Source organism: Flavobacterium sp. K77, from assembly GCF_021608205.1.
In the GTDB taxonomy this organism is placed as follows: Bacteria; Bacteroidota; Bacteroidia; order Flavobacteriales; family Flavobacteriaceae; genus Flavobacterium; species Flavobacterium turcicum.
The window spans coordinates 288,358-346,028 of the sequence record NZ_JAKIHO010000002.1; the positions used below are offsets into that span (position 1 = coordinate 288,358).

Annotated in this window: 49 protein-coding genes and 1 tRNA gene (2 of these 50 only partly in view); 17 read left to right on the forward strand and 33 right to left on the reverse strand. The window is 33.6% G+C overall.

The features are described 5' to 3' along the window. Nucleotides 1-108 carry the beginning of a hypothetical protein gene (locus L1S34_RS06955; protein WP_166135365.1) on the reverse strand. Its footprint begins 378 nt before the window's first position, so the window shows 108 of its 486 coding nt (coding positions 1-108); it begins with the start codon at nucleotides 106-108; its stop codon lies beyond the left edge, outside the window. Nucleotides 109-428: 320 nt separating this feature from the next. On the opposite strand from L1S34_RS06955, the gene aroC reads away from it, so the two are divergent. Continuing rightward, nucleotides 429-1,487 carry a chorismate synthase gene (gene aroC / locus L1S34_RS06960; protein WP_236363392.1) on the forward strand — a complete coding sequence of 353 codons (1,059 nt, stop codon included), beginning with the start codon at nucleotides 429-431 and terminating at the stop codon, nucleotides 1,485-1,487. Nucleotides 1,488-1,585: 98 nt separating this feature from the next. After that, nucleotides 1,586-2,866 (forward strand): dicarboxylate/amino acid:cation symporter, encoded by a 1,281-nt coding sequence (locus L1S34_RS06965; protein WP_236363393.1) that lies wholly within the window; start codon nucleotides 1,586-1,588, stop codon nucleotides 2,864-2,866. An 89-nt stretch (nucleotides 2,867-2,955) separates the two neighbouring features. On the opposite strand, the gene L1S34_RS06970 is transcribed toward L1S34_RS06965, so the two are convergent. The 3 genes from L1S34_RS06970 to L1S34_RS06980 form a co-directional block, all read right to left on the reverse strand. Continuing rightward, on the reverse strand, nucleotides 2,956-4,170 hold the full coding sequence (locus tag L1S34_RS06970) for an RsmB/NOP family class I SAM-dependent RNA methyltransferase (protein ID WP_236363394.1): 1,215 nt from the start codon (nucleotides 4,168-4,170) through the stop codon (nucleotides 2,956-2,958). Nucleotides 4,171-4,309: 139 nt separating this feature from the next. Further along, nucleotides 4,310-6,271 (reverse strand): KUP/HAK/KT family potassium transporter, encoded by a 1,962-nt coding sequence (locus L1S34_RS06975; RefSeq protein ID WP_166135377.1) that lies wholly within the window; start codon nucleotides 6,269-6,271, stop codon nucleotides 4,310-4,312. 110 nt (nucleotides 6,272-6,381) lie between these two features. Next, nucleotides 6,382-7,677: a hypothetical protein gene (locus L1S34_RS06980; RefSeq protein WP_236363395.1), complete on the reverse strand. Its 1,296-nt coding sequence runs from the start codon at nucleotides 7,675-7,677 to the stop codon at nucleotides 6,382-6,384. Nucleotides 7,678-7,790: 113 nt separating this feature from the next. On the opposite strand from L1S34_RS06980, the gene L1S34_RS06985 reads away from it, so the two are divergent. Further along, on the forward strand, nucleotides 7,791-8,846 hold the full coding sequence (locus tag L1S34_RS06985; protein ID WP_236363396.1) for a WD40/YVTN/BNR-like repeat-containing protein: 1,056 nt from the start codon (nucleotides 7,791-7,793) through the stop codon (nucleotides 8,844-8,846). A gap of 61 nt (nucleotides 8,847-8,907) precedes the next feature. Here the strand turns inward: L1S34_RS06985 and L1S34_RS06990 are convergent, their stop codons facing one another. The 4 genes from L1S34_RS06990 to L1S34_RS07005 are packed head-to-tail and all read right to left on the reverse strand — an operon-like array spanning nucleotide 8,908 to nucleotide 11,568. Continuing rightward, nucleotides 8,908-9,366, reverse strand: coding sequence for a sensor of ECF-type sigma factor (locus tag L1S34_RS06990; protein WP_166135383.1), 459 nt, complete (start codon nucleotides 9,364-9,366; stop codon nucleotides 8,908-8,910). A gap of 42 nt (nucleotides 9,367-9,408) precedes the next feature. After that, on the reverse strand, nucleotides 9,409-9,822 hold the full coding sequence (locus tag L1S34_RS06995) for a hypothetical protein (RefSeq protein ID WP_236363397.1): 414 nt from the start codon (nucleotides 9,820-9,822) through the stop codon (nucleotides 9,409-9,411). Between the two features lie 32 nt (nucleotides 9,823-9,854). Next, the gene (locus L1S34_RS07000) at nucleotides 9,855-10,397 is read right to left on the reverse strand and encodes an RNA polymerase sigma factor (RefSeq protein WP_236363398.1); all 543 of its coding nucleotides are present in this window, start codon (nucleotides 10,395-10,397) and stop codon (nucleotides 9,855-9,857) included. A gap of 43 nt (nucleotides 10,398-10,440) precedes the next feature. Continuing rightward, complete coding sequence (locus L1S34_RS07005; RefSeq protein ID WP_236363399.1) at nucleotides 10,441-11,568, reverse strand: SRPBCC family protein; 1,128 nt, start codon at nucleotides 11,566-11,568, stop codon at nucleotides 10,441-10,443. Nucleotides 11,569-12,034: 466 nt separating this feature from the next. Here L1S34_RS07005 and L1S34_RS07015 point away from each other — a divergent pair, with 466 nt between their 5' ends. Continuing rightward, nucleotides 12,035-12,424 (forward strand): nucleoside triphosphate pyrophosphohydrolase family protein, encoded by a 390-nt coding sequence (locus tag L1S34_RS07015; RefSeq protein ID WP_236363400.1) that lies wholly within the window; start codon nucleotides 12,035-12,037, stop codon nucleotides 12,422-12,424. Nucleotides 12,425-12,506: 82 nt separating this feature from the next. On the opposite strand, the gene L1S34_RS07020 is transcribed toward L1S34_RS07015, so the two are convergent. Continuing rightward, nucleotides 12,507-13,574, reverse strand: a complete 1,068-nt coding sequence (locus tag L1S34_RS07020; protein WP_236363401.1) for a branched-chain amino acid aminotransferase — start codon at nucleotides 13,572-13,574, stop codon at nucleotides 12,507-12,509. Between the two features lie 291 nt (nucleotides 13,575-13,865). On the opposite strand from L1S34_RS07020, the gene mnmD reads away from it, so the two are divergent. Then, complete coding sequence (gene mnmD, locus L1S34_RS07025) at nucleotides 13,866-14,528, forward strand: tRNA (5-methylaminomethyl-2-thiouridine)(34)-methyltransferase MnmD (RefSeq protein WP_236363402.1); 663 nt, start codon at nucleotides 13,866-13,868, stop codon at nucleotides 14,526-14,528. A 135-nt stretch (nucleotides 14,529-14,663) separates the two neighbouring features. Continuing rightward, nucleotides 14,664-14,861: a hypothetical protein gene (locus L1S34_RS07030; protein WP_166135405.1), complete on the forward strand. Its 198-nt coding sequence runs from the start codon at nucleotides 14,664-14,666 to the stop codon at nucleotides 14,859-14,861. A gap of 61 nt (nucleotides 14,862-14,922) precedes the next feature. Here the strand turns inward: L1S34_RS07030 and L1S34_RS07035 are convergent, their stop codons facing one another. Next, nucleotides 14,923-15,864: a LysR substrate-binding domain-containing protein gene (locus tag L1S34_RS07035; RefSeq protein WP_236363403.1), complete on the reverse strand. Its 942-nt coding sequence runs from the start codon at nucleotides 15,862-15,864 to the stop codon at nucleotides 14,923-14,925. Between the two features lie 147 nt (nucleotides 15,865-16,011). On the opposite strand from L1S34_RS07035, the gene L1S34_RS07040 reads away from it, so the two are divergent. The 4 genes from L1S34_RS07040 (at nucleotide 16,012) to can (ending at nucleotide 19,337) form a co-directional block, all read left to right on the forward strand. Beyond that, the gene (locus L1S34_RS07040; RefSeq protein ID WP_236363404.1) at nucleotides 16,012-16,299 is read left to right on the forward strand and encodes a hypothetical protein; all 288 of its coding nucleotides are present in this window, start codon (nucleotides 16,012-16,014) and stop codon (nucleotides 16,297-16,299) included. A gap of 62 nt (nucleotides 16,300-16,361) precedes the next feature. Continuing rightward, a complete protein-coding gene (locus L1S34_RS07045; RefSeq protein ID WP_236363405.1) occupies nucleotides 16,362-17,966 on the forward strand; it encodes a SulP family inorganic anion transporter in 1,605 nt (534 codons plus the stop codon). A gap of 14 nt (nucleotides 17,967-17,980) precedes the next feature. After that, on the forward strand, nucleotides 17,981-18,625 hold the full coding sequence (locus tag L1S34_RS07050; protein WP_236363406.1) for a carbonic anhydrase family protein: 645 nt from the start codon (nucleotides 17,981-17,983) through the stop codon (nucleotides 18,623-18,625). A 76-nt stretch (nucleotides 18,626-18,701) separates the two neighbouring features. Then, a complete protein-coding gene (gene can / locus L1S34_RS07055; RefSeq protein WP_236363407.1) occupies nucleotides 18,702-19,337 on the forward strand; it encodes a carbonate dehydratase in 636 nt (211 codons plus the stop codon). 26 nt (nucleotides 19,338-19,363) lie between these two features. On the opposite strand, the gene L1S34_RS07060 is transcribed toward can, so the two are convergent. Together L1S34_RS07060 and L1S34_RS07065 are read right to left on the reverse strand one after the other, a co-directional pair. Further along, on the reverse strand, nucleotides 19,364-20,563 hold the full coding sequence (locus L1S34_RS07060; protein WP_236363408.1) for an LETM1-related biofilm-associated protein: 1,200 nt from the start codon (nucleotides 20,561-20,563) through the stop codon (nucleotides 19,364-19,366). Nucleotides 20,564-20,764: 201 nt separating this feature from the next. Next, entirely contained in the window at nucleotides 20,765-21,532 is a 768-nt protein-coding gene (locus tag L1S34_RS07065) for a superoxide dismutase (RefSeq protein WP_255710738.1), read from the reverse strand. A 241-nt stretch (nucleotides 21,533-21,773) separates the two neighbouring features. Between L1S34_RS07065 and L1S34_RS07070 the strand changes: the two genes are divergently transcribed. Further along, entirely contained in the window at nucleotides 21,774-22,694 is a 921-nt protein-coding gene (locus L1S34_RS07070) for a YihY/virulence factor BrkB family protein (RefSeq protein WP_166135426.1), read from the forward strand. A gap of 90 nt (nucleotides 22,695-22,784) precedes the next feature. On the opposite strand, the gene L1S34_RS07075 is transcribed toward L1S34_RS07070, so the two are convergent. The 6 genes from L1S34_RS07075 to L1S34_RS07100 form a co-directional block, all read right to left on the reverse strand. Then, nucleotides 22,785-24,590, reverse strand: a complete 1,806-nt coding sequence (locus tag L1S34_RS07075; RefSeq protein WP_236363409.1) for an acyl-CoA dehydrogenase family protein — start codon at nucleotides 24,588-24,590, stop codon at nucleotides 22,785-22,787. A gap of 36 nt (nucleotides 24,591-24,626) precedes the next feature. Beyond that, entirely contained in the window at nucleotides 24,627-25,808 is a 1,182-nt protein-coding gene (locus L1S34_RS07080; RefSeq protein ID WP_236363410.1) for an acetyl-CoA C-acyltransferase, read from the reverse strand. Nucleotides 25,809-25,913: 105 nt separating this feature from the next. After that, on the reverse strand, nucleotides 25,914-28,304 hold the full coding sequence (locus L1S34_RS07085) for a 3-hydroxyacyl-CoA dehydrogenase/enoyl-CoA hydratase family protein (protein WP_236363411.1): 2,391 nt from the start codon (nucleotides 28,302-28,304) through the stop codon (nucleotides 25,914-25,916). A 76-nt stretch (nucleotides 28,305-28,380) separates the two neighbouring features. Then, entirely contained in the window at nucleotides 28,381-28,866 is a 486-nt protein-coding gene (locus L1S34_RS07090; RefSeq protein WP_210788473.1) for a MarR family winged helix-turn-helix transcriptional regulator, read from the reverse strand. 530 nt (nucleotides 28,867-29,396) lie between these two features. Beyond that, entirely contained in the window at nucleotides 29,397-29,996 is a 600-nt protein-coding gene (locus L1S34_RS07095) for a nitroreductase family protein (RefSeq protein WP_236363412.1), read from the reverse strand. Nucleotides 29,997-30,064: 68 nt separating this feature from the next. Beyond that, entirely contained in the window at nucleotides 30,065-31,144 is a 1,080-nt protein-coding gene (locus tag L1S34_RS07100) for an L-dopachrome tautomerase-related protein (protein ID WP_236363413.1), read from the reverse strand. 80 nt (nucleotides 31,145-31,224) lie between these two features. On the opposite strand from L1S34_RS07100, the gene L1S34_RS07105 reads away from it, so the two are divergent. Then, complete coding sequence (locus L1S34_RS07105) at nucleotides 31,225-31,569, forward strand: winged helix-turn-helix transcriptional regulator (protein WP_166135446.1); 345 nt, start codon at nucleotides 31,225-31,227, stop codon at nucleotides 31,567-31,569. A 161-nt stretch (nucleotides 31,570-31,730) separates the two neighbouring features. Here the strand turns inward: L1S34_RS07105 and L1S34_RS07110 are convergent, their stop codons facing one another. After that, entirely contained in the window at nucleotides 31,731-33,506 is a 1,776-nt protein-coding gene (locus L1S34_RS07110) for an AMP-dependent synthetase/ligase (RefSeq protein WP_236363414.1), read from the reverse strand. Between the two features lie 495 nt (nucleotides 33,507-34,001). Here L1S34_RS07110 and L1S34_RS07115 point away from each other — a divergent pair, with 495 nt between their 5' ends. Continuing rightward, entirely contained in the window at nucleotides 34,002-34,925 is a 924-nt protein-coding gene (locus L1S34_RS07115; protein WP_236363415.1) for a LysR family transcriptional regulator, read from the forward strand. Between the two features lie 82 nt (nucleotides 34,926-35,007). Here the strand turns inward: L1S34_RS07115 and purL are convergent, their stop codons facing one another. The 4 genes from purL to L1S34_RS07135 all read right to left on the reverse strand — a co-directional run bounded on the left by purL (nucleotide 35,008) and on the right by L1S34_RS07135 (nucleotide 44,984). Continuing rightward, complete coding sequence (gene purL / locus L1S34_RS07120; protein WP_236363416.1) at nucleotides 35,008-38,670, reverse strand: phosphoribosylformylglycinamidine synthase; 3,663 nt, start codon at nucleotides 38,668-38,670, stop codon at nucleotides 35,008-35,010. A gap of 758 nt (nucleotides 38,671-39,428) precedes the next feature. Continuing rightward, nucleotides 39,429-41,267: an endonuclease gene (locus tag L1S34_RS07125; protein ID WP_166135458.1), complete on the reverse strand. Its 1,839-nt coding sequence runs from the start codon at nucleotides 41,265-41,267 to the stop codon at nucleotides 39,429-39,431. Nucleotides 41,268-41,520: 253 nt separating this feature from the next. Beyond that, a complete protein-coding gene (locus L1S34_RS07130) occupies nucleotides 41,521-43,359 on the reverse strand; it encodes an endonuclease (RefSeq protein ID WP_236363417.1) in 1,839 nt (612 codons plus the stop codon). 95 nt (nucleotides 43,360-43,454) lie between these two features. Then, nucleotides 43,455-44,984, reverse strand: a complete 1,530-nt coding sequence (locus L1S34_RS07135; RefSeq protein ID WP_236363418.1) for a right-handed parallel beta-helix repeat-containing protein — start codon at nucleotides 44,982-44,984, stop codon at nucleotides 43,455-43,457. Between the two features lie 118 nt (nucleotides 44,985-45,102). On the opposite strand from L1S34_RS07135, the gene L1S34_RS07140 reads away from it, so the two are divergent. The 4 genes from L1S34_RS07140 (at nucleotide 45,103) to L1S34_RS07155 (ending at nucleotide 47,544) form a co-directional block, all read left to right on the forward strand. After that, complete coding sequence (locus L1S34_RS07140) at nucleotides 45,103-45,540, forward strand: PaaI family thioesterase (RefSeq protein ID WP_236363419.1); 438 nt, start codon at nucleotides 45,103-45,105, stop codon at nucleotides 45,538-45,540. Further along, the gene (locus L1S34_RS07145) at nucleotides 45,540-46,631 is read left to right on the forward strand and encodes a chorismate-binding protein (protein WP_236363420.1); all 1,092 of its coding nucleotides are present in this window, start codon (nucleotides 45,540-45,542) and stop codon (nucleotides 46,629-46,631) included. Before L1S34_RS07140 ends, L1S34_RS07145 begins: the two co-directional genes overlap by 1 nt. A 46-nt stretch (nucleotides 46,632-46,677) precedes the next feature. Then, nucleotides 46,678-47,394: a bacillithiol biosynthesis deacetylase BshB1 gene (gene bshB1, locus L1S34_RS07150; protein ID WP_236363421.1), complete on the forward strand. Its 717-nt coding sequence runs from the start codon at nucleotides 46,678-46,680 to the stop codon at nucleotides 47,392-47,394. A 74-nt stretch (nucleotides 47,395-47,468) separates the two neighbouring features. Further along, nucleotides 47,469-47,544, forward strand: a tRNA-His gene (locus L1S34_RS07155). Nucleotides 47,545-47,639: 95 nt separating this feature from the next. Here the strand turns inward: L1S34_RS07155 and L1S34_RS07160 are convergent. From L1S34_RS07160 to L1S34_RS07205, 10 genes are all read right to left on the reverse strand, one after another. Further along, nucleotides 47,640-48,350, reverse strand: a complete 711-nt coding sequence (locus L1S34_RS07160; protein ID WP_236363422.1) for a hypothetical protein — start codon at nucleotides 48,348-48,350, stop codon at nucleotides 47,640-47,642. A 420-nt stretch (nucleotides 48,351-48,770) separates the two neighbouring features. Continuing rightward, a complete protein-coding gene (locus tag L1S34_RS07165) occupies nucleotides 48,771-49,349 on the reverse strand; it encodes a hypothetical protein (RefSeq protein ID WP_236363423.1) in 579 nt (192 codons plus the stop codon). Between the two features lie 371 nt (nucleotides 49,350-49,720). Then, entirely contained in the window at nucleotides 49,721-50,944 is a 1,224-nt protein-coding gene (locus L1S34_RS07170; protein ID WP_236363424.1) for an autotransporter outer membrane beta-barrel domain-containing protein, read from the reverse strand. A gap of 327 nt (nucleotides 50,945-51,271) precedes the next feature. After that, a complete protein-coding gene (locus tag L1S34_RS07175; RefSeq protein ID WP_236363425.1) occupies nucleotides 51,272-52,645 on the reverse strand; it encodes an RCC1 domain-containing protein in 1,374 nt (457 codons plus the stop codon). A gap of 84 nt (nucleotides 52,646-52,729) precedes the next feature. Next, nucleotides 52,730-53,149, reverse strand: coding sequence for a DUF1801 domain-containing protein (locus L1S34_RS07180; RefSeq protein ID WP_236363426.1), 420 nt, complete (start codon nucleotides 53,147-53,149; stop codon nucleotides 52,730-52,732). 237 nt (nucleotides 53,150-53,386) lie between these two features. Further along, nucleotides 53,387-54,463, reverse strand: coding sequence for a ligand-binding sensor domain-containing protein (locus L1S34_RS07185; protein WP_236363427.1), 1,077 nt, complete (start codon nucleotides 54,461-54,463; stop codon nucleotides 53,387-53,389). Nucleotides 54,464-54,876: 413 nt separating this feature from the next. Next, on the reverse strand, nucleotides 54,877-55,521 hold the full coding sequence (locus L1S34_RS07190) for a Pr6Pr family membrane protein (protein WP_236363428.1): 645 nt from the start codon (nucleotides 55,519-55,521) through the stop codon (nucleotides 54,877-54,879). A 313-nt stretch (nucleotides 55,522-55,834) separates the two neighbouring features. Further along, nucleotides 55,835-56,539 (reverse strand): hypothetical protein, encoded by a 705-nt coding sequence (locus L1S34_RS07195; RefSeq protein ID WP_236363429.1) that lies wholly within the window; start codon nucleotides 56,537-56,539, stop codon nucleotides 55,835-55,837. A gap of 170 nt (nucleotides 56,540-56,709) precedes the next feature. Then, the gene (locus tag L1S34_RS07200; RefSeq protein WP_236363430.1) at nucleotides 56,710-57,057 is read right to left on the reverse strand and encodes a hypothetical protein; all 348 of its coding nucleotides are present in this window, start codon (nucleotides 57,055-57,057) and stop codon (nucleotides 56,710-56,712) included. Nucleotides 57,058-57,303: 246 nt separating this feature from the next. After that, nucleotides 57,304-57,671 carry the 3' portion of a hypothetical protein gene (locus tag L1S34_RS07205; protein ID WP_236363431.1) on the reverse strand. Its footprint extends 244 nt past the window's final position, so the window shows 368 of its 612 coding nt (coding positions 245-612); the start codon falls outside the window, past its right edge — the gene reads right to left on this strand; it ends in the stop codon at nucleotides 57,304-57,306.

A 57,671-nucleotide genomic window follows, 5' to 3' on the forward strand; every position in this document is an offset into this window, starting at 1 on the left:
ATCATTATCACCCAAACGTAGACCTAAAGCATTTTTAGATATGTCTTGTGCTTGAGCAGTAAATGCTAACCCCATTAGCATAATCGCTGATAAAATAATCTTTTTCATAAATTGTTTCTTTTTTGTTTTTACAAAGATAGATCATAAGTTGGCGGATGCTTTATATCATTTTTGATATTTCTTATATAATCTAATGTAGTCGTTTTAAAATCTCAAATCTTCACTTTACAACTATTTTTTATTAATTTTCAGTTTTTGTCGGATACAGGTTGTAATAGAATTCGGGACTTCTTATTACTCTTTTTGATTTTGTAAAGTCCCTTTTCATTAATTTTTACAACAATAAATGTCCTCTTTGGTCTAAAACTTTAAACACTAAACTTTTGAACTTTAAAGTAAAATGGTACTTTTGTTAAAAACTAACTACAATGGCAGGGAATAGCTACGGAACCTTATTTAAATTAACAACTTTTGGAGAATCTCATGGTGAAGCGTTAGGAGGTATTATCGATGGATGCCCCCCAGGAATTACCATTGATCTTGAAGCAATTCAAGCTGAAATGGCGCGCAGAAAACCAGGACAATCAGCAATTGTCACTCAGCGAAAAGAGCCAGATGATGTACAGTTTTTATCGGGTCTTTTTGAAGGTAAAACTACGGGCACACCAATTGGTTTTATTATTCCCAATACCAATCAAAAATCAGATGATTATTCACATATAAAGGATAATTACCGCCCGAGTCATGCGGATTATGTTTACGATCAAAAATATGGTTTTCGTGATTATCGCGGTGGCGGCAGAAGTTCAGCTCGTGAAACGGCTAGTAGAGTAGTTGCAGGAGCTATTGCAAAACAAATGCTTCCTGAAATTAAAATCCACGCTTTTGTTTCTGCAGTTGGACCAATAACGTTAGATATTCCGTATCAAGAATTAGATTTTAATTCGATTGAAGATAATCCAGTTCGTTGCCCAGATGCGTCGACTGCTGCCGATATGGAAGCTTACATCAAGGACATACGCAAGCAAGGTGATACCGTAGGAGGTGTGGTTACTTGTGTTATTAAAAACGTTCCAGTAGGTTTAGGAGAACCAGTTTTTGATAAACTACATGCTGAATTAGGTAAAGCAATGTTATCAATCAATGCCGTAAAAGGTTTTGAATATGGGAGTGGTTTTGAAGGTGCTAAAATGAAGGGCAGTGAGCACAACGACTTATATCACGCTGATGGTACTACCAAGACCAATCGTTCAGGCGGAATTCAGGGCGGAATTAGTAACGGAATGGATATTTACTTTAATGTAGCTTTCAAACCTGTAGCAACGATCATGCAAAAACAAGAATCTTTGGATAACAAAGGAGAAATCACAGAGATGACAGGTAAAGGCCGTCATGACCCTTGTGTGGTACCTCGTGCAGTTCCAATTGTTGAAGCAATGGCGGCAATAGTTATTGCTGATTTTTATTTGATAAATAAAATATATTAAACCTATTTTTACAGTTAATTTAAGCTTCGTTACATTTATTAATATTTAAATGGTCGAGCATAAAACATTGTTATTTTTATAAATTTTAAAACTTTTTAATGGACAATACAACCACAAAAAAAGCATCTTTTTTTTCAGGATTGACAGGACAAATTTTGGTAGCCATGATGCTTGGAGCCATTTTAGGAATTGTTATTCATAATAATATTGATGCAGAATCTGCTCAAGCTTTTAGTACTAAAATTAAAATTTTAGCAACTGTTTTTATTCGCTTGGTGCAAATGATTATCTCGCCATTAGTCTTCACAACGCTAGTTGTTGGAATTGCTAAATTAGGCGATATCAAAGCGGTTGGTCGCATTGGTGGTAAAGCTATGGGATGGTTTTTTACGGCTTCATTCATATCTTTATTGCTAGGGATGTTTTTTGTAAACATTCTTGAGCCTGGTGTTGGTTTAAATTTATCAAATGTTGAATTAGGCTCTGTTGCAGAGGTTACAGCAAAAACACAAAACATTTCATTTGAAAATTTTATTGAGCATATTGTTCCCAAAAGTATTTTCGAAGCAATGGCAACGAATGAGATTTTACAAATTGTAATCTTTTCTATTTTCTTTGGTTTAGCTGCAGCGTCTCTTGGTGATTACGTAAAGCCAGTAATTAACGCGCTTGATAAAACCTCGCACATAGTTTTAAAAATGGTTAATTATGTGATGAAATTTGCTCCAATTGGTGTATTTGGTGCTATTGCAGGCGTGTTTGCAGTGCGTGATTTTCAGGAATTAGCAATTACTTATTTTAAGTTTTTTGGATCGTTTCTAATTGGGATTTCTTCTTTATGGGTAGTTTTAATTGCTGTTGGTTTTATCTTTCTAAAAAGCAGAATGTCAGTTTTGCTTAAACGAATTGTAAGTCCTTTAATTATTGCTTTTGGTACAACAAGTAGCGAAGCTGTTTTTCCTAAATTGACCGAAGAATTAGAACGTTTTGGGGTTAAAGACAGAATCGTATCTTTTATGTTGCCATTAGGGTACTCATTCAACCTTGATGGAAGTATGATGTATATGACTTTTGCAAGTATTTTTATTGCACAAGCTTACGGAATAGATTTAGATTTAGGTACACAAATGACTATGTTGTTAGTGCTAATGCTTACCAGTAAAGGTATTGCAGGAGTTCCAAGAGCTAGTTTGGTAGTGGTAGCAGCAACTTGTGGTATGTTTGATATTCCAATTGAAGGAATAGCTTTGATTTTGCCAATTGACCACTTTTGTGATATGTTTCGAAGTGCTACTAATGTTTTAGGGAATGCACTTGCAACTTCTGTGGTAGGTAAATGGGAAGCTGATGGAGAGGTAGAAGAAGTATTAGAAGCTTAAAAAAAATAAAATATTTTTTCAAGTTCAGTTTATAGCAATAAAAAAGCTCCGATTTTAATCGGAGCTTTTTTATATCGAATAAAAATTAATTACGCTTTTCTCTCCATCAATGCCATGTAGAATCCGTCAAATCCAGATTCAGAAGCTAAAATTTTGTGTTCTTTTACAAAGGTAAATTGCTTTCCAATTTCGGTAGTTAAAAAACGTTTTACTTGCTCTTGATTTTCTGATGGTAATATAGAGCAAGTGGCATAAACAAGTTTCCCACCTGGTTTTACAATTTTTGAATAGCTTTCCAAAACTTCCGATTGTACTTTGCGAATGTTATCAATAAATTCGGGTTTAAGTTTCCATTTTGCATCCGGGTTTCTTTTTAAAACGCCTAAACCACTGCAAGGTGCATCAATTAATACACGATCTGCTCTTTCGTGAAGTTTTTTAATCACTTTTGTCGAATCGATAATGCGGTATTCAATATTGAACGCTCCGTCTCTTTTCGCTCTAATTTTCAATTGCTTTAATTTACTTTCGTACAAGTCCATTGCAATTAATTGCCCTTTGTTTTCCATCAAAGAGGCAATGTGTAATGTTTTTCCGCCGGCACCAGCACAAGTATCAACAACACGCATTCCTGGCTTCACATCTAAAAAGGCTGCTACAAGTTGTGAATTGGCATCTTGAACCTCAAAAAAACCTTGCTTGAAAGCATCTGTTAAAAATACATTTGCTCTCTCTTTTAAAACTAAAGCATCAGGTTGTGCCTTTAAGGTTTCAGTTTCAATGTTCAAGTCCATCAAAATAGCACGTAATGCTTCACGAGTAGTTTTTAGTGTGTTTACACGTAAAATAACACGAGCAGGTTGGTTTTGTGCTGCAATTTCAGTAGCCCAAACTTTTTCACCAAGTTCTTTTACGCCCAATTCGTCCATCCAATCTGGAATAGATTCTTTAATTGCACGAACTTTTGATAATTCATCAAAACGACCTTTAATTTTTCTTTCTGGTGTTCCTTCTAATTGGCGCCAATCAGGAATAGGATAACCTCTTAAAACTGCCCATACAGAGAACATTCTCCATAAGTTGTCTCTGTCAAAAGGCTCTTTAACCTCTGCGATTTCAGAGTATAATCGTTTCCAACGAACGATTTCGTATATTGTTTCAGCGACAAATTTTCTGTCTGAACTGCCCCATCTTTTGTCTTTTTTAAGGGATCGGGCTACTACTTTATCAGCATATTCGCCTTCGTTAAAAATAGCATTTAAGGCGTCTATTGTAGTGTAAACTAAATTTCTGTGTAATCTCATTTTAAATAATTGAGGTGCAAAGGTACTATTTATTGACTTTAATGTATTGTTTTTAAATACCGATTATTGTATTTTAATTTTTATCCAAAAAAAAACACCGTATAAATACAATGTTTTTTAATAGATAAGTGAGAAAAAATTATTTCACTCGCGTTAATCCTATGTTTTCAGGTGCATGTAACACCATTGGAAATTTTTCTATTTTAACAGAACTACTATCTAATCCAAAGGCTCTTTCTTCTGATAGACTAAGTTTTTTTATAAAGAAGTAAGAGTTCATTACTATTTTTTCGTGCCATCTTAAATCGCTGTCATTAGACAGGAATTTTTCAGATAATACAAATTTGAAATCCCCTATGATGTTGTTTTTATTCAATGATTCATAACGACTTGTAATATCTACTTCACCTTTTTTAACCATGTCGCGAATCACTTCTCTAAACATCAAATTAATTTTTGTAGGTTCTCTAAAACCTAAATTAAAGTCGACGCGGTACAAATCATCTTTTACAATTTCGGTAACTTTATATTCTGTTTTGTAAGGTTCCGTTAAAATGTTCACATGAACAAACCAATAGATATCGGCTCTCTTAGGTCGTTTTTGTAAGATAGAGTACATTACTTTTTCTTCAATTTCATCAACTCTTCCGGCGTTAGTCATATAAACCAAATGGGTAGCGTATTTTGGAATAGAAAGGTCAGCGCTTAGCTCAACAAGTACTTTTTTGTAATCTTCAATCTTAACGATTTTTGTGTAGCTCTTATTGATTTTTTTAGCCACATACCAAATAGTCATTACAGAAATGAGTGCAATTGCAATGAATAATGTTACGTAACCACCTTCGGCAAATTTTGTGATGTTTGCTGCTAAGAAACTAAATTCAATCATCAAGTAAACAGTAATTAGCGGTACGATAAAGTACAAGGGCACACGTTTCATTATCAAGTAATAATTTAGCAAAATTGTAGTCATGATCATACACAAAATAATTGCCAAACCATAGGCATGTTCCATGTTGCTAGATTCTTCAAAATGCAAAACGATGCCAACGCAACCAATAAATAGCAACCAATTAATCGATGGTATATATAATTGTCCTTTTAATTCTGTTGGATATTTGATTTTTACTTTAGGCCAGAAATTTAGCCTCATAGCTTCATTTATCAATGTAAATGAGCCACTTATTAATGCTTGAGATGCAATTACAGCAGCAAGTGTAGCTACTACAATTCCTATGGGTTGAAACCAATCTGGCATAATGAGGTAAAACGGATTTCCATTTTTTCCACCAATACTTTGAAGAGTTGCACCTTCATGTTGCATTAGATATGCTCCTTGTCCGAAATAGTTTAGGACTAAAGCAATTTTTACGAAAATCCAACTGATACGGATGTTTTTTCGTCCACAATGCCCCATATCAGAGTATAATGCTTCTGCACCAGTTGTACATAAAAATACGAATCCAAGAACAAAAAATCCTTCAGGATGAATGCTCAGTAAATGGTAAGCATAGTATGGATTTATTGCGTTTAAAACACTAGTGTTTAACATTATTTGAGATACTCCTAAGGTTGCAAGCATTGCAAACCATACGAACATCATTGGTGCAAAAAACTTCCCAACAAGTTTTGTTCCGAATTGCTGAATTGCAAATAGTACAAACAAAATACTGATCACGATTGGAATAGTGTTTATTTCCGGATAATACGTTCTGATTCCTTCAACTGCTGAAGACACCGAGATTGGTGGTGTAATGATTCCGTCAGCGAGTAAGGCGCTACCTCCGATAATTGCGGGAACAATTAACCATTTGATTTTAGTTTTTTTGACCAAAGCATAAAGAGCAAATATTCCGCCTTCTCCATGATTGTCTGCACTTAAAGTGATAATTACATATTTGATCGTAGTTTGTAAAGTTAACGTCCAAAATACGCAAGAGATACCTCCTAAAACAATATCTGCGTTGATGAGATGTGTGCCTAATATGGCTTTCATTACATACAAAGGGGATGTGCCAATATCTCCGTAAATGATTCCTAATGAAATTAATAATCCACCTAATGTCCATTTACTATGGAGGTCTTTGTGTGAAGTGCTCATGAAAAATATTTATAAAAGTGCTCAAATTTACACTTTTTAAATAAATTAAGAACTCATTAAGAAAAAAAACACGGCTGGAAGGCCGTGTTTTTAACAATTTGGTAGTTTTACTAAGATCTTCTGTTCTCGCCTCTCCCTGAATTACTTCTTTGGTTTTCTGTTCGTTGCGGTACGTTAGCTCTGCCATTTTCGCGCGGTGCAGGAGTTGCATTTGTGCTTCTGCTAGAAGAACTGTTTTCTACTCTGTTTTGTGAAAATGTTCTATTTTGACCTCTTTCTCCTATTGAATTACGTTCCTCGCGATTAGGACTGGAACTGCGATTTTCGATTCTTCCTGATCTAGGAATGCCTGCGCGGCTATCAACTGATGAACTTCCATTTTCTTGTCCTCTTGATGGGAAACTACGATTACTTGTCATGTTCCTTGTTTCGTAGGAGTTTCGGGTACCTCTATTTGGTACATCAACTCTTGAGGTACGACCAATCTCATCTGTAGTTCTGTTTGATCGATTAGAGTACGAGCTATTTGCTGTTGACCTATCGTTTGAAGATCCTCTAGGTGTAGCAATTCGGTCTATTCCTTGTGTGTTGCGACTTGCATTCGTATTGTATCTATTTTCACTACTAGTTCGTCGGTTTCCATAAGAAACATTTCCTCGTGAAGATCGTTGTCTATCTAATTCATAGCGGTTGGTAACCGTTGCGTTTCTGTGCGAAAATGAATAATGTGGGTGTTGTTTTTCATAACCATTAGATCGTCTCGAATTATATAAAACTATTGCTTGGTTGCTGCGTCTATAATTGACATAGTTGTAGTTATTGTTGAAATTTAAGCTAATATTGATGTTATTTCTATATCTAAAAACTGGAAATGGGTTCCATGCTCTGTAGTAACTTGGGTAATAACCCCAGTTCCAAGTTGAACAGTAAGGTCTATAAGATGGTCTCCAAAAAGAGGCATATAAAACGGGTGTACTGTAATATACTGGCTCATAAATGTAATTGGCGCCATACAAATAAGTATCTCCAACCACTTGTACATGTACCTTATTGTATTGATCTTTTTCAACATCAATTGTGGCAACGTCTTGGTATACATCGCGATCTAAAACTGCTTGTACAATAATTAGGTGTGTTCTGTTTTCTACAGTTTCGATTACGCGCAGGTAATCAACTTCTTGATCATCGTTCAAGTCAAGATTTGAAATTTGTGCATCAGGATCGTTGAGGCGTCGTTCAAAATCTTGTAAATCGCGCGCTTCTCCAAAAATAGAAGCTACCGCTCGTAGATCTAGATTATCACTGATTTCCGAACTTGTTGCTTGCACAGAAGATCGATTTTGCGCTTGCAATTGAATACTGAAAACAGGAATCAGTAAGGCAAGTAAAAGAACTTTCGTTTTCATGTTGTATCATTTTAGGTTTTTCTTTTTTTGAAGAACCAATTACTGTGCCAATATATTTTATTAGGTTTGCTGCTCTCTTTTAAAATTGTATTTTAGCCTTAAAATAAAAATCTATGATGATAAATAAACTATTGATTTTGTTGCTTTTGACAAGTTGTTTGGCATGTAATACAAGTAAAAATACTGTATTGAAAAATACTGTTAGTTCGGTAAAAATTGATACTCTCTTTAAAGATAAAATTAGTATTCGTGCTATTGAAATTGATGGTCATACAGTCTGGTACGCTGCAGATAAAGGTCGTTTTGGATCATTTGATCTCAATAAAAATGAGCGTAAAGAGCAATTAATTGCTAACGGTAAAGCTCCACTAGAATTTAGAAGTATCGCTCAAAATAAAAAGTCTGTATTTATTGTAAATGTGGGTAATCCTGCATTTTTATATCAAATTCCAAAAAAATCTCTTGTACCTAAACTAGTTTATCAAGAAAGTAATGAAAAAGTTTTTTTCGACAGCATGCGTTTTTGGGATGCCAACGAAGGTATTGCAATGGGAGATCCGGTAGCTGATTGCTTAAATATAATTGTAACTAGAGATGGAGGTGCTACTTGGTCTAAAATTCCAGCTTCTGTTTTACCCACCATCAAACAAGGCGAAGCAGCTTTTGCAGCAAGCAATACAAATATAATTGTTAAAGGGAATGATACTTGGATTGTTTCAGGTGGAACACAATCGAGGGTATTTTATTCTGCTGATCGCGGACGAAGTTGGACTGTTAACAAAACACCAATTGTGCAAGGACGTGCGATGACTGGAATTTTTACTGCTGATTTTTACGATAGTGAAATAGGGTTTATCGCGGGTGGAGATTACGAAAATAGAAATCAAAATTTTGGTAACAAAGCAATAACACTAGACGGCGGGAAAACTTGGAATTTGGTTGCCGAGAATCAAGGGTTTGGCTATGCTTCTTGTGTACAATTTGTGCCGGGAGGTGATGGTAAAGAATTGGTTTCAGTAGGTTTTTCTGGTTTGTATTATTCCAATGACTCAGGCCAAAGTTGGAAATTACTTCTTTTAGATCCAACTTTAAATACTATTCGATTCATAAATAGAACGACAGCAATTGCTGCAGGTCAACAAAAAATGATTCGAATTCAGTTCCAGTAAAAAAAAACACACACCCCAGTTTTAAAATTAGGGTGTGTTTTTTGAATTAATAATCAAAATTTTACTTTCGAGATCCGTTGTTACGGTATTGCTGCAGTAGCTTTCGGTTAAAATCTTCTTCTGCCTTTTTTAATTTTACAATTTTTATAGCAGGTAAAATGGTTCGAACATTTTGCATGAATTTTTTACGGACTAAAAAAAGTTCTTCTTCTGTATCATCAATTTGTGCCAAAAAAATGTTAGCTTCTTTCTCAGTAATTTTATCCAAAGATCCGTCATTCATTCTTCGAACATAACTTTTCATCTTTTGATGTCTTAGTTCAAATTGTTTATCGTCGTAAGCATTGTAAACTGGCCAAAAGCGGGCTGCTTCACTACTTGAAAAATTAAGTTCAGTAGTGAAAAATGCAACTTTTAAAGCTTTTATTTGCTCTCTTTTTTCTTTCATGCTTTCGCCTTGTCCGTAAAATTGGAGCGAAATCATTAAAAAGAGTAGTGGGAATAATTGTTTTAATTTCATTGTAATTAATTTTAATTGTAACAAATTTAGAGGTGCATTGCCTTACTCCAAGATTAAATTTTCTAGATTGGCATTTGTAGAAAAGTGTTCTTCAATACTTTCGTCCTCTAAAACTATCGATGTGTTGATTTTTTCTAAATCCTCAGCGTCTAAATTATTTAGTAAATCATATTGGTTTACAGAGGATTGGTAGGTAATGTAGTTTTCTAGAGCAACAGGATCTATTTTTGCAGTCATTGGATCCGAAGTATAAAAAACAGGAATCATTAACGCCATCACTAAAACCGCTGCAATCATCATTAAAACTTTTTTTCTTTTTGAGAATAATGAAATTACTTTAGTTTCTTCGGGTGGTAATTGAGCCAATAATTTACTTGAAAAAGTATCAAAATAAGCATCTGGAACTGTAAATCCAGCATCAATTTTCGGTTCGTTATCTAGTTTAAATGTCTTCATAATGAGTTTAGACCGTTTAATTTATAAAAGGTTTAATTGTTGGCCACAAAAGCCTCTATTTTTTTTACAGCTAAATGGTAGGAAGCTTTTAAACCCCCAACCGATGTTCCGAGTATTTCAGATATTTCTTCGTATTTCAGTTCTTCAAAATATTTCATTTTAAAAACTAATTGTTGTTTTTCGGGCAACTGCGCGATTGCTTTTTGTAGCTTTAATTGCATCTCGTTACCATCAAAAAAAACATCAGCTTCGAGATTTTCAATAGTTTTGTTTTGCAATGCCTCAGATGTTATGTGATTTGCTTTTGCCTTTTGTTTCAAAAAAGTTAATGCCTCGTTTGTAGCTATACGATACATCCATGAAAAAAGTTTGCTTTCGCCTTTAAAGTTTTTTAGATGCTGAAATATTTTTATAAAACAATTTTGCAATACATCATCAGCATCATCATGATTTAAAACTATCAATCTGATGTGATTGTATAAAGGTTTTTGATACTCCGAAAGCAGACGCTGAAACGCAACATTTTGCGTTTTAGGGTTGAGCAATTGGTTTATAAATTCCTGTTCTTCTTGCAAAATGGTTTCTTTTATTTTAAAGTGCTTCCTAGTTAAAAGTTATCTAGAATTCAGATAAGTCTTGTTCTTTTACAGCTTTTGGTTGAACTGATTTTGGAGTTGTTGTTGCTGAAGTTTCCTGTTCAATTGGATTGGTAGTCGGAATTTCAACAACTTTAGGCATCATTGGAATGTAAATTTCAGTTTCCCATTTGGATGGGTTTTTAATTTCAAATCGACTTTTATTCAGTACTTCAAGCTTTAAAAATTGGTTTCCTACAGCGATTTTATTAGTGTTGATGTAATTTTTAGATTTTAAATAAGCCTTATTTAAGTGTACATAATCACCCAGTAAAGTAGTTTTTACTGCATCAAAAGTTTCTAATTTATCAACTAAAATATCACTTCCCATGCTTGTAGCGATCTGATATTTGATAGGAACGCAAAAAGAAATTTTTGCCACATCTTTTGAACTGTCGTAGGCATGAAATATTAAAAATGGCTTTCCGTTTAATTCAATATTGTTTTGCTTACAAAACGTATTTAGTTTATAAATAATGATACGAGCGTTTTTATAAATCTGAGCAGTTTTTGTAGATATAGTCTGTTTTAGATAAAAAGTACCTGCTTTTTTCACTATTCCGTTTGAGGTTGCGGCAAACGTTTTTAACTCATAGTTTAAGGTTTTGTTTAAGTTTGCCAAGCTCTTTTCGTATAAACTTCCTATCAGTTTTTCGGCACCGCCATTAAAAGTGGCATAAATTTTCATCGAGAAGCTCATTTTTCCTTGAGATTTCCACGTAACTTTAGTTCCTCCTAAAGTGTCTTTAAATTTTATCGTTACATCAGTTTCAGTACCATCATAGTCCATTTTTTGTGCAATACTATCATTTTCCTTTGTAGTTACATTGCGTATGCTTCCGGCTTTACTGCTGTTGCTCCAACTGTACGACGCACCAGGTCCGGCACTTGTAGGTGAGTATGAAAATGTTGTTTCGGGTTGATCAATAGTCCAAGAGGTAAAATCTTCCCAGTTTTTTAAATCGTTGATATAATTAAAAACAGTATTTCTTGGAGTTGGAATTACCTGACTTCTTTCGACAACAAAATTTCCCTTTTGTGTAGCTACAAAAACTGTTGCTGCAACAAAACTGAGTAGCAATAAAAGAAACAAGTATTTTAAAATTCTCATAGTAATACGGGTTTAATTGGCTTAAGTTCAAATGATATTTTAATTGCTTTTTGGTTGAGATTTTTATGAATTGGTAAACAATTATTGTCAATGTTTTGTGTTTTCTTTAAACAAAATACTTAACTGCACGTTCTGTAGTATGCAATACTCCACAAAAATGCCCACAATATAGTAGACATTTTTTGAATATGTTTAATTATCTTTTAAAAAATACTTTAATTATAAACAAAATGGCAATAAATGCAAGAAAACCAATGAGTATTTTATAGTTTCCTTTATAAAACTGCTTGTGAATATTGATGTCTTTGCGATAGGAGTAGACCGCTGCAATAATAAATGATATAAAAAATAAGACCGCAAATACGAGTTGACCTTTACTGAACATAGTTAATTTTATTTTTGGTAAATTTAGGTAATAGTTTAGAAATAGTTACTAATTTGCTCTTGCAATTAACAAATTTTAAGGATGAAAAAACAAATTGATGCAGTAAAAGAATTTCATACTGCTTATAGACTTGGTTACAGTGATACGCCTGTTGCGGTTCTGGCAAACAAAAAACAAGAACTTCGGTTTGAGCTTATGAAGGAAGAAAACGAAGAGTATCTTGAGGCGGCAAAAAATGGTGACTTAGTTGAGATTGCTGATGCTTTAGGTGATATGCTTTACATTTTATGTGGAACTATTATTGAGCATGGCTTACAGGATAAAATAGAAGCTGTTTTTGATGAAATCCAGCGAAGTAATATGAGTAAACTTGATGAAAATGGACAGCCAATTTATCGTGAAGATGGTAAAGTTTTAAAGGGGCCAAACTATTTCAAACCAGATCTTTTATCGATTTTTGGTAATAAATAGAGAATATCTTAGATGGGTTTTAAAAAAAAGCGATTTTCACGGAGAAAATCGCTTTTTTTAATGTCCTAATTTGGAAGTATAATTAAATTTTAACGGTCCACCCAAAAGTATCTTCTTCTAATTTGTTTTGAATGTTTGTTAATTTCTCTTTTAACTGAGAAGCTACAGTTGCTTCAGATTTCGGTAATTCAAAATATTCGTCTTTATAAGAAAATCCAGATATAGGGCTCACAACTGCTGCTGTACCTGCTCCAAAAATCTCTTGTAAGCTTCCGTCTTTTGCCGCTGCAACAAGCTCATCTACTAATACAGAGCGTACCTCTACGTTAATACCTTCGCTTTTTGCTAACTCAATTAAGGTTTTTCTAGTTACACCATCCAAAATACGTTCACTAACAGGGGCTGTAAGAAGTGTATTGTTGATTCTGAAAAACACGTTCATAGTGCCAGCTTCTTCTAGCTTTGTATGTGTAGCATCGTCGGTCCAAATTACTTGTTGGAATCCTTGCTTGTTGGCAAGAGTTGTTGGGTAAAATTGTGCTCCATAATTTCCAGCCGCTTTTGCCGCTCCAATTCCGCCATTGGCTGCGCGACTATAGTGTTCTGCGATAAGTACTTTAACGTCACCTGCATAATACGATGTTACTGGCGACAAAATAATCATGAATTTATAATCATCTGATGGATTTGCAATAACACCAGTCCCATTTGCAATCATAAACGGTCTAATATACATAGCGTTTCCTTTGCCTTTTTTTATCCAAGCTTCATCAAGGTGCAGTAATTGTTGTAGACCATTCATGAAAATGTCCTCTGGTACTTCAGGCATTGCCATTCGTACCGCTGATTTATTAAATCGATTATAATTTTCATCAGGTCTAAAAAGCCAAATTTCGTCTGCATCATTTTTATAGGCTTTCATTCCTTCAAATATAGCTTGTCCATAATGAAACACTCTAGTTGATGGATCTATTAAAAATGGTGCATAAGGTTTTATAACGGGTTGTTGCCATTCACCGTTTTTAAAATCACATTCAAATAAGTGATCCGTAAATACTGAACCAAAGCTTAGGTTGTTAAAATCTACTTCATTAATTTTAGTTGTTGTAGCTTTTATAATTTCAATTTGCGTTGTTTGAGTAGCACTCATAGTTGTATACTGTTTTTGTTTTTAGTAAACCTCCTACCTTTCCATTTTATGGTAATACGGCTTTATAGAATGTTTGCAAAATTAAATAAAAATCAGTAAAATTGTTATCAATAAGATATTAATTATGCGATTTTGGTGAGATTTGTTTATTTTGTAATAAATCAACCGTAAGTTGTTTGTTTTATTGGAGATTTGTACAAAAAGCAAATAAAAAATAAGGCTTTCGAAGTAGTTTTATCTAATTTTGAAAGTTCGAGTGAGGGAAATAACCTGCAATAAAAAATCTAAACATTGAAAAGAGAAATAATTCAAACACTTGATGGTTCAACAACCATTCATTTAACTGATTGGGACGAATGTTACCACTCTAAGCACGGTGCCATTCAAGAGGCACAGCATGTATTTATTAAAAATGGGTTGGCTTTATTTCCTGATCAAAAAATAGCGCTTTTGGAAATTGGTTTTGGAACAGGTTTAAATGCTTTTATTACGGTTTTAGAATCTGAAAAAAGAAATCAACTAATAGATTATGTTGGGGTAGAGGCTTATCCAGTTGCTGCTGAAGAAGTTTTACAAATGAATTATGTAGCCGAGCTAAACGCCAATGATCAATTAGAGATTTTTCAAAAAATGCACGAGAGTAATTGGGAGGAAAAAACAGTTTTGACAAGTCATTTTACTTTAACTAAGAGAAAGCAGTTCTTTGAAAATATTGATGATGAAGATTGTTTTGATTTAATTTATTTTGATGCTTTTGGTTACCGCGTTCAACCGGAACTGTGGAGTACTGCCGTTTTTGAAAAAATGTACAAAGCCTTAAAAGTAGGTGGCGTTTTAGTAACTTATGCAGCGCGTGGAGTTGTAAAGCGAAGTATGATAGAGGTTGGTTTTACAGTCGAAAAATTAGCAGGGCCACCTGGCAAAAGAGAAATGTTTAGGGCATTTAAAAAGTAATTAGTGTACCAGTTGTTTACAATGAATTAGCATAATAAAAAAGCTAATACAACGTTAAAATTAATATCAGCTAATTAAATTGTAGTATTTTTACAAAAAAAAACAATCAAAATATCAATTAAATCTTCATTTACTATGTCGAAAATCATGTATGATTATACAAAATCAATTTTGGAAAGAGTAAGTTTTGATCCCACCTTATTTTGTAAAGAGTTAGAAAAAGCTATTAAAACATTACTTCCTTATGAGTTGGAACAATTGCGTGAATGGCTTTTGAATTTTACGGTTGAGAAACCAGAATTAAAACAATGTTTGATTTTGGTCAATTCGTAAACATTACAAAAAAATATTAAAGTATAAAAAAAGTCGGAATCAAATTCCGACTTTTTTTATGCTATTTTTTTGGCATTGAACTGATGATTTCTATATTCTGAAATACAATTGCGCCTTTTATAACCCCTGCAATCGTGCTACGCAATGCATCTATAATTTGAATTTTTAATTCGTTTTTCGGAAAGATAAGACTTACCTCGCGCGCCGGTTTTGGTTCTTTAAAATGACGTAGTTTTAATTTGTCTTTTTCTTTTAAATCTAAAGTATGCAAGTAAGGCAGTAGCGTGGTGCCCAAACCTTCATCAGCTAACTTTATTAGAGTTTCAAAACTGCCACTTTCAATTTGAAAATGACTAATTTCATTGCGGTCACCAGTTTTGCATAAGTTGAGTATGCCATCCCTAAAGCAATGTCCGTCTTGTAAGAGTAAAATTTCATCTAAATTTAAATCAGCTACTTCAATTTCATTTTTTTGAAAATGATGATGGCTTTCCGGGATGTAAGCCACAAATGGCTCATAATAAAGAACTATTTCCTTGATTTTTTCTTCAAGAAGTGGAGTTGCTGCTATTCCAGCGTCAAGATGGCCGTTATTCAATTTAGTAATAATCTCTGAAGTGTTTAATTCCTCAATGATCAATTTTACTTTAGGATACTTTTTGATAAAGTTGTTTAAAAACATCGGAAGGAGAGTAGGCATGATGGTTGGAATTATACCAAGCCTGAACTCACCACCTATAAATCCTTTTTGTTGCTCTACAATATCTTGAATACGATCTGCTTCAACAACTATATTTTTAGCTTGATTAACAATTTTTTGACCAATATCAGTTAACTGAATTGGTTTTTTAGTTCTATCAAAAATTTGAATACTGAGTTCTTCTTCAATTTTTTGAATTTGCATACTCAAAGTAGGTTGTGTAACAAAGCACTTTTCAGCCGCGAGAGTGAAATTCTTATATTCGGCTACAGCCAAAACGTATTTTAATTGCGTAATTGTCATTGAATAATAAAATTTTATACAAAGATAAAAACTATCGATTTAATTTATATGTTTTTTAACTTCTAAAAACTTAATTATTTTTAGTATTTTAGTTAAAAAATATAAAATGATGTGTCATTTTTCTTAACTAAAAGATATTTTTGCGCCATGAAGTCAGTAGCTCCTATTTTGCTTTTCTTTTTTATTGCTTTTTTATTAACGCCAACTGTAGTGAGTTTGATAGAAAATGATGCTGATATTCATATGTTTTACAGTTTTTCTGAAGAAGAAATTATTAAAAATTTTCAGGAAATAAAAGTAGATTTGAAGCAGAATTTTGATTATCCTATTTTAGTTACTGAATCTCAATTAAGTTCTAAAATTATTTCAGAAAATTTATCTCGTCACGACACTGTTTTAGAAAAAATATCTTCTCCACCGCCAGAATTTGTTTAATGCATATTTGTTCGTTTTCAAATTTTTTGAAAACTAGTTTAATGTTTAAATAATTTATTGGTATGACCAAAAAAATCAATCTTTTTGCGAACTTAAAATCTGATTTTTCGTCAGGTTTAGTAGTTTTTCTTGTGGCTTTGCCACTGTGTCTCGGTATTGCTTTGGCAAGTGGGGCACCTTTATTTTCGGGTATTATTTCAGGAGTTATAGGTGGGATAGTTGTTGGCTATTTAAGTCAATCTCATGTATCCGTTTCTGGTCCCGCAGCGGGTTTAACAGCAATTGTTTTAACAGCAATTACTGATTTGGGTTCGTTTAATTCCTTTCTTCTAGCGGTGTTAATTGCTGGAATTATTCAGTTAATTCTAGGATTTGTAAAAGCGGGAACAATTTCAAATTATTTTCCAAACAATGTTATTGAAGGAATGCTAGCTGGTATTGGTGTGATTATCATTCTCAAACAAATTCCTCATGCGTTTGGATATGATCCAGATTTTGAAGGAGATGAAGCCTTTTTTCAGCTAGATGGCGAAAATTCATTTTCTGAAATATTTCAAGTTGTAAATCATGTTCAGTTAGGCTCTATAATTATAGCCTTGATATCATTATCAATTTTGATACTTTGGAATAAAATTGCCTTTTTAAAAAGTATAAAGCTAGTTCCGCCAGCTTTAGTTGCGGTAATAGTGAGTATTTTATTAAATGAATTTTTTATTCAGTCTGGCAGTAATTTAGCTATTTTAAAAGAACATTTGGTAAGTCTTCCTGTTCCAACCTCGTTAGAAGAATTTAAAAACATTATTGTTACACCAGATTTTAGTGCTATTTCAAATTCTAAAGTTTGGATTATTGCTATAACAATTGCCGTTGTGGCATCTATTGAAACTTTATTGTGTATTGAAGCTTCTGATAGAATGGATGCTTTAAAACGATATACCAATACGAATGTGGAGTTGAAAGCACAAGGTATTGGTAATATTTTAAGTGCTCTTTTGGGTGGTTTGCCAATGACATCAGTAGTTGTTAGAACTACTGCTAATAATACTGCAGGAGCAAAATCAAAAATGTCTACAATCATTCATGGTTGTCTATTACTGGTAAGTGTTTTGGCAATTCCAACTGTATTGAATAAAATTCCCCTGGCAACACTGGCAGCCGTGTTATTAATGGTTGGTTATAAACTAGCAAATCCAGCAACGGTGAAGCATTTTTGGGAAAAAGGGAAATATCAATTCATACCATTTATAGCAACATTTGCCGCTGTAGTATTCACAGATTTGCTAAAAGGAGTTGCCTTAGGGATGATAATTAGTGTTATTTTTGTTTTAAAAGGAAACATGAAACGCGCTTATAATTTTAGAAAAGAACAATACCAAGATGGAGATGTTATTCATATTGATTTGGCCCAAGAGGTTTCGTTTTTGAATAAAGCAGCTATTAAAGAAACAATTGCATCAATTCCTTCAAATTCAAAAGTGGTTATCAATGCATCTGATACGGTTTATATAGCGCATGATGTTTTAGATTTAATAAAAGAATTCAAGAAAATTAGATCAAAAGAAGAAAATATTAAAGTAAAATTAGTTGGATTTAAAGAAGCCTATGATCTTGAAAATAGTGGTGAAGATGAAAAACACGTTTTTGTAGAATCAAAAAAAAATAATTAAGAAAATCAAACAATATGAAAGCACATAATAGAGAATCACAAGCTCAAATGACGCCACAAAAAGCTTTAGATTATTTAAAAGAAGGAAATCAAAGATTTATGAGTAATTTAAAAGCTCATAGAGATTTGTTAGAACAAGCTAATGCAACCGTTGACGGTCAATGGCCATTTGCAACCATTTTGAGTTGTATTGACAGTAGAACATCGGCCGAGCTAATTTTTGATCAAGGTTTAGGCGATGTTTTTTCAGTTAGAATAGCGGGTAATGTTGTGAATACTGATATTTTAGGAAGTATGGAATTTGCTTGTAAAGTTGCCGGTTCTAAGCTTATTGTCGTCTTGGGGCATACCAAATGTGGCGCAATAAAAGGAGCTTGTGATCACGTAGAAATGGGGAATTTGACCGAATTATTGTCTAAAATTCAACCATCAGTTTATCAAGAAAGTGAAACAATAACAGAAAGAAGTTCAAAAAATGCAACTTTCGTTGAAAACGTATCTCAAATCAATGTAAAAAGAAATGTAAAAAGTATCATAGAACGTAGCCCAATCTTAAAGCAAATGATTGAAAATGGCGAAATTGGTATTGTTGGGGCAATGCATAATTTAGAAACAGGTGAAGTTACTTTTTATGAAGACGCTTCTTTTATCAATAACTAAATAATTTAACTGTAATAGTAAAGACCATTAATTAATAAGATTAATGGTTTTTTTATTTTGAAGATCAAAAAATATCATGAACGAATACTATCAAAAATTACTTGAAAATAACAAAGAATGGGTAGAGAGTCAATTGGCCATTGATAAAGATTTTTTTAAAGATTTGGCAAAGGGACAAAATCCGCAATTGTTGTGGATAGGCTGCTCTGATAGTCGCGTTCCTGCAAACGAAATTGTAGGCGCAAAAGCCGGTGAAGTTTTTGTACACAGAAATATTGCCAATATGGTGGTTCACTCTGATATGAATATGTTGTCTGTTTTAGATTATGCCGTAAATGTTCTAAAAGTGAAACACGTTATTGTTTGCGGACACTATGGTTGCGGAGGTATAAAAGCTGCAATGGGAAATCAATCTATTGGAATTATTGACAACTGGATCCGTCATATTAAAGATGTGTATCGTTTACATCATGCGCATTTAGACTCCATTGAAGATGAAACTACTCGTTTTAATACTTTCGTAGAATTGAACGTGAAAGAACAAGTTTTTGATTTAGCCAAAACATCAATCGTTCAAGGAGCATGGAGTAATGGTCAAGATTTAACCCTACATGGTTGGGTTTATGGTTTAAATTCGGGTTTTGTAACTGATTTAGAGGTAAACATCAGTTCTGAAAAAGATCTAGATGATGTGTACCAACTTAAATTTTAAAAAAAAAGTCACTTTCAGCGTTTTTTTTACTCAGAATCTAAATTTTCATTAAACGCCGAAGGCAATAATTTAGGTATAAATTTAACTAAGATAGGCAACAACAAACTACCACCAGGAAGCAAAAATATTGTCAGTGAAGGAATTGTTTTACATATTTCTAATAGTTGTTTTTTTACTTTTCTCTTTTCTTTTTCGTCTAAATCGCGGTGTGTAGAATGGGCTAATAACACCATTAATTCTTTGCTTTGCAGCAATTCTTTTAATAATCTATTCTTATTGCGGCTTATGAGTGTTACAACACTTTGCGTTGTTTGATCATAAAAATGTTTTACAGGATTAGAGTAATTAAAATAAGGAATTTCTTTTTTGTATCGTGCAATAAAATCATGTGCATTTTTGACACTTTCTTCTACAAATTCTTCTGATACCTCAAGTGTAGTACCTAAGGAATGTAAAAAATAGGCTTCGTCATTTTCGATTTCTTGATCACTCCACAAAGCCATTCCTACCAAATCAATGAAGTATTTTTTTTCCAACTCGTGTGTAAAGTACTCGAGTTGCAATGCATCAATACTTTGAGCTGTTACTTTCGAAAATTTACTGTATCTGATGGAAGCCTCAAATAATTTGATCAACAAATCATCATATTGTGATTTTGTAGATTTTATTTTTAAAGCTAGAGTAACCAAATTTACAATGGTTTCTTCAATTTTTTTTAGGTATTTCTCAGGAATTTCACCATGAACTAAATATTGTCTAAAAGCCAAAACATCAATAAAAAGTAGGGCATTAGTAACCAAGTGAGAAAAATTCTTGCTTATAATACTGTCATTGGTTTGTACTCGTTGGTCAATAATTTTTTCTAAAGTTAGTGACGTAGAGTTTTTTGGAAGTATTTTTTTTAATAAGCTAAACCCTTCTGGATTCATTTCGTTGTAAAAAGCAACTGCTCGTTGTGCAAAAATGCTGGTATCCATTGCAGTTGTACTGAGGCAAAAAACGCTATATAGCGCATTGAGTAAAGCTACTTTTGAGATTTCCTCTTTAAACCAACCTTTGGTTTCAATTGGATTTGGAATATCAAAATCAATAATATGGCCGTAAATAAATCCAGTTGCTCGCACTTTTTTATAAAAGCTAGCATTATCAACCGAAACAATTGCAGTGCTAAAATGCTGTTCGGAGAAAAATTTATCGATCCAACCTGATGTTGATGGGTTAATCATTGTTTAATTTTGAGACTGCAAAGCTATACTATTTTAGATTAGTTTTTGAACCTACTTTTTTAGTTTAACAAACAAATTGCAATTAGTTGAAAAGGAATGTAGTTCCAAGTATTTTTTTAATAATTTCGACAAATAAATCAAAAAACACAAAAGCTCCTAAACAATCGTCTAGGAGCTATGGTAATGCTTTTTAAATCTAATTTAAGATTTGAATAACTTTTCAGCTTCTTCCCAATTAACTAAATTCCAAAACGAAGCAATGTAATCTGCTCTACGGTTTTGATTTTTTAGGTAATACGCGTGTTCCCAAACGTCAAGAGCCAAAACAGGTTTCCCTTTCAGTCCATTTCCTTTCAAACGCATCAAAGGATTATCCTGATTGGCTGTAGAACCAATAACAAGTTTACCATCTTTAACAACTAACCAAGCCCAACCTGAACCAAATCGCTTGGTTGCTGCATCTGTAAATTGTTTTTTAAACTCTTCAAATGAGCCAAAACTAGAATTTATAGCTGTAGCAAGCGTACCTTGAGGTACTCCGCCCCCTTTTGGACTCAATAAATTCCAAAATAATGAGTGATTGTAATGGCCACCTGCGTTATTGCGTATTCCTTCCGGAAATTTATTGATGTTTTCAAAAATAGATTCTAATGAGTTACTCATTCCAATCAAATTTTTATCAATGGTCTCTAGCCCTTTATTTAAGTTGTTTACATAAGCCTGGTGGTGCTTGCTATGGTGAATTTCCATTGTCGCTTTATCAAAATGAGGCTCTAAGGCATCATAGGCATAGGCCAGTTTTGGTAAAGAATACGTTCCCACAACATCAATCACAGTTTCATTTTGAGGGAAGATGACATTTTTTTCATTCGCAAAAGTTTGACTTAACAAACTAGATCCTAGAATCGTTCCTGTAGATAATAGAGCTGTTTGTTTTAAAAAGCTTCTTCGGCTATTGTTGTTTTCCATGACGGTTTATTTTTTATACTAATTAGGGTTGTATTTTAATCCTTAAAATTAGTTCTTTAAATAGTATTTCAAGTTAAGAATCACTTAAATTTTGATGATTCAACTACTATAATCTTGCGTTGTAAATTATGGTTTTAAGTGTAATTATATAAAAAACTGAAATAAAAGCAATTGTTTTAGTTCGTAAATTTGCTTCCTGAGTTAAAATTATCTTGTTGGTTTATCGAGTAAAAGTAAAACTATGAATAAAAAAGAAATTGCAAAAAATGGCTGGACCATGCTGGTACAAACTTTTGACGAGTTTAATACTGATAACGCTATAAAATTAAGTGCTTCCTTATCCTATTATACTATTTTTTCGCTGCCGCCTTTACTGATTATTATTTTGTCAGTTTTTAGTTTTTTCTTTGGTGAAGAGGCTGTTAACGGTAGGTTTTTTGGACAGATTAATGGTATGGTTGGTAATCAAGCAGCTTTGCAAATTCAAGAAACGATTAGAAATATCGAATTATCTGACAGTAATGCATTTGCAGCTACATTTGGAGGAATAATGCTTTTGGTAGGAGCATCTGGGGTTTTTGCTGAGATTCAAAGTTCCATTAATTCAATTTGGGGTCTTAGAGCAAAACCCAATAAAGGCATTGTGAAATTTGTGAAAAACAGGCTCATGTCTTTTTCTATGATTGCTTCTGTGGGTTTTTTATTGATGGTTAGTTTAATGGTAAATACCGTTATGGATATCATAAATGCTAGATTGTTGGTTTATTTTCCAGATACAACGGTGTACATTTTTTATATTTTTAATATTTTACTTCTCTTTTGTACCACTACAATTTTATTTGCTGTGATTTTTAAAACGTTACCAGATGGCGAAATTGTTTGGAAAGATGCTTTGATAGGTTCCAGTTTTACCTCACTTTTTTTTATGATTGGTAAGTTTGCGATTGGTTTTTATTTGGGCAGTTCTACCGTAGCCACTGTTTATGGTGCTGCTGGATCGGTAGTTATTATTTTAGTTTGGGTATATTACTCTGCTATCATTTTATATTTCGGTGCCGAGTTTACTAAAGTTTATGCTAATTCTCATGGGAATAAAATAATTCCTAATGCCTATGCGGTTGCCATTAAAGTTGAAGTTTTGGAAGTTCCTAAGAGAATGTAAGTTGCTTTAATTCAAAAACTAAGACATAAAAAAACCGCCTTGTTCTTTGAGGATCCAAGGCGGTTAAAAAAAAACTAAAAACTAAATTTATTAGAAACAATATTCGTTTTCGGCTACTAATTTTGCCGTAATTGTTTCTTTCAATGCCACTACGTTTGGCATATTGGTATATTTTGTAAAACGACGTAATCCCATAAGCATCATGCGTTGTTCATCGCCTTCAGCAAAAGATATAATCGCTTCTTTTCCTTTTTGAGTAACAATATCTACTGCTTGGTACAAGTACAATTGTGCCATTGCAATTTGCTCTTTTACTTTGTCCTCGCCTTCTTTTTTGGCTAATTTTTCAGTTCTAAGCAAAGTACTTTCTGCCATGTAAATCTCGATCAACATATCAGATGCAGACATCAAGATTTGTTGGTGCGAATCTAATTCAGTTCCAAATTTTTGAACAGCGCTTCCGGCAACCATCATGAATGCTTTTTTCAACTTCACGATCATCTCTTTTTCTTCAGCAAGTAATTCAGAGTAATCAGGAGTATCAAAAGATGGAATACCCATTAATTCTTCACCAACTTTAGTAGCTGGTCCTAATAAATCAACGTGTCCTTTCATTGCTTTTTTAATCAACATTCCTACTGAAAGCATTCTGTTGATTTCATTTGTTCCTTCGTAGATACGTGCAATACGGGCGTCTCTCCAAGCACTTTCCATTGGTGTATCTTCAGAGAAGCCCATTCCTCCAAAAATTTGAATTCCTTCGTCTGAACAATTTTGAACATCTTCAGAAACCGCTACTTTTAAAATAGAACATTCGATAGCATATTCTTCAACACCTTTTAATTCAGCTTCTTGGTGCGAAACTCCTGCAGCCTCACGCGCAATGATACGATCTTCAATATCTTTTGCAGCACGGTACGATGCGCTTTCTCCAGCATAACAGCTAGTTGCCATATCTGCTAATTTCGCACGAATGGCACCAAATTGAGAAATTGCAGTATTAAATTGGATTCTTTCATTAGCATATTTAACTGCTCCAGTAATTACTCTACGTTGAGCATCCAAACAAGCAGCTGCCAATTTGATACGACCTACGTTAAGTGCATTCATTGCAATCTTGAAACCGTTACCTCTTTCAGATAACATGTTCTCTACAGGAACTTTTGTTTCGTTGAAGAATACTTGACGAGTAGAGGAAGCACGAATACCTAATTTGTGCTCTTCTTCTCCCATTGAAATTCCGTTATCTGGAGTGTTTTCAACGATAAAACCAGTAATGTTTTTGTCATCACCAATTCTTGCGAACACGATAAAAACGCTACAGAAACCTGCATTCGAAATCCACATTTTTTGACCAGTGATAGAGTAGTAGGTACCGTCTTCAGATAAAACTGCTTTCGTTTTTCCAGAATTGGCATCCGATCCAGCGCCTGGTTCTGTCAAACAGTAAGCACCAAACCATTCGCCAGAAGCTAATTTTGGTACATACTTTTGCTTTTGTTCTTCAGACCCATAAAGTGTAATTGGCATAGTTCCAATTCCGGTATGAGCTCCAAATGCAGTTGAGAAAGATCCTGTTGCTCCTGAAATATAATCACATACAAGCATTGTGGATACGAATCCCATTCCTAATCCGCCGTAAGCTTCAGGAACAGCTACTCCTAGCAATCCTAAATCCCCAGCTTTTTTCATCGTTTCTTGTGTGTACGCATAATCTTTTTTCTCAAAACGATCTTTGTGTGCCCACAACTCTTTGTCTACAAACTCCTTTACAGAGTCGCGCATCATTAATTGTTCTTCTGTGAAATCTTCTGGTGTGAAAATATCTTCACATTTTGTTTCTTTTACTAAAAACTGACCACCACGGGTTACGTCTTTTTCTATTGTATCTGCCATTTTTTATTTTTTATATGTTTTATTTTAAATCTAAGCTTACAAAAGTTCGAAAACACCCGCAGAACCTTGACCAGTTCCTACACACATAGAAACAATTCCGTATTTGCTTCCGCGACGTTGCATTTCGTCAAATAATTGAACAGAAAGTTTAGCACCTGTGCATCCTAGAGGATGCCCTAAAGCAATTGCTCCACCATTTACGTTAATGATTTCAGGGTTCAAATCAAGTTCACGAGTTACAGCTAATGCTTGAGATGCAAAAGCTTCATTAAGCTCAATTAAATCAATATCATTAATTGTTAATCCTGCTTGTTTCAAAGCTTTTGGAATTGCTTTAACTGGCCCAATACCCATGATTCTTGGCTCTACTCCAGCTGATGCAAAATTTACTAAACGAGCAATAGGTGCAATATTCAATTCTTTAACCATTTCTTCGCTCATGATTAAAACAAAAGCAGCTCCATCACTCATTTGTGATGAGTTTCCTGCAGTGACACTACCATTTGCTTCAAAAACAGGACGCAATCCAGCCAAAGCTTCTTTTGATGTACCAGCTCTTGGACCTTCGTCTTTGTTTACAACGTATGATTTGGTTTCTTTTTTTCCATTTTCATTTAAAAACGTTTGCTCTACAGTAATTGGTACAATTTGTTTGTCAAATTTTCCGTCTGCTTGCGCTTGCAATGCTTTCATGTGAGAGTTGTAAGCAAACTCATCCTGGTCTTCACGAGATACTTTAAACTGTTGTGCTACAGCTTCGGCAGTTAATCCCATTCCCCAGTAGTAGTCTTCGTTTCCTGCTTTTGCCACAGCATAATCGGGAGTTGGTTTGTAACCTCCCATCGGAATAAAACTCATGCTTTCTGCTCCACCTGCGATAATGCAGTGTGCCATTCCTGATTGGATTTTAGCAGTCGCCATTCCAATTGTTTCAAGACCAGAGGCACAGTATCTATTTACAGTAACTCCAGGAACATCCTCTACTTTTAATCCCATTAAGGAAATCAAACGAGCTACGTTTAAACCTTGTTCTGCTTCCGGCATGGCATTACCTACCATTACGTCATCGATGCGTGTTTTATCAAAATCAGGCAACTCGTTCATCATGAATTCGATGGTCTCTGCTGCCAATTCATCAGGTCTTTTAAATCTGAACAATCCCTTTGGAGCTTTCCCCACAGCTGTTCTGTATGCTTTAACTATATAGGCTGTTTTCATATTAGCCCCCTATCCCCCGGAGGGGGAATTCCTATTAGGGGTAAATAGGATTTTAAATTATTACTAGTTCGCTACCTTGTTCCCCCTTTGGGGGTTAGGGGGCTCTTAATTTCTCAACGGTTTCCCTTTAGTTAGCATAAATTGAATGCGCTCTAAAGTTTTTCTCTCTGTACAAAGTGATAAAAAGGCTTCTCTCTCAATGTCTAACAAGTATTGTTCACTAACTAAGGTTGGCTCAGATAAATCTCCTCCGGCCATTACGTAAGCTAATTTGTTAGCGATTTTTTTATCGTGTTCAGAGATGTACTTACCTGCCTGCATTTGATCTGTTCCTACTAAGAACATTCCTAATGCTTGCTTACCTAATACTTTAATGTCTTTACGTTGAATCGGTTGAGTGTAACCTGCTTCCGCCATTAACAATGCGTGCTTTTTAGCCTCAGCAATTTGACGATCTTTGTTTACTACAATGATGTCTTTGCCATGTTGTAACAATCCTGTATCAAAAGCTTCATATCCTGAAGTAGATACTTTTGCCATAGCAATAGTTAAGAAGTACTCTTGTAATACATTCAACTCCACGTCGTTTTTATGAAACAAATCAGCAGCACGTAAAGTCAATTCTTTTGATCCACCACCGCCAGGGATAACACCGACACCAAACTCCACAAGTCCCATGTAAGTCTCTGCCGCAGCAACAACTTTGTCAGCATGCAAACTCATTTCGCAACCACCACCAAACGTCATTCCGTGCGGAGCAACTACAACTGGAATTCCAGAGTAACGCACGCGCATCATGGTGTCTTGGAACATTTTGATCGCCATGTTCAATTCGTCATACTCTTGCTCTACGGCCATCATGAAAATCATTCCGATGTTGGCTCCAACAGAGAAATTGGCAGCTTGATTTCCAATAACCAAACCTTGATATTCTTTTTCAGCCAAATCAATCCCTTTATTGATAGCTTGTAACACATCGCCACCAATAGTATTCATTTTTGATTGGAATTCTAGGTTTAAAATTCCGTCTCCTAAATCTTGAATAATTGCTCCACTGTTGCTCCAAACTTTTTTGCTTTCGCGAATGTTGTTCAAAATGATAAATGCATCTTGACCAGGAACTTTGATCTGATTTTTAGTAGGAATGTTGTAAAAATAAGTAGCACCTTCTTTTACACTATAAAAACTGTTGCTTCCAGAAGCTAACATTTCTTCAACCCAAGCAGCAGGAGTTACACCTTCGGCTTTCATGATTTCAATTCCTTTTGCAACACCAATTGCATCCCAAATTTCGAATGGACCATTTTCCCATCCAAAACCTGCTTTCATGGCATCATCAATCTTGTATAATTCGTCTGCTATTTCAGGAATACGGTTTGATACGTAAGCAAATAAACCAGCAAAACTTTTTCTGTAAAATTCTCCTGCTTTGTCTTTGCCTTTTACTAAAACTTTAAAACGGTTAATTGGCTTATCAATAGTTTTAGTTAACTCTAAAGTTCCAAATGATGCTTTTTTAGCAGCTCTGTAGGTTAAAGTATCTAAATCAAGTGTAAGGATTTCTTTTCCTTCTTTTTTGTAAAAACCTTGACCAGTTTTACTACCTAGCCATTTGTTTTCCATCATTTTGCTTACAAATGTTGGCAGTTTAAACAAATCATGTTGCTCATCGGTTGGGCAGTTTTCATAAATACCATTGGCTACGTGTACCAATGTGTCTAGACCAACAACGTCTACAGTTCTGAATGTTGCTGATTTTGGGCGACCGATAACTGGTCCAGTCAATTTATCAACTTCTTCAATGGTTAATCCCATTTCTTGAACTAAGTGAAATAAACTTTGGATACCGTAAATACCAATTCTATTTCCAATAAAAGCAGGGGTATCTTTAGCAACAACTGATGTTTTTCCTAAAAATTTCTCTCCATAAACAGTAAGGAAGTCAAGAACTTCAGTTGAAGTGTGAGGTCCTGGAATAATTTCGAATAATTTCAGGTAACGAGCAGGGTTGAAAAAGTGGGTTCCACAAAAATGTTTCTGGAAATCTTCACTACGACCTTCACTCATAAAATGAATCGGAATACCAGAAGTATTTGAAGTAACTAATGTACCTGGTTTTCTGAATTTTTCAATTTGCTCAAAAACAAGTTTTTTAACATCCAATCGCTCCACAACTACTTCAATAATCCAATCAACACCAGCAATTTTTGCCATGTCATCAGTCGTATTTCCAGTTGTAATGCGGCTTGCAAATTTTTGACTGTAAATAGGGGATGGTTTCGATTTTAACGAATTGGCTAGACTATCATTTACCAAACGATTTCTAACAATTTTACTCTCTAATGTCAAGCCTTTTTTTGCTTCGGCCTCCGTTAATTCTCTCGGTACGATATCCAAGAGTAAAACTTCAACTCCGATGTTAGCAAAATGGCAAGCAATTCCAGAACCCATGATTCCAGACCCAATTACTGCAACTTTTTTAATGGTGCGTTTCATACTTATTTTAATTTGTTTCTGAGCTGTAGTCTATTGCAGTTTTTTCTGAATTTTCTACAAACCCTATTAATGTTGTTTATGATTGTGTTTGGTTTACCAATTCACCCTTAGCTTCTGAATGTTCAATTGTTGTGAAAATATTTTTGTCGACAATCAGTTCATTGATAATCTCAGCTACTTCTATAAAATGCTGTAATTTTTCGTCTGAAACATGCGCTTTTACAGCTTCATTAAATTTCAGAACAGTATTTTTTGATAAATCTCTTTTTTCTTTTCCAAAAGGAGTTAAATAAATTAATACACCGCGGCCATCCTCTGGATTTTTTTTTCTTGTGATTAGTCCTTTCTCCTCCATAGATTTTAATGTTCTGGTTAAGCTAGTGGCTTCCATTCCCATTTTTGGTCCCAAAGAAGTAGAGGGCGTACCACCTTCCTTATCTATGCTCAACAATGCAAAACCTGTTGCCATGCTAGCATCGTACTTCGAAGCTTCTTCGTTGTACATTCTTGCAACGGCTTGCCAAGTGGCACGTAAAATATAATCTATTGTTTTTTCTTTCATGTGTAACTATATCGATTTCAAATATAATAAAAATAATACTATGCACGCATAATATATTTGATTTTTTTTTCAAAAATAATTTTGCACTTACAAAATTGTAGTTGTAAATCAAGGAAGTAACTATTTTTCGTCTTAGGGCATGTCCCTTTGGGTCGGGCTATTCGTTTTATCTTTTATATCGTGACTTGAAATAAGTCACGATATAAAAGGATATCACTGCTATCCCTCATGCAGGAATTAATTACTTAGTAGACGTTTAAATTTTTAAAAATAATGTAAAAATAAAAAGCACCTATGAAATAACATAAGTGCCTTTTAGCAGTGTTCATGATGACTTACCACAAATTAATTCAAAGTTTTTTTGATTTCCATCACAAGTAAAAAGTAGTTTCGATTTGCAAGCAAATAATAAGTGAGCAATTCTTTTACAAGAAAAGGATTTACTTGTGGTATATATTGCTAGTTCATTGGATTAAACAGCTTTTGTAAAGTACCATATCACTTGAGCTGAATTTTTTATTTCAATCGAACTAAATAGTCTCGATAACATCTACAATTTCTAATCTACTTTTAGGTTTGCGGTCTGGTTGGTTGGAGTCATTTTCATCTCTGAGTCCTATAGCAACTGCAAATACAGCAGAGTAGTCCTTTAATTTTAAAATAGCGTTGTATTCCTTACTATTTATTCCTTCCATAGGCGTAGAATCAATAGACATACTAGCGCATGCGCTCAAGAAAAAACCTAGAGAGAGATATACTTGATTGTGAAACCATGATTTTATAGCATCCTCAGGTAATGGTTTTATGAACTGATTGTAATAGCCAATTGCTCCTTCTGGAAGGTTAGTGTTGATTTGATTTTCAAATTTTGAAATAGTATCGATGGCACAAAAAACTATCAAGTGACTTGCCTCTTTAATTTTTTGCTCATTAAAGAAGGAGACTTCCGCCAGTTGACTTTTGATTTCTTCGTTGGATATAAAAACAAATTTCCAAGGCTGACTATTGATAGAGGAAGGACTCAATCGCAGAATTTCTTGTAATTGTTCTATTTTACTATCAGATATTTTTTGTGTTGCGTTATACTTTTTTGTTGTATATCTATTTTTTGCTAAAGATGTAAATTCCATTTTTATATTGTTTTATTTTTTTTACTAATGAAGAAGATTCATTTTAGTGTCCTTTTTTTAAAACTGACTTATTCTATTTTGAACTTGTATATGTAATATGGCGCTTTTCCTAAATCGGTTGTGCCAGTAAAAGCTACTGTTTTGTGTAATTGATTAACAGCAATGTAAAGATATTGTCCTTGGATACTAACGTTGTCTGGCCATAGTAACCTATTGTCGCGAATCAACATTTGTAGTTTTTTGGTTTTAGTATTCCATTTATCAATACCCTTATCGTTTAAATTTGTAAAATAATGATCGCCATTTCTGCTGGTTGTTGCTCCATCAGAAATAGGTTTTTTGCCTATTTTTTTTACAGTAGCCAAAATTTCTTTGTCACTTTTATTAGCTCTAATGGCTTTAGCAGAAATGCTGTACCAAGTTTTTCCATTCATGGCGCCGTAATATATTGTTTCTTTATCCTCAGATATTGAAATTGGGTCAACTGCTACTCGAGATGGTTTGCCACCAAAATAAATGAGTTCAGAGTCAATGACGGTGTTTACGTCCTCACTTAAAAAAGAGGGATGTTGTTGCAAACGTTTTGCTTCTTTGGTATTTAAGTTTAAAACTATTAAACCAGGATTTGCAATATCTGCAAGGTATACAAAGCCATTTTTAATATCGACTACCAAATCTTGAACAAATGAATTGGGAGGTGCAATTGAAGTAGGAAAAGTAAATGTCAAAATGTTTTCTTTTGTAACTGGATCAAAAGCAAATAATCTGGTTTTACCAAAATTTACTCCCATGTCAATAACCCAAATATTGCCATTAACATCAGTTGTAATTCCTAAGGGTGTATCAAAGGTTTTTTCAGTAGGAGTTTGTCCTGCTTTGCGTTGCCAACTTTGGTTTGGGAAAGCTTCATACGTTGTTTTGTCTTTTACAACAATTAACTGCATTGAGTGATTCCCAAAAGGGTGAATCGTTGAGAAAATTAAGCCTTTATTATTTACTGCAACGTTACCTGGTCGCATATTCATTTCTAAAACGACTTCTAATTGATCGTCAATATTATTTTTTTGTTGTGCGTATACATAATTTGTTGTGGATGTGAATATTGCTATTGCACCTACAAGAAACGGAATTAAACTGATTTTCTTCATTTTATACTATATTTTTTATAGTTACAAAATTAGGTATAGTTGTTTAACTTTGCAAGAACGGATAAAATGTATAGTAGTAGATGTATTGTATAGATAATAAAGAATTTCCTTGTAGCACAAGCTTGACAATGAAATATATAGGTGGCAAATGGAAGGCTGTAATTCTTATTCACTTAATTGAAAAAAAAAGGTATAATGAACTCCGAAAAGAACTTTCAATGGTTACGGAGCGAACAATCAGTCTTCAATTAAAGGAATTAGAAGCCGATGGTTTAGTAATTCGAACTGTTCATACTGCCAAACCACCTCTAAAAGTAGAGTATGAATTGACAGATTTTGGTAGAACATTAATTCCTTTACTTACCGCTATTGCAAATTGGGGTGAAGATGCCGCGCGGAATAACAATCAAATTCAGATACTTTAATTAAAAGAGTAAGCCGCCAAAGATTTTTCTGAGGCGGCTTGCTTATGGATTTAATTTATTTTTAAGTGCGAAACTATATCTCGATTAAATATTAAACTTTATTGAGGAAAGCAATTTATCATTTGTAAATTATCCATCTGTCTCTTTTCCTTAATTGGTAATTAGCTGTAAATTTTGTCAAACAAATCAGCGTATTTTTGTAGAACAATTTTACGTTTTAATTTTAGAGTTGGCGTAAGCTCTCCACCTTCAATAGACCACACATCTGAGGTCAATTCAAAACGTTTGATTTTTTCCCAATTTCCAAATTTCTCATTCAAAGTGTCTACTTCTTCTTGAATGCGCTCAATTACTTGTGCATTTGTACTAATTTCTTTATTGGTTTTACCAATATCGATTTTGTGTATATTTGCCCATTCGCGTAAAAAGTCAAAACTTGGTTGAATGAAAGCACCAGGCATTTTTTGGCCATCACCAATTACCATAATTTGCTCTATAAAGCGAGACTGCTTCATGGTATTTTCGATAGATTGTGGTGCAATGTATTTTCCTCCTGAAGTTTTAAACATTTCTTTTTTTCTATCGGTAATTTTTAAAAACCCATCGGAGTCAAATTCTCCTATATCACCAGTATGAAAATAACCATCAATAATTACCTCGTTGGTCAATGTTTCATCTTTGTAATAGCCCATCATTACATTTTTACCTTTACATAGTATTTCACCATCCTCAGCTATTTTAACAGAAAGGTTCACAATTGGTTTCCCTACGGTTCCTACACGAAAACCTTTGTTTCTTATATCATTTACTGAGATTACTGGAGACGTTTCGGTTAAACCATAACCTTCCATAACGGGGATTTGTGCTGCCGCAAATATTCTAGCTAGTCGTGGTTGTAATGCAGCACTACCAGAAACCATCAAATCGAGTTTTCCGCCAAGGCCTTCTTTCCATTTACTGAAAATTAGTTTTCTTGCAATTCCAAGTTGTAATTCGTACCAAATTCCGTTTTTACCGTAAGGTTGGTATTCTAATCCTAAATCAATAGCCCAAAAGAAAAGTTTTTTCTTGATTCCAGTTAACTCAGTTCCTTTGGCATATATTTTATCATATACTTTTTCGAGTAATCTAGGTACAGCAGTAATTACAGTAGGTTGTACCTCTTTAATATTATCACTAATTTTTTCTATGGATTCTCCAAAATAAATAGACACTCCATAATATTGATAGAGATACAAAATCATTCGTTCGAAAATGTGACAAATTGGTAAAAAACTCAAAGCCCTACTTTTACCTGCTTCGAAAGGGATACGAGGTGCGCTATCTAAAACATTTGAAACAATATTTTGATGCGATAACATTACACCTTTTGGTTTTCCTGTGGTTCCTGAGGTATATATTATTGTAGCTAATTCTTCGGTAGTCACATTGTTTTTTCTTTCCTCTACTTCGTTTTGATTGCTTGTGTCGGAACCTAAATCAAGTACTGCCGACCAATGCGCACTACCTTCAATAGTATTAAAGGAGTAAACTTCCTTTAGTAAAGGAACTTTGTGTTTGATTAAATTTACTTTTCGTAACACCTCTAGATCTGAAACAAAACAATAAATAGCACCAGAATGGTTTAAAATATACTCGTAATCATCCTCAGAAATAGTAGGATAAATGGGTACGGTTTGCGCTCCTGTTTGTAGGACACCAATATCCATGATATTCCATTCTGTGCGATTGTTGGATGAAATCAGTGCAATTTTATCGTTTTTCTGTACCCCAAGACGCAAAAGTCCTCGGGAAATGGCGTTTGCTTTGGCAATGTATTCTTGTGTTGAAGTTTTAATCCAGGTACCATCTTGCTTGCTTACTAAGGCATCTGGGATAGAATTGTATTTTTCCTGCTGATAATACGGAAAATCAAAGAGGCGTGTGATATTTATCATTATTGGGATATTGGATTTTTATGCAAATTAAAATAAAAATAGTTATAAAATTTTAAAATATGTAATTATATATTGATTTTACCGCCAAATAAACCATAAACAAAGTATAGTTCTACTGAGTAGTTTTATCAAATTGTTTTTTTGAAAGATCTAATTTGAGAATGAGGAAGTAAGTTGAATATGATTTTAAAAATGGAATTACTTCGCTTAGTCAAATTTGGTTTCAACTAAGCGATGTAATAGTGCCTCCGTGGTGGTATTGTTCTAAAATTTGGTTACTAATTCAAAATAGTAGAAAATGATGCGCAAGAGAGCACTAATTTGACCTTAAAAAAGGTAGTAATTCCGATATGTGTAGTATTTTACATAAAAATCTATATTATTGTTTGTATTTTTTAAATTATATGAATATTTAATTTATTACTTTGTTAAAAATAAGAATTATTTTTTATTAATTTGTATTTATATTTTTAATAATAATCATAAGAATATTTTATGAATTACACATTGCATCAATTGCAGATATTTTTGAAAGTGGTCAAAACACAAAGTATCACCAAAGCAGCAGAAGAATTGCATTTAACACAACCGGCGGTATCAATTCAGCTCCGAAATTTTCAGGATCAATTTGACGTGCCTTTGACTGAAATTGTAGGCAGAAAATTATATGTTACTGATTTTGGTCAAGAAATTGCACACGTTGCTCAAACGATTATTCAACAAGTCGAGACTATTAACTATAAAACAAGAGCTTATAAAGGTCAATTAAGTGGTAGATTAAAAGTAACTATTGTGTCAACTGGTAAATATGTAATGCCTTATTTTTTAGCTGATTTTGTCAAAAAAAATGTTGGAATTGATTTGCAAATGGATGTTACAAATAAAAGCAGAGTTCTAAGTAGTTTAGAAAATAATGAGGTAGATTTTGCATTAGTTTCGGTATTGCCAAGTGGTTTGAATGTGGATCAGTTAGATTTAATGCAAAATAGATTGTATTTGGTAGCTAATTCTAATTTAAAATTAAAACGCGGTGCAGATTCCTCTTCTATATTTAACGATATGCCTCTTATTTTTCGTGAAAAAGGTTCTGGTACGCGACAAGTGATGGAGGAATTTATTCAAAGTAACGGTATTTTTATTCCCAAAAAAATGGAGCTTACCTCAAACGAAGCTGTAAAGCAAGCTGTTATTGCTGGTATAGGTTGCTCTATAATGCCATTGATAGGTATCAAAAATGAATTGCTGAACCATGAACTACAGATAATACCTTATGCAGGTTTGCCAGTTACTACAACGTGGAGTTTAATTTGGCCTAAAGGGAAAAAACATTCACCTGTTGCCACTTCATTTTTAAATTATATGAGAAAAGAACGCGATAATATTGTGTCCAAAAAGTTCAGTTGGTCTGAAGATTTTTAAGTTTGTAAACTTTGGACCGAAATACAATATCGATTTTTGTTTTCAAAAAAAAATCAGCTTTTTTAAGAGCTGATTTTTTATCTTATTTTTTATTTCCTACCCATTTTCGGGCATTTACAAAAGCTTCTAACCATGGGGAAACTTCATCTTTTTGATCTCTGTCTGGATAGTTTGCCCAGTTCCATGGAAAAGTAGAACGCTCAATATGAGGCATCATTACTAAATGTCGTCCAGTGGTGTCGCACATCATGGCCGTGTTGTAGTCCGATCCATTTGGATTAGCAGGATAACCTTCATAGCCATATTTAGCTACAATATTATAGTTTTCTTCCGCCATTGGTAAGTTGAATTTTCCTTCACCATGAGAAATCCAAACCCCTAAAGTTGCACCTTCTAAACTAGAAAGCATAACCGAATTATTTTTCTGAATTTTTACAGATGTAAATCCGCTTTCATGTTTGTGTGAATCGTTATGTTTCATTTTTCCATGAACTTCGTGTTCTGGAGTAATTAATTCAAGTTCCATCATCAACTGACAACCATTACAAATTCCGACAGAAAGCGTATCTTCTCTCTTGAAGAAGTTTTTCAAGGCCGTATTTGCTTTTTCATTGTATAAAAAGGCTCCAGCCCAACCTTTTGCGGAACCTAACACATCTGAATTGGAGAATCCACCAACGGCTCCAATAAACTGAATGTCTTCTAACGTTTCTCTTCCCGAAATTAAATCGGTCATGTGAACGTCTTTTACATCAAAACCAGCCAAATACATCGCATTTGCCATTTCACGTTCCGAATTACTTCCTTTTTCGCGAATAATAGCTGCTTTTGGTCTGTTCGTATGGGAAACTACTGGCAATTTTCCATCAAAATGAGATGGAAAAGTAAACGATAAAGGTTGATTTGCGAAATTTTCAAAACGCTCTAATGACTTACCGTTTTTAGTTTGTTTCTGATCTAATAAGAAAGACGTTTCAAACCAAATTTCTCTGTATTTTTTTGATGAAAATTCATAAGTATCTTCATGATTTACAATAGAAATGGTATCCGAATTCGCAACCGTTCCAATATTGAAAATTTCAACGCCATTCGCTTTAAATGTGGTTTCTACTTCCGCATCAGCTTGAAAAACTACGGCAATATTTTCAGAGAATAACAATTTGGTAGAATCCTTTTCGTTAATAGAAGTTAAGTCGAAATTCGCACCTAAATTCACATCTGCAAAACACATTTCTAATAAAGTTGTGATTAATCCACCGCTTCCAATATCGTGTCCGGCTTTGATTTTTCTATCTTTAATTAAATCTTGTAACGTATTGAATGCTGTTTTAAAGAAGGCAGCATTTTTGATAGTTGGTGTTTCATTACCCACTTTATTTTGAGTTTGATTGAATGAAGAACCTCCTAATTTAAAACTATCTTGTGATAGATTTAGGTAGTAAATATTTCCACCATTGCGTTGTAAAACAGGTTCTACAACCTTAGTAATATTGGTACAATTTCCAGCTGCTGAAATAATCACTGTTCCTGGTGTAATTACCTCATCATTAGGATATTTTTGCTTCATTGAAAGCGAATCTTTTCCGGTTGGAATGTTGATGCCTAATTCGATAGCAAAATCAGAACAACCTTGAACAGCTTCGTACAAACGCGCATCTTCTCCTTCATTTTTACAAGCCCACATCCAGTTTGCGGATAATGAAACTGAATCTAAACCATCTTTTAATGGTGCCCAAACTAAGTTAGAAAGCGATTCTGCAATAGCATTTCTTGTTCCAGCAACTGGATCAATTAAAGACGAAATAGGAGCGTGTCCAATGGATGTTGCAATTCCTTCTTTTCCTTTAAAATCTAAAGCCATTACGCCGACATTATTTAAAGGTAATTGTAAAGGTCCAGTGCATTGTTGTTTGGCCACTTTTCCACCTACACAACGGTCAACTTTATTTGTTAACCAATCTTTACAAGCCACAGCTTCAAGTTGTAAAACTTGTTCTAAATAGGTTGGAATTTCGTTTGAGTTATATTCAGAATTACTATAATTTCTAGCAATTGTTTGGTCTGTCATGATAGTTTTTGGGGAACTACCGAAGAAGTCTTCCAAAGCGTAATCCATAGGTTTTAAACCTGTAGTTTTCGATTCGAATGTAAATCTATGATCGTTGGTAACATCACCTACTTGATACATAGGTGAACGTTCTCTATCGGCAATTCGTTGTAAAATATCAATGTCTTTTTCACCAATGACTAAGCCCATTCTTTCCTGAGATTCGTTTCCGATGATTTCTTTTGCAGAAAGTGTTGGATCTCCAACAGGTAATTTATCTAAATCGATTAATCCACCAGTTTCTTCAACTAATTCAGACAAACAATTTAAATGTCCACCTGCACCATGATCATGAATAGATACAATCGGATTGTGATCGCTTTCTACCAAACCACGAATGGCATTAGCAGCACGTTTTTGCATTTCTGGATTGGAACGTTGAATGGCGTTTAATTCAATTCCTGAACCAAAAGCTCCAGTATCAGCTGAGGAAACCGCAGCGCCACCCATTCCAATTCTATAATTTTCTCCACCAAGAATAACAATTTTATCGCCTTCTTGTGGTTTCTTTTTTATGGCTTGATCTAATTTTCCGTACCCAATTCCACCTGCTTGCATGATTACTTTATCGTAACCAATTTTACGATTTTCTTCTTCGTGTTCGAAAGTTAAAACTGAACCTGTAATTAACGGTTGACCGAATTTATTTCCAAAATCCGAAGCTCCATTTGAGGCTTTTATCAGGATATCCATCGGTGTTTGGTACAACCAAGGACGTTCTGCCATTGCTTCTTCGTGCTTACGATTGTTGGTCAATCTAGAATAAGAAGTCATGTAAACCGCAGTTCCAGCTAATGGTAACGAACCTTGTCCACCAGCCAATCGGTCACGAATTTCTCCACCAGAACCTGTTGCTGCTCCGTTGAAAGGCTCAACTGTTGTTGGGAAATTATGTGTTTCTGCTTTTAAAGACAATACAGAGTCAAATTCTTTTTCTTCATAAAAATCAGGTTTGTCTGCGCTTTTTGGTGCGAATTGTGTTACTTTCGGTCCTTTAACAAAAGCGACGTTATCTTTATATGCCGAAACGATATCGTTAGGGTTTTCTTGAGATGTTTTTTTGATTAACTTAAATAGGGAAGTTGGTTTTTCTTCTCCATCCACTACAAAAGTCCCATTGAAAATTTTATGGCGACAGTGTTCTGAATTGGCTTGTGAGAAAGCAAAAATTTCAGAATCTGTTAGTTTTCTTCCTAGTTTAGTAGCTAAATTATCTAGATATTCTACTTCTTCTAAACTTAAAGCTAGACCCTCTTGTTGGTTATAGGCATCGATATCTTCAATTTCTAAAATAGCTTCCGGTTCAATATTTACTGTAAATATATCTTGATGTAATTCAGCATATTTTTGAAGTAACATCGGATCGAAATCAGTAAAATCTGAATCTATTTTCTCAAATTCTTCAATTCTAACAATTCCTGTAATTCCCATATTTTGGGTAATTTCAACGGCATTGGTACTCCATGGCGTAACCATAGCGGCACGTGGTCCAACAAAAAAATCCGTAAGTACGGATTTTTCTAGGATATGTGCATCGGCAAAAAGCCAATTGAGTTTTGAAATGTCTTGAGCCGAGATTCCGTTTTGCGTTTGTACTGCAAAAACGGTTTTACTTTGGTTTTCAAAGAAATGAATCATTGTTGTGTAGTTTGTTGTATTGCGATGCAAATTTAGGTAATTAAGATTAAATTACCTGCATAAAAAAAGCGGCAATTTTGCCGCTTTTTTTGTTGAAATTCGATTGCAATTAAGTAGTACTAATTAAAGACTTGAAGTAGTAAATTTTAATTCAAATCATAAAACAATATTCTGTGATGTCATAGCTAAAATAGTACTAATCTTTTTGGGCAAATTTTATTAAAATTATCAGTTGGTTACTTTTTGTTTTTTTAAAAGAAAAAAAGAAAGTAGTCCAATAATAGGAACGCACCAAAGGAAAATAAGCAGTAGTGTTTTTTCTTGTAAATTCACAGAGCTTCTTAAAATCTTAATAGTCAAAACAAGATACAATAAAAAAATGACAATAATTATTAAGATAATAGAGCTTTCTGAAAGGGTTAAATTCATAATGTTTTGATTAAAGATTAAAGTTCCGATAACAAATACAATTTGGAAGCAAAATAGTATTATTTTTCTTATTTACAAAATCTTCAATAGGTCAAATGATTTTTAAATTATCACGAATGCTCAAATTGCATTTAGTTTGAATAAATAATTGATTTAATTTTCTGATTTCAATTGAAAAAAATAATCTTTATTTTTTACTATTTACCATCTTTGTATTGATTTAAAAGCAATTCAAAATTAAATCAGATTACGATTAAAAGACAATACTATCAAGTGAACAATGATGAAAGACTTGCATAAAAAAAGCGGCAATTTTGCCGCTTTTTAATCTAATCTATAACAATTTTTTGTGCGAAGTTTTCGGTTCCGATTTCAATTCTGATCAAGTAAGTGCCCTTTGAAATATTTGGTATTGCAATTTCAGATTGAGTTCTGTTCTGAGCGCTGTATATTTTTTGACCTAGGATAGAATAAATCTCTACATTATAAGGTTTTTCAGCATTATTAATGTAAAAAGTTCCGCGCGATGGATTTGGATATATAACAAGTGGTTCTGCTATGTTTGAATTTGCTGTTTTTTTGGTACTGGTTGTTCGACTTCCAAGGTTTGAGCAACTGTCTAAAGCAAATACATCCCATTGAGTAGCTTTGTTGAAAGTAGTTGAAGGTGCCGTTACTGTCGCTTTTCTACGAATGGTTTCGTCAATTGAAAAATTAGCAGATCCACCATTAAAAGTTCCAATGATATCAATAAGAACTCCGTTTTTAAATAAGCCTACGGCATCATTTCCGTTGAAAGTCATTTCGGTTGCGGATGTAGACAAGTTTGCTGAACCAGTAGGATAACAACTAGAAGCCATTAGACTATTAACGATAGTATATTTTCCACCGCTACTAATTGTTCCTGATAAAGTTAAACCAGCACTCCATGCTCCAGCACCGTTAGTTTGTCTTTTGATGCTATATGCCGAAAGGTTAATAGCTGCACTTGTTTTATTTGCAATTTCTAAAGCTTTGTTATTTGATGTACCTTCAATGTATTCGGAGAACATTAATTCAGTTGAAGTACTATTTGAACTGGTAACAACGGTCAAAGCATTACTGGTTGCAGATAAGTTTCCTACTGCGTCTCTAGCTCTTACAGTAAAAGTGTAACTAGTAGCTGCTGTTAAGCTACTAACCACCATGTTTAGTGTTGTTACTGTAGTTCTTAAAACACCATTAACATATACATTATAACCAGTTACGCCTACGTTATCAGTTGAAGCATTCCACGCAAGTGTTACAGAGGTTGTAGTTTTAGCTGTCGAAGTTAGCGATGTAGGCGTGCTAGGAGCAGTAGTATCTGTAGTACCACCGCCAATAGTTCCGCCCCATATGGCGTTAACATAAGACGGATTGTCTATAAACGGATTTCTATTGCCTTGGCGTGCATATATTGCATTATTTCTTTCAATTTCTCTGGCGCTCACCGGATCATTAGCGTGCCAAGAAAGAAGCAGGTTTAAAAAAGCAGTTGTAAATACTTGATTACTCGTTCCGTTGAACATAGCGTATGGATAACCAGCTACCGTGTTTTCATAACGAGTAGCAAAATAAAAATACATGCGAGCTATATCACCTTTAAAAGCTGCTGCTGGTTCAAATACTGTTCCTGTATATCCAGATACAGCACTTGTACCAAGTTTACTTCCGTTAAGTGTAGTTGTTGATGCTGTTGCAACGTTACCGTGCGGAAAACTTGAACGTAAGCCATTTACTTTTCCATCGGTTGGAGGAATAAAATGTGCATCAGAAACCATAGGCGCTGCTGAATTAAATGTAGATTGTGGAATTACGTGCTCTCTATTGTAGCAATCACCTTCTACAGCATACGTTCCACATTGATTTGTAGTTAACGTATAATTGTACGGATCTGTTCCGTTTTGATTTTCAGAATATAAATCGAAGATCGTGTTGTCATTCTCATTTTGATGATCTCTGTCAGATGTAGCATAGGTTGTCCATAATCCAGAGTAACCCTGATCGGTATGACCCTTAATAATGTTGTAAAGCTGTGTTTTGAGCGTGTAGCCGGAACCCGTTGCCGTGCTGTAATAACCGCTAGGCGCTTGTGCTTGACTTACAAAAATTACAAGTAGCATTACTGCAATGTAAAGTTTTTTCATAGTGTTGTTGTGGTTTTTGTTAAAATTTGCTTTTTGTTTTTACTTACAATGATGTTTGTAATCCGCAGCAAATTTAAAACTTAAAGAGTTCCTAATGTTAAGTTAATGTGAATTTAATCATTGATTATTGAATTTTTTTCTTAATAAAATAAGAATTTAGCTAAAAAAATTAAACAAATCTTATTTTGCATTAAAGTAAAGCGCAAAAAAAAGCGGCACATTGTGCCGCTTGATACGTTTTTCATCGTAAAATTTAATTTACAATCAATTTTTTGGTTACTGTAGCTGTTTCGGATGATACTTTTACTAAATAAACACCATTACTTAAATTACCAATTGATGCTGTGTTGGTATTATCAAAATCTTTTTCAAAAACTTTTTGTCCGATTAGTGAGAAAACTTGAACTGTATGTTTTTCGTTTGAGTTTTCAAAATTGATTTTCACATTTCCATTTGAAGGATTTGGATACATTGTAAAGCCGTTTTTTTCAAAATCAAGACTTGAAAGATTTGAAATAGCATGTGCTCCAAGTCCATCACAAGTGTTACTAGCAAATGAATCCCACTCTGCTGTTTTATCAAAAGTTGTATTTGGAGCAGTAATGCTTGCTTTTCTTCTTAAAGTAACATTTTCACCAAACTTAGCTGTTCCTCCATTAAAAGTACCTATAATATCAATCAATACCCCATTTTTGAACAATCCCATTGGATCATCTCCATTAAACGATTCTTGTGCAGATGATAAATTTGCACTAGTGACTGGATAGCAGGTTGTTGCCATTTGTGGATCTACTAATACAAATACAGCACCAGTATTTAATGTACCAGTTAAGTTGAGTCCAGTAGTCCATGGTCCAGCACCATTTGTTTGTTTTCTGATTGAATATCCAGTTAAGTCTATTGCTGCTCCTGTGAAATTTGCAATTTCTATAGCTTTATTGAAGCTGCTTCCTTCTACATACTCTGAAAAGAAAAGTTCTTTTGCACCAGCTCCGCCTGTGGGTGCTGCAGTTGTTGTTCCTTCTACATTTGTACTGGCAACAGATGAGTTTCTTGCATCATCACGAGTAATGATATAAAAAGTGTATGTTGTAGAAGCTACTAAGCCTGTTACAACAGTTGTTAGCTCTTTTGTCGTAGTTTTTAATGAACCATTCATGTAAACATCATAAGTGGTTACAGCAACATTATCTGTGGCGGCTGTCCAAGTTAGTGTTATTGCATTTGAACTTGTTGTACTTACGGTTAAATTATTTACAGCTGTTGGTGCTTGCGTATCTGCTGGCTCGGTTGTCCAAACGGCAGCAACATAGCTAGGATTGTCAATGTAAGGGTTGCGATTGTTTTGTCTTGCATAAATAGCATTGTTTCTGGCAATTTCTCTCTCACTTACAGGATCTTGGTTGTGCCAAGTAATTAATTGTGCTAAAAAGCTATCAGTAAAAACCTTTCCTGTAGAATTGTTAAACATAGGGTAGTTATAGCCTGCAACTGTATTTTCATATCGTGTTGCAAAATAGAAATACATCCTTGCAATATCACCTTTAAATTCATCAATTGGTTCAAAAACTTGTCCAGTATATCCGGCTATTGAACCAGTTCCAAGCTTACTTCCGTTGCGGGTGATTTCACTAACAACTGTTACATTGGCATGTGGGAAATTAGAACGAATTCCGTTTACCTTACCATCTGTTGGAGTGATAAAATGAGCATCAGATACCATTGGAGATTGTTCATTAAAAATTGACTGTGGAATAATATGTTCTCTGTTATAGCAATCTCCTTCAACAGAGTAGTTTCCGCACCTTTTTGTTGCTGTAATAGCATAATTATAAGGATCGACTCCGGCTGGATTTTCAGAATACATGTCTAATACCGAACCATCTTTTTCAAAAAAGTTGTCAACGTCAGATGTTTCGTAGGTTACATACAAATCCCCGTAAGATAGCGTTGTATGTCCTTTAATAATGTTGTACAATTGCGTTTTTAAAGTATAGCCTGTTCCCGTTGCAGTAGAATAGTATCCTGCGGGGGCTTGTGCTAAAACTGAAGTGCAAATAAATAAAAATAGAAATTTGTAAAGTTGTTTCATTTTTGTTTGTTTTGGAAAATTTTCGTGGACAAAAATAGTTTTTTCCGTTGATTTTCAAACGTTATGAAATCTTTAAATTTCAGTTTTTTACGGTTTTACGTTTTTGGAAAAGGTTTGTTTTGATAGGCACCTAAGTCTGGTGGCAAACTACGGCTAAATCCTAAAATGTCTTGAGGCACCACAAATAAAGAGTTTCCTTTACCAAAAGCAGCTGATTTTTCATCTATGTTTAGCTTGTTTTGTCTAACATTAAAAAATAAAGGATCTTTATTTAATAGAATTGATGTGTAATGTGTTGGATCAGAATTGAATTGATACAATGGATTATTTTGTACTTGAGTAGAGTTGGAATCAAACTTTATCAAACAACTATTAAATTGGTATTCGAAAGCGGCACCTTCTTTCTTGTTCAAACTCATCTCTGTGTTGTATGGTCCGTAAATGATACAGTTGTTGAAAATTGCTTTAGTTAGGTTTTTAACTTCTGGTATGGCTCCTTGTAAATTATTACTTACGAGTAACGCTAATTGTTCAGAGCTATTCCAATTATTATTAATCGTGCAATGGGTAAAGGTATAGTCTCCTCCGTAGGTACACGCTACACTTGCAGTTCCTGCTGTGTTTACAACAAGATTTTCGGCATTAATTTTGGCAGTTTGTGCCAAAATCCCAAAATTACTATTATTGTAAATTTGACTATTTTTGAGTTGAACGGTCGTGTTATCATTGTTTTGAATGAGTAAGCCGATTGTAGCATTTTTAATAGTCAAATGATTAATACTATTATTTGTACTGCCATCAGTAAGCCAGATTGTTCCCCATTGCCCAGGAATATTATCAAATTCGGGTTCTAATCGATCGCCTTCAAAAATTACTTCGTTCTCTAATTGTGGTGTCAAAGAGGTTTTTCCATCAACCAAAATTGAGGCTTTATTTGCTACTATTATACCGGAGTTCGCATGAAAATGTACGCGACTACCCGCTTGAAAAAGGACTGTTTTACTGGGTGGTACCGCTGCATAACCATAAATAACGTAAGGTTTTTTATTTGTAAAAATGAGTTCATTACCATTGATAGGATCGTTTTCATCTAGATAAAATCCCTCAATTTTATCTGAACCAATTGGTAATGTTTCGGTTGTACCATCAGCAAAACGTTGTGGATATAAAAAAACAGCATCTTGAATCAAGGTAACGAGTTCTACTTTTTGTAGATTTTCGCCACTATCAAATTGAATGAAATCGGTGTATAAAAAATCGGACGGATTTGCATCTTTAATAGAGGCAGTTGTTTCGATAAAAATAAACATACTGTCTTTTGCTAAAAGCGTAACATCTGTAAAAATTTTACCATTGCTACCTTGCATTCCGTCAACAGTCATGCGGTATTTTGAATTCAAACCTTTGCCCAATTGTACCGTAGGTATTGAAATGTCTTTTTTGCTTCGGTTGTAAACTTTTAGTCGGTATGTGCTTGATCCAATGTTAGAAAAAACCGTATCCAAATACACTGTATCTCTTGAAAATTCAAGTTCGCCAGTACTAGCAACAGTTTCAAAATCAGTTCTACAAGCAGACAAACTGGCAACAATTCCGATGAAAATCAAAAGTACTCTAAGACGCATGGCTTCTTTTTTTGGTAAAAATAAGGAAAAACTATTTTCGAAATCAGAATTACAATCACAATATCCGTATTGTCTCTCTTCTTTTCGTTAATTTTACACTTTAAAAAAATATACTAAAATGACTTTTGATAAAGAAAAAATACTGCATTGGTGCAATCATGTGTCAAAAAACACTTTGATGGAAACACTTAACATCGTTTACACTGATGCTGGCGAAGATTTCTTGGTTGCGACTATGCCTGTTACACCTCATGTGCATCAACCGATGGGATTACTGCATGGTGGTGCGTCAGTGGCCTTGGCTGAAAGTGTTGGTAGTGCAGCCTCGATGCTATTTGTTAACTCAGAAGTAAGCGAAGTTCGAGGAATTGAAATTGCTGCCAACCATTTAAAAGCTAAGCGCGACGGAGTGGTGACGGCAACGGCAAGATGTGTGCATAAGGGAAGAAGTATTCATTTGTGGGAAATAAAAATTACAGATGAGCGCAATCAATTAATTTCTTTGTGTAAGCTTACAAATATGATTCTCCCGAAGAGAAAAAGTGAAGAAAAATAATGGAAAACCTACTGCGTAGAGCTCAAGAACAAAGGCATGCTAATTTACCCTTTGTTTTGTATCATAAGCCTCAAAGTGATGAGGTAATTGGCTTTTTTCAAAAAAACGAGCATTTATACCAAGTTGCTGACTTTACGGAAAATGGATTTGTGTTTGCTTCTTTTGATGGTTCTAAAAAGTATTTGATACCGGAAGAAGCTGCTGAAGTACTCACAACACCATTTGTGCCTAAAACAATGCATTCTGATGGATCTCATTTTTCAAACGCGTTTAAGCAAGATGAAGAATTTTTTCAAAATTTGGTTCAAAAAGCGATTGTTAAGATTCAACAAGGTGCTTTAGAGAAGGTAGTGTTATCACGAATAGAAACTATTACTATTAATGACTTTGACTTATTTGAAGTTTTTGAAAAATTGGTTAATTTGTATCCTGCTACTTGTGTTTATTGTTTTTACCATCCGCAGGTAGGACTTTGGATGGGGGCAACTCCTGAACAATTGTTGCAAATTCGCGGGACCACATTTGAAACTATTTCATTAGCTGGGACTCAAAAAGCAACTAGTGTTGAGGTAGTTAATTGGGGATTGAAAGAGCAAGAAGAGCAGCAATTTGTGACCGATTTTTTGGTATCTAAATTGCAACCTGTTGCGGAGAAATTAAATGTTACTCCTCCATTTAGCATTCAAGCAGGCGCAATATGGCATATTAAAACAGTTGTTTCTGGAAAGTTATGCGCTACAACAAAAATTCGAGATTTAGTCAATTTACTGCATCCTACACCAGCAGTTTGTGGTTTACCAACCACGGCAGCTAAGCAATTTATTTTAGAGAATGAAAACTATGATAGACAATTTTATACTGGTTTTTTGGGAGAGTTAAATGTTACTTTTGGTGAAGAAAGAAAAGACTCTGATTTGTTTGTCAATTTACGATGCATGCAAATCGATATTCAGGAAGATGTTCAACAAAATACATCGGATGTTAAAGTGCAATTGTATATGGGTTGTGGAGTTACTAAAGATAGTATTCCTGCGAAAGAATGGGAGGAGAGTGTCAATAAATCATCGACTATGAAAAAGGTTTTTAGTTAATGAAAGTAGGTTAATTGGTACCGAAGTAATAAATAAAAATAAAAAAATGAAATTAGATATTTTAGCATTTGGAGCACACCCTGATGATGTGGAATTAGGTTGCGCAGGAACTATATTAAAAGAAATTTCTTTGGGTAAAAAGGTTGGTATTGTTGATTTGACTCGTGGCGAATTAGGCACACGTGGTACAGCCGAAACCAGAGATCAAGAAGCAAGTGCCGCAGCTGCTATTTTAGGAGTGAGCGTGAGAGAGAATTTGAAAATGCGAGATGGTTTTTTTGTAAATGACGAAAAACACCAACGCGAGATTATTAAAATGATTCGAAAGTACCAGCCAGAAATTGTGCTTTGCAATGCAATTGATGACCGACATATTGATCATGCAAAAGGGAGCAAATTAGTTTCAGATGCTTGCTTTTTGTCGGGCTTGATTAAAATAGAAACAGAGCTCGATGGCGAAAAACAGTTGGCTTGGCGACCGAAAGTAGTCTACCATTATTTGCAATGGAAAAATATTGAGCCCGACTTTGTAGTTGATATTACTGGTTTTAATGAAAAGAAAATTGCTTCTATTTTAGCTTACCGCACACAATTTTATGACCCTGAATCAAATGAACCAGAATCTCCAATTTCAAGTAAAAATTTCTTAGAAAGCCTCAGTTACCGCTCCAGAGATTTAGGCAGGTTAACAGGCGTAGAATATGCTGAAGGTTTTACAGTAGAAAGGTATTTGGCTGTCAATAGTTTAGGGGATTTGCGTTAAATTTATTGAATTTTTTTTCAAAAAACCTTTGCACAACTCAACTTTAGTTGTATCTTTGCCACCGCTAAGCAAATGGTGGTTGTAGCTCAGTTGGTTAGAGCATCGGTTTGTGGTACCGAGGGTCGCGGGTTCGAGCCCCGTCTTCCACCCAGAAAGTAAAAGCCTTGAAGAAATTCAAGGCTTTTTTTGTGCTTTATACCCAAACAAATAAAAACATTACTAAATTTGTTAATAAACGTTTTAATTTACTTTTGAGATAAATAATTGCTAACGAATTCGTCAAAACTAGGAAGGGTCTTATCTTCATACACCTGTATAAATTGTTTAAATTGCATGTATCCATACACCGAAGGATCTTGCGAAGCTTGTTCGTAATTTTGATTAAAAAAATCTTCAATAGTAGAGTTAGTAGGAATAGGGTTAGGCAGCTTTTGCCACATTTTTTTAGCACTTTCGTAACAAAGTTTTAGTTCTTTTTCTCTTCCTTGTTTTCTCCACCATAAAATGGCTAAAGTATTTGCAAACAATTCATTTTTATAGGATCCGTTTTGATTTCCTTCTTTTACATCTTGTAACGCGTGCGCTAATTCATGAGGAAGGTAAAAGCCATTAAAAAAATAACCAAAAGCAAGCTTTCCCTGAACTTCATCACCTGCCATTTCATAAAAAAATTGTTTTATCGGTGAGATTACCTGACTCCAAAGTGGCATATTAGCCGTTTTTTCAGGACCAGAGCCGTCATAATATATTAAGTACGGCGTTGTATTCAACACTGCTTTTACATCAAAATTGATTTTTGGGTTAATCTTCTTCACATCCTTAATGAATTGTGTAGTAATTGAATTTCCGTCTAATACTAGTGCGGTTGAATCTGTGTAGATATGGAACCAATCTGGTTGTGCTACGATCTTATTTGATACACCAAATAGGAGTATTAAAAAAATAATTTTTCTCATCTTAATTTTGTTTTAATTCATAATTCAGGATATTTTAAAAGCGTAAGTAGTTTAATTACAGGTAAATATACTAATTATTGTTCTTGCTTAACAAATGAAGTTAATTTTTAATACTTAAGATTTTACAGCGAAGGCAGGATTAGGATTGAAGTTGATCTTTTGTTTTCATTAATTAAAAAACAGAAGCCTTCCCTTTCTTTAAAAATGGGAAGGCTTACGACCTGTTTAAAGTGTTGATGTATTTACTAATTCTGATTTGTAAAATTTATTGGTGAGTTGTCATTTTTATTCAAAATCAACTAATACATTGATTTTCAAATTAATTTCGTGAAAATAGGTTTTTAGTACAAATTTTACAACGCTTCGTTACTTTGCGCTTATTTATTTTTCAAAAAACAAACAAGTAAAATTGTTCTTATTTTATACTTTGATGTGTCCCCAATTTTCACCGCTTTTTATGCGACTGACTTGCATTTCGCTAATTCCAAATTGTTTGGCAAGTATTTTGGCTCTAGTTTTACGACTTGGATCGTTTAATATTTTTTTCAAACGAATAACTTGTGTAATGGTAAGCTTTCTTCCATCAGATTTTTGTTTTGTTTCACGTACTTTATCAACGATTCCCTGTACTTTCGGATTTCTGTTGCGATGCGCCATCATTTCCTCAGGCGTTGCCCATCGCAAATTGTTAACACGGTCGTTATCTCGAGAAAAGTCTAAATGAATAACATGGATATGTTCTTCCGAGGGTTTAGGAATAAAGAGTTCAGCAATGACACGGTATAATAAGATACCTTTTTCAACAATTTTGCCTTTCTTATTAGTTTTGTATCGCAATGTGTTGTAGCCGCTCGACATGCCTCCATTTAGGATTTGTCCATCTGAGAATGACTCGGTGAAACTCATTAAACGCCCTCTGTTAGATACGGCGTAACGCTTGCGCAAAGGATAGTCTATTTCGATTTCTCGAAACTCCTCCATAGGGTAAAGTCTAATCATCTTTTAAGTGGTATTTAAGGTGACCAAATGTTTATCAATTGTTCGTCCTTTTAATTCGCAAAGGGTGTGCTACTGCTGTGCAGGTAGTCCGACACGAAGCGAACTATAAGGTTTGTAACTAGATGTAAAGATAGGTATTTTTTCAAAGAACACAAGTTGTAAGCTATTTAAAGTATAATTCTCCTGAATGGTAGGTGCGTAAGATGTTTTGGTCTGCAAATTATCGCAATAATCTATGGTGATCAATGTAAAATAGGTGCTATTGTGCTATGATTGTAAAGTGCTAGTAATAAAAAAAGCATCTGCAAAATAAATTCATGAAAATTTATTTTGCAGATGCCTTATTTTAGTGTCAAGTATGTTTAAGTGATCTAAAAGAAAGAATATCCAAAAATAAATGAAACTGTTTTATAGTTTGAGTTCCAGAAGACATAGTTTCCTAAAATCTCTCTTGTAGTTTGGTATCTTAATTCGACGCTAAACTTATCATTTTGTTTGAAACCCAAACCTAATGCGGGATTATTTCTGGACTTAAGATCAAGTGTATTAAACGTAGAGCCATCGTTGCGGGTAAATTCAACTGTAGATTTTGATGATAAATCAATTATGTAAGATGCATTTAAGAACAATTTAGAATTTTTATTTAAAAAGAAATAATGTCTGAACGTAAGTGGAATTTCAATTGAACTATAATCAACACTTACGTTTTGAACACCTCCGCTAACATCAGTAACATTACTGGTTTTTTGAGCTTTAAAATTTTGAAAAGTTGGTTCAATGGCAATAGACCACTTGTTTTTATTAAATGGTAAAATGTATTCTGCTTCAACTCCAAATCCAAAACCGGTTTTGCTACCAAAATCAGTGTTTCGTTGTTTAGAACTTGAATTGTCAATTGTTAATGACGAATTGTTGATTCGAGGTCTTAGCGTGAGATTGAAAAGGTCTTTCTTTTCTTTAGGAGCAAAATTTACCACACCATCATTAAAACACTCGGCGTACTTTGTGAAAAATTTTATTAAGTCTTTCTTTTTATATTCCACTTTCTCCACGTCGCTCAATGTAATGTTTTGACATTGCAAATCCATCCATAATTGCTGTCTAAATTTATTGTTTTTTGCAACATCACTATCTGTTACCAAATATGTTTTGTAAACCAGTTGCTCGATGGTATTGTCGCCTTTGTTGTAAAAATACCTTTTGATGCTACGATCTGAATATTCGTATAAATTTGCTTTTCCCTCTACCAAAGCTTTTAAAAAGAGTTGCTCATCATTAAATTTTGGATCTTTATCATTACTCAAATTATCGACAGTAGTTCCAGATCTATCAATTTTAACGTCTCTTCTGATGTATTTAAATGCATTGATTATCCCAAATTCTTTTACTTGACCAAGAGTGCCCTTAATAGGTTCACTATTTTCATTTAATTTATAATCAAATTCTGTAGGATTGTTTTTCCAATCAATATTTAGTATCAAACATTCAACTTTTTGATCTTTGTTGTTAATAATATAGCCTTTCTCGAAAACGACTTGTGCAAAAGAATTAAGACTTAGAAAGCTGATTAGTAGAATTAAGAGTTGTTTTTTCATTTTTTTAAAGTTCTTTTTTAATTTTTTTTAAATACTATTTTGTGTATCGTTATCACACAAAATTCCCAGCATGATGTTTACTTAAGAACTTTAGTGATTTTGCGAAGATATATTATTTTATAAGAAACTTCGGTTGATAATGGGATAAAAATGTATGTTTCAAAGAAATTTCATTATCATTCATCGTACCATTAGTCATTACTTTCAGAATTACTATTTTTGAGTCTGTCCGTAAAAGGATTATAATTGCTGATAATGATCTTCTTCATAGGCCTAATTTAAAGTTAAATGACTACTTAATAACCTTGTGATAAATAGTCTGATTTACTATTCTTTTACGAATTTATAAGTCATTGTTTTTTTTGCTGTTTTTACTTGTAGTAAATAGATACCTTTTTGAAGTTTTTGAACATCAATTGTTTTAACGTTTGAACTTTTTTCAAGGATCAACTTTCCTGAAATGTCCAAAATGGATATCTTCTCAATTTGATCATTCTCTAAAAAATTTAGTTCTAAGAAATCTTTGGTAGGATTTGGATAAATCTTGATAACTTGTTGATCAGCGTATTCATTAAGGCTTAGAGTACTGCAGATAACTTCACGTGGGACAAGCTCAAAAAGTGCTGTGCTATTGCCCAATTGACCAAATTCGGCATAACCCCAAGACAATACTTTATTATTTCCGTTGAGGTATAAAGCGTGGTATCCACCTGCTGCGATTTGTAAAATAGTACCTGTGATGGTTGTTTTAATAGGGATACGTGCTATGTTTTGAGAACCATCAGCTAATTGACCAGATGTATTACTGCCCCAAGCCCAAACTGTTCCATCACTTTTATTAGCAAGATTAAAGTAAGCTCCTGCAGCTATATTCACCCAATTAGTATCGGTGCCAAGTTGTGTAATTTTTAGTTGATCAGTTTGAGAACCATTTCCAATTTGACCTGCTTCATTATCTCCCCAAGTCCAGATGCTACCATCTGTTTTTAAAGCAATTGCGTGATTTATTCCCGTGGCTATAGATTTCCAGTTAGTATCTGAACTTAAAGATATTGGTGATTTAAATGTTTTGTAATTTAAAATCGGATCATTGCCCAATTTACCATCTTCTTCCGAGCCCCAACCCCATAAAGAGCCATTAGTTTTTAATGCAATAGAAAAATTTGATCCGGGACTTACTTGCTGCCAGTCAGTACAGGTTCCTATTTGAACAGGTGAAAGACGTGTTGTTAATGTTCCGTCACCAAGAGTGCCGTTGTCGTTTTGTCCCCAAGCCCAGAGCGTTCCATTTGTTTTAATAGCAAAATTATGGTGTAAGCCAGCTGCAACAGTTTTCCAATTGTTATCAGTCCCTATTTGTATAGGAGTTGTTGAGCGCAGGAGTTCACCTTGTCCAATTAACCCCAAAAAATTTGGACCCCAACTCCAAAGTGTACCATCAGTTTTTATAGCAAAAGATTGATAAAATCCGGCTGAAACGTAGGCCCAGTTATTCTCTATACCAATTTGTGTTGGTGTAGTTTTGGCAATTAGTGTTCCATCTCCTAATTGATAGCTTTCGTTGAGACCCCATGCCCAGAGGGTACCATCGTTTTTTAGTGCCAAAGTATGATTCCCGCCAGCTGCTATTGATTTCCAACATTGGGATTGTGAATTAATTGTAAAAATTAAAAGTAGGACTAAAAGATAAAATTTTTTCATAGTTTTTGCATTTTTCTGGGAATCACATGAGCATTTAAATAAATTCTGCATGAGCTTTTATTTGCTGTTTATTAAATATTTGATTTAATGTGATTGCTTTATTTTTTCTATTGTTGTGCGGCAAATTTGTTCGAGAATTTCTATGTTGATATCAGCTAATTTTTTTACATAGATGCAAGCTTTGCCCATTTTGAACTTCCCTAATTGGTCTAACAATTCTTGGTTGTCATGGGTTTCTGTAGTCACGTATAAAGAAAAGGCTGCTTTTCTTGGTGAAAATCCAATTAACATAGACTCTCCTTCATGGCCGCTTTCGTATTTGTAATGATAGTTGCCAAAGCCAATTATCGTTGGCCCCCACATTTTTGGTTTTGTTCCTGACCATTTTGACATTAGTTCGACTAGTTGAAAACTGTCTATCTTTTTTTGGTCATCATCAACATACAAATTGATAAAATCAGTAACATTGACTTCTGTTTCTGTAGTTTTGTTTGCTTTTGCCATAAATTAGTAAATTGGTATTTGTGATTTTTTACAATTCAAGTAACTGCTGCATCTAAGCCTTTAAAGAAGACGAGATTACTGGCGGCAATATAGCTATTTATGCAAATAGAAAGCATTAAAATACAAGAAAAATCGTAAATTTATGATTTCTAAATTTAAGTTTTAATACCTTTTGAAAAAACTGTTTTTGAAGTTAATGGTTTGGGGTTTTTCGTTTTTGATTTCAAAAAAAGCAAACTAGTTACGTTCTTCTGTGTAATTGAAAAATGTAGTTCCATCAAAAAGATATAGTCCAGTGTCTCGGGTTCCTACCCAAAGAGCACCATTTTTATCCTCTAAAATAGTCCAAATCCAAGGATTCGCTAATTCCTTTTTATAATTAATGAATTTTTTTCCATCAAAGCGGGAAAGTCCAGCATCTCCTCCAAACCAAAGTATCCCATTTTTATCTTCAATAATTTTAGAGACCAATCCGTTGTAACCAGGTAAGCCATCTTTTTTGGTCAAACTGGTAAATTTTACTCCATTGTATCGGTATACTCCAGCCCAATTACTGAACCAAATATCTCCATTTTTATCTTGTAATTGTGGCCAAGCCCAATTGTGATTCACTTTACGAGTACCAAATTGTAGTGTCAATTCTTGTAATTTTAAGTTTATGGTCGATTTTCCATCATAACGGTATACGCCTTGATTGCCTCGACCTCCAAACCAAATGTTTCCGGATTTATCTTCTAACATGTATTCGATGTTATTGTTCGTGTTTAGGTAACCTCCTCCATTTTTGTTAATCACAAAAGGAGTAAATGATTTTCCATCATAAGTAAAAACTCCATTTATAGTAGCAAACCAAATTTTTCTGTCTTTAGTTTGAATAATATTAAAGATAGCTTTTGATTTACCGTAATATTTATTCTTGTTTTTAGCTTGATTGACTGGAAGAGGAATCGTGATTTTTTGCAAAGATTTTCCTTTGTACACAAAAAGTCCATTTTCGGTACCTATCCAAATTGCTCCATCTTGATCTTCAAATAGACAGGAAATAGCATTTATTTTGTCTTTATTGTTTTTTAGTATTTGATGAAATTTGGTACCATCATAGCGATACAATCCATTATCTGTAGTCCCAAACCAAAGCATTCCATTTTTATCTTCTAGGCTGGTTTGCACATTGCCAGGACTTCTTTTTTTAATCAGTTTAGCATGCTCATCTGCGCTTGTTGCCTTTATTTGATCATGCTCTTTGCAAGATGACACTAGGAAAAATATTAATCCGAGAAGTAGAACGCTTAACTTTATACAATTTTTATTCATTTTTGGTAATTTCTATCCCGAATTTGTTATCGGATTATAGTTCTGATTTCTATATAAAAATAATTAATTCTAAGCAAATAACTTCGCATAAAAATTAAACTAGATGATTTGAGAAGGATTTAATTTGTGAAAATACAGATATTGTTATTTTGATAAAAATCAGTGTTTTAAAAATAAAAAAAAATATAATATTAAGTAGTATGTTCCACCAAATTTGCCTTTTTTTTAAATCAACATCTGCGAAAACACTTTTTGGAAAATGATTTATAAAATTGGTGTTTTAGTTTTTTTAATTAAAAAATAGGTTTTTGGTTTACTTGCCAATAATATGAATATTAAAAATCAATCAAACAATAATTTCACATTTTGTATGAATTAATAGAATAAAGTGCTTCTCTCACCTAAAAGTATTACTATTTTTTAATAGACCTACCAATCAAAAGTAAAGTTCCCAAAATAAATAAAAAGAAAGCACTCACAATAAGAAAATTGATAAAAACTTGGTAATAACCCAACGCCGGGACATCTACAAAAGGATAAGGATAAAATTTTGAAAAATGGCCTCTTGCAACCACAAAAACAAAATAGAGTAGGGGGAACCAAAGCCAAATTTTGGAATTTTTAAATTTCATATCGGAATTGTTAGCAAACAAAAACCAGTAGCCTAAAACAAAAATTGGAATAACTGAATGTAATAGTTCATCGATGATTTTTTGAAGACCCGTGGGGTGCCATGTGCTTCGCAAAACAATTTGATATACCAAACCAACTACTAAAATAAAAACCGTTAATGCAGTTAATGATCCTTTTTTATAAAATTTTGTTAGTGCTGTTGTTTCAAAAATTGGCAGTCTTGTTGTAAAGTAGAGTGCGACTAATATATTGGTAAGAATTGTGAAAAAACTGAAAAACCGAACTATGGTCTCCAAGATAGCAGTTTGCCTATTTTGTAACATCAAAATGAACTGCCCAATTATAGCAAACCATCCTAAACAAAAACCAATTGAATCCATCCACTTTCGGCGAAGTTCTTTATTTGGGCTAGAGTTATTTTCCATACTTACTTTATTTTTAAAAGTTAAATATTGTATTTAAAATTCGGTATGTTTAAGTTTGAATCATTGACAGCTACAAACTTCACTTGAATCACTGATAATCAAATATAAATGTAATAAAAAACTTGAAAGTAAGCTCAAAAATTTTATGTTCTTAGAACTGCCGTTTCGAGATGTTTTTTAATTAGTTGTCTTAATAAATATTTATTGATTTAAATTTTTTAATATTTCTTTCGAATTATAAATTTATTATAAAGAGTAAAATTAACACAAAATTCGCAATAGCAAGAAATGGTGTAAGGCGATTTTATTTTTATCAATTTTGTCTTCTTCTTTTACGTTTTTCTTTTTTAAACTTCCTATATTCTTCTTTTATCATAATTCTGCTCACAACGATTGAGCCTCCATTGTATGAATAACTTCTGAAAGGTATTTCGTTAGAAAACTGTTTGGATAGATTTTCAGAGTCACATATTTGATAAAGTTCATCTACAAATTTTTGAATTCTTTTCGCCTCTTCTATATTTTCCTGTGCGGTTGGTGTCCAATAATTTTTAAAGGAATATTCAGTTTTAGTTTTGTACTCAAAAATATACTCTATTCCGTCAAAACCTTGTTGCCATCCTTCTATAAATTTGTCACTCGGTATTGTATTTATTTTGGTCTTTTCAATAAGATTAGTTATCTCTTTTGCAGTTTCATTTGTTAGATTGAACGTCTTTTTAAAGTGTTTTTTTGAAAAATCGTCAACTTCATCTACAAAGTAGGTTATATTTCCTATTGATAATGAATCGTTTTTAATAACTTCAATGCACTTTCCGAAACTCCAAAATTTAAAATTTATTTCATCACTTTTATTTGTAATATCTTCCAAGTTATGTTTTTTGATTAGATCATTTTTGTATTTATTCCAATATAATGTATCACTATCTTTTGTAAGATTTAGTTTTTTATCTTGCGATTGTGAGAAAAGAAAATTGGAATACATTACAATTAGTATTGTCAGCGTAAAGTTTTTCATAATATGTTGTGTTTGTCATTTTGATACCATATAACTGTTTGAAATACAGAGCACTACGTTCTCTAATTAAGATGAAATATTTTCTTGAAGAAAGAATTTTAATTCATCAATAATGAGAAATAGCCCGAAATCGCTGTTATGTGCAGGGCATTGCTATGACAAACGTGAATTTACTTTAGTTTTATACTAGTTAACAAAATAATTTTATTATTGTCAGATTTAGATATTACAAGCCAAGGTTTTGCATCTGTCTTTCTTATGTCATTTCCTTTCATTGCAAATTCCTCCTGCTTATTGTCAGCAACATAAATTTCTGTACCAATTGGAAAATAATAATCTTTTGAAGTATTGGGGTCAATGTTACTCACTCTTGTTTGACCTTTACCATCTGGGGTAAATATTATCAGAGAAAGATGATAAACATCATTATAGTCATTTTTAAAACTTATTTTAATATCATCTTTTGCAACAACATTAAAACTAAAGAAAGTGAAAAGGGCTAGAATAAATAGTTTCATATAAAAATGTTTTACGACCACCTAAATGTAAGAATTAAAACTTAGAAAAACTATATTTTATTTTCGTGCCTACTATTGGTTTATGCAATCTGCGCTCGCCTAATTGATATGATTGTCATACTGATAGTAGTTTGGTTCTGAATTGGCTCTATTTTTCGGCTTTGCCAAATTTTGCAAAAACAAACCAATATTTCAATTAAGACAAATGTGCAAATTGCTTGTAAGGTGTGTTATGCGTCGTTTTTCTTAGTAAACTATACAATCCTTCGTTTTTAGATAAAACCCATTGTTTTCGATATCTTGAATAACTCCATTGTTATTTACAAAGAAGGTAAAACTCTCTTTTGATTCCGGACAACTTTTATATTTCATCATATTTAATGTAAAGCCGTCTTTCTGTTTTATAAATCCATTCCCTTTTTCTGAAATATTGTCAATTTCATAGTTATTTATTTTGCCAATTAAAAAAGCTTCATACACGTTGTCGATTTTATCAATGAAATTTTTCAATTCGTTCTCTGATCTTATAACTTTCCATTTTCCATTTTCTAAATAAATTATTCTATATTCGCACCATGAAGGTTGACAACCTGAAAAAAAACCATTTAAATCAA

Excerpts from the sequence above, each read along its gene's own strand:
- L1S34_RS06985 (WP_236363396.1), top strand. The coding sequence starts at position 7,791 with ATGATGATAAATAAACTATTGATTTTGTTGCTTTTGACAAGTTGTTTG.
- L1S34_RS07165 (WP_236363423.1), bottom strand. The coding sequence starts at position 49,349 with ATGATTAGACTTTACCCTATGGAGGAGTTTCGAGAAATCGAAATAGAC.
- L1S34_RS06980 (WP_236363395.1), bottom strand. The coding sequence starts at position 7,677 with ATGAAAACGAAAGTTCTTTTACTTGCCTTACTGATTCCTGTTTTCAGT.
- L1S34_RS07175 (WP_236363425.1), bottom strand. The coding sequence starts at position 52,645 with ATGAAAAAATTTTATCTTTTAGTCCTACTTTTAATTTTTACAATTAAT.
- aroC (WP_236363392.1), top strand. The coding sequence starts at position 429 with ATGGCAGGGAATAGCTACGGAACCTTATTTAAATTAACAACTTTTGGA.
- L1S34_RS07100 (WP_236363413.1), bottom strand. The coding sequence starts at position 31,144 with ATGAAGAAAATCAGTTTAATTCCGTTTCTTGTAGGTGCAATAGCAATA.
- L1S34_RS07030 (WP_166135405.1), top strand. The coding sequence starts at position 14,664 with ATGTCGAAAATCATGTATGATTATACAAAATCAATTTTGGAAAGAGTA.
- L1S34_RS07185 (WP_236363427.1), bottom strand. The coding sequence starts at position 54,463 with ATGAATAAAAATTGTATAAAGTTAAGCGTTCTACTTCTCGGATTAATA.
- L1S34_RS07040 (WP_236363404.1), top strand. The coding sequence starts at position 16,012 with ATGAAGTCAGTAGCTCCTATTTTGCTTTTCTTTTTTATTGCTTTTTTA.
- L1S34_RS07070 (WP_166135426.1), top strand. The coding sequence starts at position 21,774 with ATGAATAAAAAAGAAATTGCAAAAAATGGCTGGACCATGCTGGTACAA.
- L1S34_RS07110 (WP_236363414.1), bottom strand. The coding sequence starts at position 33,506 with ATGATAAATATCACACGCCTCTTTGATTTTCCGTATTATCAGCAGGAA.
- L1S34_RS06965 (WP_236363393.1), top strand. The coding sequence starts at position 1,586 with ATGGACAATACAACCACAAAAAAAGCATCTTTTTTTTCAGGATTGACA.
- L1S34_RS07115 (WP_236363415.1), top strand. The coding sequence starts at position 34,002 with ATGAATTACACATTGCATCAATTGCAGATATTTTTGAAAGTGGTCAAA.
- L1S34_RS07080 (WP_236363410.1), bottom strand. The coding sequence starts at position 25,808 with ATGAAAACAGCCTATATAGTTAAAGCATACAGAACAGCTGTGGGGAAA.
- bshB1 (WP_236363421.1), top strand. The coding sequence starts at position 46,678 with ATGAAATTAGATATTTTAGCATTTGGAGCACACCCTGATGATGTGGAA.
- L1S34_RS07085 (WP_236363411.1), bottom strand. The coding sequence starts at position 28,304 with ATGAAACGCACCATTAAAAAAGTTGCAGTAATTGGGTCTGGAATCATG.
- L1S34_RS07140 (WP_236363419.1), top strand. The coding sequence starts at position 45,103 with ATGACTTTTGATAAAGAAAAAATACTGCATTGGTGCAATCATGTGTCA.
- L1S34_RS06975 (WP_166135377.1), bottom strand. The coding sequence starts at position 6,271 with ATGAGCACTTCACACAAAGACCTCCATAGTAAATGGACATTAGGTGGA.
- purL (WP_236363416.1), bottom strand. The coding sequence starts at position 38,670 with ATGATTCATTTCTTTGAAAACCAAAGTAAAACCGTTTTTGCAGTACAA.
- L1S34_RS06990 (WP_166135383.1), bottom strand. The coding sequence starts at position 9,366 with ATGAAATTAAAACAATTATTCCCACTACTCTTTTTAATGATTTCGCTC.
- L1S34_RS07195 (WP_236363429.1), bottom strand. The coding sequence starts at position 56,539 with ATGAAAAACTTTACGCTGACAATACTAATTGTAATGTATTCCAATTTT.
- L1S34_RS07160 (WP_236363422.1), bottom strand. The coding sequence starts at position 48,350 with ATGAGAAAAATTATTTTTTTAATACTCCTATTTGGTGTATCAAATAAG.
- L1S34_RS07130 (WP_236363417.1), bottom strand. The coding sequence starts at position 43,359 with ATGAAACAACTTTACAAATTTCTATTTTTATTTATTTGCACTTCAGTT.
- L1S34_RS07035 (WP_236363403.1), bottom strand. The coding sequence starts at position 15,864 with ATGACAATTACGCAATTAAAATACGTTTTGGCTGTAGCCGAATATAAG.
- L1S34_RS07050 (WP_236363406.1), top strand. The coding sequence starts at position 17,981 with ATGAAAGCACATAATAGAGAATCACAAGCTCAAATGACGCCACAAAAA.
- L1S34_RS07075 (WP_236363409.1), bottom strand. The coding sequence starts at position 24,590 with ATGGCAGATACAATAGAAAAAGACGTAACCCGTGGTGGTCAGTTTTTA.
- L1S34_RS07125 (WP_166135458.1), bottom strand. The coding sequence starts at position 41,267 with ATGAAAAAACTTTACATTGCAGTAATGCTACTTGTAATTTTTGTAAGT.
- can (WP_236363407.1), top strand. The coding sequence starts at position 18,702 with ATGAACGAATACTATCAAAAATTACTTGAAAATAACAAAGAATGGGTA.
- L1S34_RS07020 (WP_236363401.1), bottom strand. The coding sequence starts at position 13,574 with ATGAGTGCTACTCAAACAACGCAAATTGAAATTATAAAAGCTACAACA.
- L1S34_RS07190 (WP_236363428.1), bottom strand. The coding sequence starts at position 55,521 with ATGGAAAATAACTCTAGCCCAAATAAAGAACTTCGCCGAAAGTGGATG.
- L1S34_RS07200 (WP_236363430.1), bottom strand. The coding sequence starts at position 57,057 with ATGAAACTATTTATTCTAGCCCTTTTCACTTTCTTTAGTTTTAATGTT.
- L1S34_RS07045 (WP_236363405.1), top strand. The coding sequence starts at position 16,362 with ATGACCAAAAAAATCAATCTTTTTGCGAACTTAAAATCTGATTTTTCG.
- L1S34_RS07015 (WP_236363400.1), top strand. The coding sequence starts at position 12,035 with ATGAAAAAACAAATTGATGCAGTAAAAGAATTTCATACTGCTTATAGA.
- L1S34_RS07145 (WP_236363420.1), top strand. The coding sequence starts at position 45,540 with ATGGAAAACCTACTGCGTAGAGCTCAAGAACAAAGGCATGCTAATTTA.
- L1S34_RS07065 (WP_255710738.1), bottom strand. The coding sequence starts at position 21,532 with ATGGAAAACAACAATAGCCGAAGAAGCTTTTTAAAACAAACAGCTCTA.
- L1S34_RS07095 (WP_236363412.1), bottom strand. The coding sequence starts at position 29,996 with ATGGAATTTACATCTTTAGCAAAAAATAGATATACAACAAAAAAGTAT.
- L1S34_RS07135 (WP_236363418.1), bottom strand. The coding sequence starts at position 44,984 with ATGCGTCTTAGAGTACTTTTGATTTTCATCGGAATTGTTGCCAGTTTG.
- L1S34_RS07090 (WP_210788473.1), bottom strand. The coding sequence starts at position 28,866 with ATGAAAGAAAAAACAATAGATTATATTTTACGTGCCACTTGGCAAGCC.
- L1S34_RS06970 (WP_236363394.1), bottom strand. The coding sequence starts at position 4,170 with ATGAGATTACACAGAAATTTAGTTTACACTACAATAGACGCCTTAAAT.
- L1S34_RS07170 (WP_236363424.1), bottom strand. The coding sequence starts at position 50,944 with ATGAAAAAACAACTCTTAATTCTACTAATCAGCTTTCTAAGTCTTAAT.
- L1S34_RS07060 (WP_236363408.1), bottom strand. The coding sequence starts at position 20,563 with ATGATTAACCCATCAACATCAGGTTGGATCGATAAATTTTTCTCCGAA.
- L1S34_RS07105 (WP_166135446.1), top strand. The coding sequence starts at position 31,225 with ATGTATTGTATAGATAATAAAGAATTTCCTTGTAGCACAAGCTTGACA.
- L1S34_RS07005 (WP_236363399.1), bottom strand. The coding sequence starts at position 11,568 with ATGAGAATTTTAAAATACTTGTTTCTTTTATTGCTACTCAGTTTTGTT.
- L1S34_RS06995 (WP_236363397.1), bottom strand. The coding sequence starts at position 9,822 with ATGAAGACATTTAAACTAGATAACGAACCGAAAATTGATGCTGGATTT.
- L1S34_RS07180 (WP_236363426.1), bottom strand. The coding sequence starts at position 53,149 with ATGGCAAAAGCAAACAAAACTACAGAAACAGAAGTCAATGTTACTGAT.